Annotated in this window: 52 protein-coding genes (1 of these 52 running past the window's edge); 43 read left to right on the forward strand and 9 right to left on the reverse strand. The window is 74.1% G+C overall.

What is annotated here, in order from left to right:
- Nucleotides 1–347: 347 nt before the first annotated feature.
- Together DNL40_RS05705 and DNL40_RS05710 are read left to right on the forward strand one after the other, a co-directional pair.
- Nucleotides 348–1064 (forward strand): GTP pyrophosphokinase, encoded by a 717-nt coding sequence (locus DNL40_RS05705; RefSeq protein ID WP_111250551.1) that lies wholly within the window; start codon nucleotides 348–350, stop codon nucleotides 1062–1064.
- A gap of 46 nt (nucleotides 1065–1110) precedes the next feature.
- Nucleotides 1111–1374: a glutaredoxin family protein gene (locus DNL40_RS05710; protein ID WP_111250299.1), complete on the forward strand. Its 264-nt coding sequence runs from the start codon at nucleotides 1111–1113 to the stop codon at nucleotides 1372–1374.
- A 71-nt stretch (nucleotides 1375–1445) separates the two neighbouring features.
- Here the strand turns inward: DNL40_RS05710 and DNL40_RS05715 are convergent, their stop codons facing one another.
- Nucleotides 1446–1664, reverse strand: coding sequence for an SCO4848 family membrane protein (locus DNL40_RS05715; protein WP_111250300.1), 219 nt, complete (start codon nucleotides 1662–1664; stop codon nucleotides 1446–1448).
- Between the two features lie 69 nt (nucleotides 1665–1733).
- Here DNL40_RS05715 and ku point away from each other — a divergent pair, with 69 nt between their 5' ends.
- The 20 genes from ku to holA all read left to right on the forward strand — a co-directional run bounded on the left by ku (nucleotide 1734) and on the right by holA (nucleotide 27697).
- Nucleotides 1734–2540, forward strand: a complete 807-nt coding sequence (gene ku / locus DNL40_RS05720) for a non-homologous end joining protein Ku (RefSeq protein WP_111250301.1) — start codon at nucleotides 1734–1736, stop codon at nucleotides 2538–2540.
- A gap of 92 nt (nucleotides 2541–2632) precedes the next feature.
- Nucleotides 2633–4681, forward strand: coding sequence for a metallophosphoesterase family protein (locus tag DNL40_RS16700; RefSeq protein WP_245885702.1), 2049 nt, complete (start codon nucleotides 2633–2635; stop codon nucleotides 4679–4681).
- Nucleotides 4682–4707: 26 nt separating this feature from the next.
- On the forward strand, nucleotides 4708–5430 hold the full coding sequence (locus DNL40_RS05730; protein ID WP_245885703.1) for a metal-dependent transcriptional regulator: 723 nt from the start codon (nucleotides 4708–4710) through the stop codon (nucleotides 5428–5430).
- 88 nt (nucleotides 5431–5518) lie between these two features.
- Nucleotides 5519–6721, forward strand: a complete 1203-nt coding sequence (locus DNL40_RS05735; protein WP_179950960.1) for an MFS transporter — start codon at nucleotides 5519–5521, stop codon at nucleotides 6719–6721.
- A gap of 146 nt (nucleotides 6722–6867) precedes the next feature.
- Nucleotides 6868–7503: a vitamin K epoxide reductase family protein gene (locus DNL40_RS05740; RefSeq protein ID WP_111250303.1), complete on the forward strand. Its 636-nt coding sequence runs from the start codon at nucleotides 6868–6870 to the stop codon at nucleotides 7501–7503.
- A 76-nt stretch (nucleotides 7504–7579) separates the two neighbouring features.
- Nucleotides 7580–10570, forward strand: a complete 2991-nt coding sequence (gene leuS / locus DNL40_RS05745) for a leucine--tRNA ligase (protein WP_425450762.1) — start codon at nucleotides 7580–7582, stop codon at nucleotides 10568–10570.
- A 93-nt stretch (nucleotides 10571–10663) separates the two neighbouring features.
- Entirely contained in the window at nucleotides 10664–12211 is a 1548-nt protein-coding gene (locus DNL40_RS05750) for a DUF3375 domain-containing protein (protein WP_111250305.1), read from the forward strand.
- The gene (locus DNL40_RS05755; protein WP_111250306.1) at nucleotides 12208–13005 is read left to right on the forward strand and encodes a DUF4194 domain-containing protein; all 798 of its coding nucleotides are present in this window, start codon (nucleotides 12208–12210) and stop codon (nucleotides 13003–13005) included. Before DNL40_RS05750 ends, DNL40_RS05755 begins: the two co-directional genes overlap by 4 nt.
- Before the next feature lie 5 nt (nucleotides 13006–13010).
- Nucleotides 13011–16376, forward strand: a complete 3366-nt coding sequence (locus DNL40_RS05760; RefSeq protein ID WP_111250554.1) for an ATP-binding protein — start codon at nucleotides 13011–13013, stop codon at nucleotides 16374–16376.
- Between the two features lie 155 nt (nucleotides 16377–16531).
- On the forward strand, nucleotides 16532–19006 hold the full coding sequence (locus DNL40_RS05765; protein ID WP_111250307.1) for a glycogen/starch/alpha-glucan phosphorylase: 2475 nt from the start codon (nucleotides 16532–16534) through the stop codon (nucleotides 19004–19006).
- A 79-nt stretch (nucleotides 19007–19085) separates the two neighbouring features.
- Nucleotides 19086–19250 (forward strand): 50S ribosomal protein L33, encoded by a 165-nt coding sequence (gene rpmG, locus DNL40_RS05770; RefSeq protein WP_111250308.1) that lies wholly within the window; start codon nucleotides 19086–19088, stop codon nucleotides 19248–19250.
- A 3-nt stretch (nucleotides 19251–19253) separates the two neighbouring features.
- A complete protein-coding gene (locus tag DNL40_RS05775; RefSeq protein ID WP_111250309.1) occupies nucleotides 19254–19526 on the forward strand; it encodes a type B 50S ribosomal protein L31 in 273 nt (90 codons plus the stop codon).
- A gap of 240 nt (nucleotides 19527–19766) precedes the next feature.
- Nucleotides 19767–21155, forward strand: a complete 1389-nt coding sequence (gene aztD, locus DNL40_RS05780) for a zinc metallochaperone AztD (protein ID WP_111250310.1) — start codon at nucleotides 19767–19769, stop codon at nucleotides 21153–21155.
- Nucleotides 21156–21159: 4 nt separating this feature from the next.
- Nucleotides 21160–21465: a 30S ribosomal protein S14 gene (gene rpsN / locus DNL40_RS05785; protein ID WP_111250311.1), complete on the forward strand. Its 306-nt coding sequence runs from the start codon at nucleotides 21160–21162 to the stop codon at nucleotides 21463–21465.
- Nucleotides 21466–21475: 10 nt separating this feature from the next.
- On the forward strand, nucleotides 21476–21598 hold the full coding sequence (gene ykgO, locus DNL40_RS05790; protein WP_111250312.1) for a type B 50S ribosomal protein L36: 123 nt from the start codon (nucleotides 21476–21478) through the stop codon (nucleotides 21596–21598).
- 10 nt (nucleotides 21599–21608) lie between these two features.
- On the forward strand, nucleotides 21609–21776 hold the full coding sequence (gene rpmF, locus DNL40_RS05795) for a 50S ribosomal protein L32 (RefSeq protein WP_111250313.1): 168 nt from the start codon (nucleotides 21609–21611) through the stop codon (nucleotides 21774–21776).
- 92 nt (nucleotides 21777–21868) lie between these two features.
- Nucleotides 21869–22804, forward strand: coding sequence for a DegV family protein (locus DNL40_RS05800; RefSeq protein WP_111250314.1), 936 nt, complete (start codon nucleotides 21869–21871; stop codon nucleotides 22802–22804).
- Nucleotides 22805–22894: 90 nt separating this feature from the next.
- Entirely contained in the window at nucleotides 22895–24085 is a 1191-nt protein-coding gene (locus DNL40_RS16705) for a ComEA family DNA-binding protein (RefSeq protein WP_245885705.1), read from the forward strand.
- Nucleotides 24082–26574 (forward strand): ComEC/Rec2 family competence protein, encoded by a 2493-nt coding sequence (locus DNL40_RS05815; RefSeq protein ID WP_111250316.1) that lies wholly within the window; start codon nucleotides 24082–24084, stop codon nucleotides 26572–26574. The genes DNL40_RS16705 and DNL40_RS05815 overlap by 4 nt, the downstream gene beginning before the upstream one ends.
- Nucleotides 26575–26677: 103 nt before the next feature.
- Nucleotides 26678–27697 (forward strand): DNA polymerase III subunit delta, encoded by a 1020-nt coding sequence (gene holA / locus DNL40_RS05820; protein ID WP_111250317.1) that lies wholly within the window; start codon nucleotides 26678–26680, stop codon nucleotides 27695–27697.
- Nucleotides 27698–27818: 121 nt separating this feature from the next.
- Here the strand turns inward: holA and rpsT are convergent, their stop codons facing one another.
- From rpsT to DNL40_RS05835, 3 genes are all read right to left on the reverse strand, one after another.
- The gene (rpsT, locus tag DNL40_RS05825; RefSeq protein ID WP_111250318.1) at nucleotides 27819–28079 is read right to left on the reverse strand and encodes a 30S ribosomal protein S20; all 261 of its coding nucleotides are present in this window, start codon (nucleotides 28077–28079) and stop codon (nucleotides 27819–27821) included.
- 169 nt (nucleotides 28080–28248) lie between these two features.
- A complete protein-coding gene (locus DNL40_RS16995; protein ID WP_425450763.1) occupies nucleotides 28249–28626 on the reverse strand; it encodes a type II toxin-antitoxin system PemK/MazF family toxin in 378 nt (125 codons plus the stop codon).
- 449 nt (nucleotides 28627–29075) lie between these two features.
- Complete coding sequence (locus DNL40_RS05835) at nucleotides 29076–29630, reverse strand: type 1 glutamine amidotransferase domain-containing protein (RefSeq protein WP_111250320.1); 555 nt, start codon at nucleotides 29628–29630, stop codon at nucleotides 29076–29078.
- Between the two features lie 131 nt (nucleotides 29631–29761).
- Here DNL40_RS05835 and lepA point away from each other — a divergent pair, with 131 nt between their 5' ends.
- Both lepA and hemW read left to right on the forward strand, forming a co-directional pair.
- Nucleotides 29762–31633: a translation elongation factor 4 gene (gene lepA, locus DNL40_RS05840; RefSeq protein ID WP_111250321.1), complete on the forward strand. Its 1872-nt coding sequence runs from the start codon at nucleotides 29762–29764 to the stop codon at nucleotides 31631–31633.
- The gene (gene hemW, locus DNL40_RS05845) at nucleotides 31633–32925 is read left to right on the forward strand and encodes a radical SAM family heme chaperone HemW (RefSeq protein ID WP_111250322.1); all 1293 of its coding nucleotides are present in this window, start codon (nucleotides 31633–31635) and stop codon (nucleotides 32923–32925) included. Before lepA ends, hemW begins: the two co-directional genes overlap by 1 nt.
- 61 nt (nucleotides 32926–32986) lie before the next feature.
- Here hemW and DNL40_RS16370 read toward each other — a convergent pair whose 3' ends face one another.
- Complete coding sequence (locus DNL40_RS16370) at nucleotides 32987–33514, reverse strand: DUF4870 domain-containing protein (protein ID WP_179950961.1); 528 nt, start codon at nucleotides 33512–33514, stop codon at nucleotides 32987–32989.
- A gap of 165 nt (nucleotides 33515–33679) precedes the next feature.
- On the opposite strand from DNL40_RS16370, the gene DNL40_RS05855 reads away from it, so the two are divergent.
- A complete protein-coding gene (locus DNL40_RS05855; RefSeq protein ID WP_179950962.1) occupies nucleotides 33680–34621 on the forward strand; it encodes a hypothetical protein in 942 nt (313 codons plus the stop codon).
- Nucleotides 34622–34624: 3 nt separating this feature from the next.
- Here the strand turns inward: DNL40_RS05855 and DNL40_RS05860 are convergent, their stop codons facing one another.
- Nucleotides 34625–35494 carry a DUF3097 domain-containing protein gene (locus DNL40_RS05860; RefSeq protein ID WP_111250325.1) on the reverse strand — a complete coding sequence of 290 codons (870 nt, stop codon included), beginning with the start codon at nucleotides 35492–35494 and terminating at the stop codon, nucleotides 34625–34627.
- A gap of 90 nt (nucleotides 35495–35584) precedes the next feature.
- On the opposite strand from DNL40_RS05860, the gene DNL40_RS05865 reads away from it, so the two are divergent.
- Genes DNL40_RS05865 through DNL40_RS05885 form a run of 5 tightly spaced genes read left to right on the forward strand, consistent with a single transcriptional unit; the run spans nucleotide 35585 to nucleotide 40236 of the window.
- Nucleotides 35585–36742 carry an alpha/beta hydrolase gene (locus tag DNL40_RS05865; RefSeq protein ID WP_146252028.1) on the forward strand — a complete coding sequence of 386 codons (1158 nt, stop codon included), beginning with the start codon at nucleotides 35585–35587 and terminating at the stop codon, nucleotides 36740–36742.
- Nucleotides 36743–36789: 47 nt separating this feature from the next.
- Nucleotides 36790–37836 carry a heat-inducible transcriptional repressor HrcA gene (gene hrcA, locus DNL40_RS05870; protein ID WP_111250327.1) on the forward strand — a complete coding sequence of 349 codons (1047 nt, stop codon included), beginning with the start codon at nucleotides 36790–36792 and terminating at the stop codon, nucleotides 37834–37836.
- Between the two features lie 45 nt (nucleotides 37837–37881).
- The gene (dnaJ, locus tag DNL40_RS05875) at nucleotides 37882–39006 is read left to right on the forward strand and encodes a molecular chaperone DnaJ (RefSeq protein WP_111250328.1); all 1125 of its coding nucleotides are present in this window, start codon (nucleotides 37882–37884) and stop codon (nucleotides 39004–39006) included.
- A gap of 40 nt (nucleotides 39007–39046) precedes the next feature.
- Nucleotides 39047–39847 (forward strand): 16S rRNA (uracil(1498)-N(3))-methyltransferase, encoded by an 801-nt coding sequence (locus DNL40_RS05880; protein ID WP_111250329.1) that lies wholly within the window; start codon nucleotides 39047–39049, stop codon nucleotides 39845–39847.
- 32 nt (nucleotides 39848–39879) lie between these two features.
- Nucleotides 39880–40236: an HIT domain-containing protein gene (locus DNL40_RS05885; RefSeq protein WP_111250330.1), complete on the forward strand. Its 357-nt coding sequence runs from the start codon at nucleotides 39880–39882 to the stop codon at nucleotides 40234–40236.
- A gap of 28 nt (nucleotides 40237–40264) precedes the next feature.
- On the opposite strand, the gene DNL40_RS16375 is transcribed toward DNL40_RS05885, so the two are convergent.
- Nucleotides 40265–40435 carry a hypothetical protein gene (locus DNL40_RS16375; protein ID WP_179950963.1) on the reverse strand — a complete coding sequence of 57 codons (171 nt, stop codon included), beginning with the start codon at nucleotides 40433–40435 and terminating at the stop codon, nucleotides 40265–40267.
- Between the two features lie 219 nt (nucleotides 40436–40654).
- Between DNL40_RS16375 and DNL40_RS05890 the strand changes: the two genes are divergently transcribed.
- The 13 genes from DNL40_RS05890 (at nucleotide 40655) to DNL40_RS05950 (ending at nucleotide 55960) form a co-directional block, all read left to right on the forward strand.
- Nucleotides 40655–41713 (forward strand): PhoH family protein, encoded by a 1059-nt coding sequence (locus tag DNL40_RS05890; protein ID WP_111250331.1) that lies wholly within the window; start codon nucleotides 40655–40657, stop codon nucleotides 41711–41713.
- Nucleotides 41710–42171: an rRNA maturation RNase YbeY gene (gene ybeY, locus DNL40_RS05895; protein ID WP_111250332.1), complete on the forward strand. Its 462-nt coding sequence runs from the start codon at nucleotides 41710–41712 to the stop codon at nucleotides 42169–42171. The genes DNL40_RS05890 and ybeY overlap by 4 nt, the downstream gene beginning before the upstream one ends.
- A complete protein-coding gene (locus DNL40_RS05900) occupies nucleotides 42168–43490 on the forward strand; it encodes a hemolysin family protein (RefSeq protein ID WP_111250333.1) in 1323 nt (440 codons plus the stop codon). Before ybeY ends, DNL40_RS05900 begins: the two co-directional genes overlap by 4 nt.
- Nucleotides 43483–44430 carry a GTPase Era gene (era, locus tag DNL40_RS05905; RefSeq protein ID WP_245885706.1) on the forward strand — a complete coding sequence of 316 codons (948 nt, stop codon included), beginning with the start codon at nucleotides 43483–43485 and terminating at the stop codon, nucleotides 44428–44430. Before DNL40_RS05900 ends, era begins: the two co-directional genes overlap by 8 nt.
- A gap of 38 nt (nucleotides 44431–44468) precedes the next feature.
- The gene (locus DNL40_RS05910) at nucleotides 44469–46028 is read left to right on the forward strand and encodes an alpha/beta hydrolase family protein (RefSeq protein ID WP_111250556.1); all 1560 of its coding nucleotides are present in this window, start codon (nucleotides 44469–44471) and stop codon (nucleotides 46026–46028) included.
- A gap of 126 nt (nucleotides 46029–46154) precedes the next feature.
- Nucleotides 46155–47891: a DUF7937 domain-containing protein gene (locus DNL40_RS05915; RefSeq protein WP_111250335.1), complete on the forward strand. Its 1737-nt coding sequence runs from the start codon at nucleotides 46155–46157 to the stop codon at nucleotides 47889–47891.
- 214 nt (nucleotides 47892–48105) lie between these two features.
- Complete coding sequence (gene leuA / locus DNL40_RS05920; protein ID WP_111250336.1) at nucleotides 48106–49899, forward strand: 2-isopropylmalate synthase; 1794 nt, start codon at nucleotides 48106–48108, stop codon at nucleotides 49897–49899.
- A gap of 109 nt (nucleotides 49900–50008) precedes the next feature.
- A complete protein-coding gene (locus DNL40_RS05925; protein WP_179950964.1) occupies nucleotides 50009–51064 on the forward strand; it encodes a MerR family transcriptional regulator in 1056 nt (351 codons plus the stop codon).
- Nucleotides 51061–52260 (forward strand): MFS transporter, encoded by a 1200-nt coding sequence (locus tag DNL40_RS05930; protein WP_179950965.1) that lies wholly within the window; start codon nucleotides 51061–51063, stop codon nucleotides 52258–52260. Before DNL40_RS05925 ends, DNL40_RS05930 begins: the two co-directional genes overlap by 4 nt.
- An 84-nt stretch (nucleotides 52261–52344) precedes the next feature.
- Nucleotides 52345–52815, forward strand: a complete 471-nt coding sequence (locus tag DNL40_RS05935) for a hypothetical protein (protein WP_111250339.1) — start codon at nucleotides 52345–52347, stop codon at nucleotides 52813–52815.
- A 60-nt stretch (nucleotides 52816–52875) separates the two neighbouring features.
- Nucleotides 52876–53670, forward strand: coding sequence for a DNA repair protein RecO (gene recO, locus DNL40_RS05940; protein WP_245885708.1), 795 nt, complete (start codon nucleotides 52876–52878; stop codon nucleotides 53668–53670).
- Entirely contained in the window at nucleotides 53670–54500 is an 831-nt protein-coding gene (locus DNL40_RS05945; RefSeq protein WP_111250340.1) for an isoprenyl transferase, read from the forward strand. Before recO ends, DNL40_RS05945 begins: the two co-directional genes overlap by 1 nt.
- Nucleotides 54497–55960: an enterochelin esterase domain-containing protein gene (locus tag DNL40_RS05950; protein WP_111250341.1), complete on the forward strand. Its 1464-nt coding sequence runs from the start codon at nucleotides 54497–54499 to the stop codon at nucleotides 55958–55960. Before DNL40_RS05945 ends, DNL40_RS05950 begins: the two co-directional genes overlap by 4 nt.
- Before the next feature lie 37 nt (nucleotides 55961–55997).
- Here DNL40_RS05950 and DNL40_RS05955 read toward each other — a convergent pair whose 3' ends face one another.
- A complete protein-coding gene (locus DNL40_RS05955; protein WP_111250342.1) occupies nucleotides 55998–56669 on the reverse strand; it encodes a M48 family metalloprotease in 672 nt (223 codons plus the stop codon).
- Between the two features lie 212 nt (nucleotides 56670–56881).
- Nucleotides 56882–57671, reverse strand: the 3' portion of a protein-coding gene (locus DNL40_RS05960) for an iron-siderophore ABC transporter substrate-binding protein (RefSeq protein ID WP_111250557.1). Its footprint extends 257 nt past the window's final position; 790 of the gene's 1047 nt are visible here — the last part of the coding sequence; its start codon lies off the right edge, out of view — the gene reads right to left on this strand; the stop codon is at nucleotides 56882–56884.

Raw genomic sequence — 57671 nt, forward strand, 5'->3', positions numbered from 1 at the left:
CACCTGGACCACCATCCCCGGCCAGATCACCACCACCTCCACCACCGCCCCCTTCACCGTCACCGAAGCCCGCACCCGCCTCGTCTGCGACACCCTCCACGGCACCGCCACCTGCTGACCACCCAGCAACCGAGACAGGACTCACACGCACCTGTACGAGACATTCACAGACGGGGAGCAGGGACTCCCTTTACCGTGAGACCGTGACCGAAAACCTCACCGTGACCGCGCCGGCGTCGGAGATCCCGATCCCGGGTCTGCGTGCCGAGGACCTCGACGTCGAGAGCCTCGCGCCGGACCGTGACGCCCCGGCGCGCCGTGCGGAGCTGGCCGACGTGCGTGCGCTGATGCACGACCTGCGGCGTCTCGTGCTGGGCTACAAGTTCGGGATCGACGAGGTGATGACCAAGATCTCGATCCTGCGCGACGAGTTCCGGCACATCCACGACTACAACCCCATCGAGCACGTGGGGTCGCGGCTCAAGTCGTTCGACTCGATCCTCGCCAAGGCGCGCCGCAAGGGCATCCCGCTCAGCGCCGACGGCATCCGCAGCCAGATGTTCGACGTGGCGGGCGTGCGCATCACGTGCAGCTTCGTCTCGGACATCTACCGGGTACGGGACATGCTGGTGGCGCAGAAGGACCTGACGCTCATCGAGGAGCGCGACTACATCGCGCACCCCAAGTCGAACGGCTACAAGTCCCTGCACCTGATCGTGAAGATCCCGGTCTACCTGTCGGACCGGGTCGAGGACGTCGTCGTCGAGATCCAGCTGCGCACCATCGCCATGGACTTCTGGGCGAGCCTGGAGCACAAGATCTACTACAAGTACGGCCGCGAGGTGCCCCAGCACCTGACGGACTCGCTCAAGCTCGCGGCCGACGTCGCGTGGTCGCTCGACAGCTCGATGGAGCGCATCCACGACGAGGTCAAGGCGATCGCGGGCGAGCAGGAGCCGGCGGAGCGCAAGGACACGCTCCTGGACCCGCAGGAGATGCTGGAGGCGTTCATGCGCACCGCGGAGGTGGCCGACGAGGCCTACCACCGGCGCATGATCGAGTGAGCGGGCTCACCACGCCGGGGTCGCGGGCAGGCGTAGGGTCCGGCGCATGAGCGACCTGACCCACCCGCAGACCCTGACGATGTACGGCGCCGCCTGGTGCGGTGACTGCCGCCGCTCGAAGCGGCTGCTCGACGCGCGGGGCGTGGACTACCTGTACGTGGACCTGGACGCCGACCCTGCGCGGGCCGACGACGCCAAGGCGGTCTCGGGACGCACGCAGATCCCGGTCGTCGTGTTCCCCGACGGGGACCACTTCGTGGAGCCGACGGACGCCGAGCTCGCGGCGAAGCTGGACGCCGTCGGGCTCTGACGGGCAGGGGCCTGCCCGGGGGCGTCGGTGTCCGGTGTCGATGTCCGAGGCCGGTGGGCGCGGGCGTCCGCTCAGACGAGCGTGAGCACCCCGAGCACGCCGATGGCGACGGCGAGCAGCAGGGAGACGCCGATGAGCACGGCGTGCACCGTGTAGAACCGGGTGGGGCGACCGGCGGTGTCGCGGGAGCGCGGGTCCTTGGCGACCCGCTGCCAGAACCGCGGCCAGATGAGCAGGTTCCACAGGGCGGCGACGATCAGCAGCACGGACCATGCGACGGGGAGGCTCACGCCCTCCAGTATGGGCGGTGCGCGCCGCGGGCGCTGGCGTGCCCTCCCAGGTCGGGCGACGATGGGCCGATGCGGGCGATCTGGAAGGGGGCCGTGACGTTCGGCCTCGTCAACGTGCCGGTCAAGCTCTACAGCGCCACCGAGGACCACGACGTGCCGCTGCACCAGGTGCACGACGCCGACGGCGGTCGTATCCGGTACAAGCGGGTGTGCGAGCTGGACGGCAAGGTGGTGCCGTACGAGCACATCGACCGCGCCTACGACGACGGTGAGCACACGGTGGTGCTCACCAAGGAGGACCTGTCCTCCCTGCCGGCCGAGCGCGACCGGGAGATCGAGGTGGTGGAGTTCGTGCCCACCGAGCAGATCGACCCGATCATGCTCGACCGGACGTACTACCTGGAGCCGGACTCGAAGTCGACGAAGGCGTACGTGCTGCTGCGGCGCACGCTGGAGGAGACGGAGCGCACCGCCGTCGTGAAGTTCGCGCTGCGGCAGCGCACCCGGCTGGCGGCGCTGCGCGTGCGCGGTGACGTGCTGGTGCTGCAGACGCTCCTGTGGGCGGACGAGGTGCGCGAGGCGGACTTCCCCTCGCTGTCGGACGACGTGAAGATCTCGGCCAAGGAGCTGGCGATGTCGTCCCAGCTCGTGGAGAGCTTCGAGTCGGACTTCTCACCGGAGCAGTTCGAGGACGAGTACCAGGTCCAGCTGCGCCGTCTGATCGACGCCAAGATCGAGCGGGGGGAGTCGGTCGACTCCGCCGAGACGTTCGGCGAGGAGGCCGGGGGCGAGGCCGAGGGCGCCGAGGTCATCGACCTCATGGACGCGCTGCGCAAGAGCGTCGAGGAGGCCAAGGCGAAGCGCAAGAGCGGCTGACCGGTCCCGCCCGACTGCCTGTGCGGACGCGTGCGGCGCGTCGCGCGCGGGTTCGTTGGCGGCGGCAGCCCTGATCGGCGAAGGTGGGGCCGATGAACCACCAGCCCCACCGCACGCCGCCCCGCTGGGTCCGTTGGACCCTCGTCGGCACCGGCGTGCTGATCGCCTGCGTCCTGTTCGGCGTCACCACCGCCAAGGCCGACTACTTCTTCGGCCCGCACGCGGCGACGTACGAGATCACCACCGACGCGACGGTCACCGCCGACCTCGGCCCTCTCGGCACGCTCCAGATCGACTCGCCCGCCGGCCCCCTCGGTGTGGACGTGACGATCAAGGAGATCCCCGCGGACCTCACCGAGATCGACCCGGCCACCACGCTCGAGTCGCTGAGCGACGACCTCCAGGGCTACCTGCAGTTCTTCGGCAGCCCGCAGGTCACCGTCGAGATGGTGGTACGCGAGCTCGTGCAGGACGCCGTGCGCCGCACGCTCGTGGCCCTGCTGGTCGTCGTGCTCGTGGGCGTGGGTGTGCGGTACCTGCTGGGCCGGGAACGGCGGCAGCAGATCGCGGCCTGGCTGGCCCCGCGCACGTGGGAGGCGACGTCGGGGGTGGTGGCGCTCGCGCTGGTCGCGGGCGTCGTGGCCTCGGACGACCTGGCGCCACCGGAGCGCGCCGCGCCGACCTCGCCGGTGTTCCAGGGCACCGCGCTCGAGGGTGCGCGCATCACCGGCCGCCTGGCGGGCGTGATCGACACCTACGGTGCGCAGCTGCTGGGGCTGTACCGGCAGAACGAGGAGTTCTACGAGGGGGCGCGCACGGCGTTGAACGCGGCCTGGGACGGGAGGGCCGCCCTGGAGGGCGACGGCACGCCGGTGGCTGCCTCGCCGACCGCCTCGCCTCCGACGTCGGACGACGAGGGCGCGTCGGCGCCGGACGCCGAGGGCGGGGGCGCCGGGGCCGACGGCGCCCCGGAGACGGATGCGGAGACGGATGCGGAGACGGGCGCGGAGACGGGCGCGGAGGCGGACGCGGAGACGGGGACGGAGGCCGGAACCGGCGCGGGGGCAGAGCCCGGGACGCAGGACGACGTGCCGGGGGAGCCGACCGGCGGACCCGGTGACGGGCCGGGCACCGACTCCAGTGCCTCGCCGGAGCACGCGGGGTCTTCCGTGCTGCAGGCGGCGACGGCACCCGAGGACCCGGTCACGTTCCTGGTGATCTCCGACCTGCACTGCAACACGAGCATGACCCCGCTGATCCGCGACGTCGCGCTGCGGGCCGAGGTGGACGTCATCCTGAACGCGGGGGACACCACGATGAACGGCACGGCCGTGGAGCGGGTGTGCGTGGACTCGTTCGCCACGGTGCGGCCCGACGGCGTGCCGATGGTGGTGGCCGACGGCAACCACGACTCGATGCTGGTGTCGGACGCCGAGCGTGCGCGCGGCCAGACGGTGCTCGACGGCTCGGTGGTCGAGGTGGCCGGCGTGCGCATCCTGGGGGACCGTGACCCGCACGAGACCCGGGTGGGCGTGGGGACGACGGCGATCGCCGACGAGGACACCGCCGACGTGGGCCGCCGGCTGACGGAGGTGGCGTGCGAGGCCGGCGACGTCGACCTGCTGCTGGTGCACACGCCTGAGATGGGCAACGCGCCCCTCCACTCGGGCTGCGTGCCCTTCCAGGTGTCGGGGCACACGCACACGCGGTACGAGCCGTTCCCGCTGGGCCGGGGCATCCGGTACGTCAGCGGGTCGACGGCCGGTGCCGCGTCGGGGCAGCCCACGGTGGGCCCGCTGCGCGGCACCGCGGAGATGACCCTGCTGCGGTTCGACCCTGCCGAGCGCCGCTTCACGCAGTGGAAGCTGCTGGAGGTGCGCCCGGACGGTTCGGCGGCCGTCAGCGCGTGGCGCGACGTGCCGCGTCCGGCCGTGGTGCGGGCGGCACAGGACACCGAGGGCGCTGACGGTACGGGCGCCGACGGCGAGGAGGAGCCCAACGGCGCGGGCGCCCCTGACGGCGACGGGGTGCCGGACGGCGCGGGCCTCCCCGAAGGTGAGCAGGTTCCCGACGGCGGTGGTGCCGGCGAGGACGCCGACGGCGGCGCCGTGGGTGGCGAGGAGCCGCCGGCCTCCCCGTAGCGCGGCCTCCCCGTAGGCTCTGTGCCGTGCCTGCTGCCCCGCGTCGTCGTGCCAACCGGCCGGACCCGGCCGAGCTGACCTCGGTCGCCCAGGACTACCTCAAGGCCGTCTGGTCGGCGCTCGAGTGGGCGCCGTCGGAGGCGGCGAAGGTCTCGACGGGGCGCCTGGCCGAGCGCCTGGGGGTAGGGCCGTCCACGGTGTCGGAGACGGTGCAGCGCCTCAGCGAGCAAGGTCTGCTGGCGTACGAGCCGTACCGCGGGGTGGGGCTCACGGAGCTGGGGCGCGGGTACGCGCTGGTCATGGTGCGCCGGCACCGCCTGATCGAGACGTGGCTGGTGGACCAGCTCGGGTACTCGTGGGACGAGGTGCACGACGAGGCGGAGGAGCTGGAGCACGCGGTCTCCGACCTGCTCGTGGAGCGCCTGGACGCCCTGCTGGGCCGGCCGGTCCGGGACCCGCACGGTGACCCGATCCCCACGGTGGACGGCAGGGTGCTGCGCCCGGACGCGGTGCCGCTGGCGGACCTGGTGGCGGGGGAGTCGGGCGTGGTGGCGCGGATCTCGGACGCCGACCCGGGAGACCTGCGGTACCTGGCGGGCCTGGGGGTGGACCTGGACGTGCGGGTCACGGTGACGGCGGTGCTGCCCCGGCGCGAGGCGGTGACGGTGGCCTGGGACAGGGAGGGAGCTGCGGTGACGGCGGAGCTCGAGCGGCGTGCGGCGTCGCGGATCTGGGTGTCCAGGGCGTAGGGTTCCCACCATCCCGGACGACGTCGACGGCGGTCGTCCGTGGTCGTCCGTCGAAACGATTCGTCCTCGCTCTTCACCGGAGGACCAGTTGACCTCGACCCCGACCCGGGCGGTGGCGCCGCGCACCGGCGCACCGCACGTCGGCCTCGCGCTCTTCGCCCTGTCGCTCGGTGGCTTCACCATCGGCACCACCGAGTTCGCGACGATGGGCCTGCTGCCGCAGATCGGCGCCGATCTGTCGGTCAGCGACCCCGTCGTCGGGCACGCCATCACCGCCTACGCGCTCGGCGTCGTCGTCGGTGCCCCGCTGCTGACCGTCGCCGCCGCGCAGATGAGCCGCAAGCGGCTCCTGCTGGTGCTCATGGGCGCCTACACCCTGGCCAACCTGCTCTCGGCCGCAGCGCCCAGCATCGGCCTGCTCGTCGCCGGTCGGTTCCTGGCCGGGCTGCCGCACGGGGCCTTCTTCGGGGTCGGCGCCGCCGTGGGCGCCTCGGTCGCCGGTCCCGGGCGCCGCGGGCACGCGGTGTCGATGATGATGACCGGTCTGACGATCGCGAACGTGGTGGGCGTGCCCGTCTCCACGTTCGTGGGCCAGCAGCTCGGCTGGCGCGTCGCGTTCCTGCTCATCGGCGTGCTCGGTGCCGCCACCCTCGCCGGGGTGCTGGCGTTCGTGCCCAAGGACGGGCCGGTCGACTCGTCGATGGCCCAGGAGGTGCGATCGCTGCGCAACGGCCCGCTCTGGATCGGCTTCGCGGCCGGCGCCATCGGGTTCGGCGGCCTCTTCGCCGTCTACTCCTACGTGGCCCCCACGGTCACCCGTGTCTCCGGGCTCGACGAGCGGCACGTGCCGTGGGTGCTGGCGGTGTTCGGCGTGGGCATGACCCTCGGCACCCTGCTCGGCGGGCGGCTCGCGGACCGCGACGTGCTGCGCACCGTGATCGGCGGGTTCGTCGCCACGGGGGTGTCGCTGGTGGCCTTCGCGCTCGTGGCGCACCAGCCGGTGGCGGCCGTGGCCGCGCTGTTCCTGCTGGGGGTCACCTCCCAGGTGCTCGGGCTGGCGATGCAGACGCGCCTGATGGACCTGTCGCCGCGGGCGCAGTCGCTGGGCGCGGCGCTGTGCCACTCGGCGCTCAACGTGGGCAACGCGTCCGGCGCGTTCTTCGGCGGGCTCGTCATCGCCGCCGGATGGGGGTACGTGGCCCCCGCCTGGACCGGCGTCCTGCTCACGGCGCTCGGCCTCGGCCTGGTGCTCGTGGCCGGCCGCCAGCGCGTGGTGCGCGCCGACGCCTGACACCGCCGGGCGCCCTGTGGGCGCCCGTGCCCCGTGCCCCGTCGCCGTGCGCTCTGGCACCGCGGTGCCAGAACGTGGCAGAACTAGCGCGGCCGGGTCCCGCTGGTTCTGACACAACTCTCAGGGAAGGGCGATAGGTTGCCGACGTGACCACGGCAGCCCCGGCCCGCGACGCCGTCGACCCGGCCCTGGAGGGCGTGCGCCCGCTGGGCGACCGCACGCTCGCCGTCTGGCTGCTCGTGCTCGGCGCCGTCGGGTTCGCCGCCTCGTTCACGCTGTCGGTCGAGCGCTACCTGTCGCTCGTCGAGCCAGGGCACGTGGCCAGCTGCAGCCTCAACGTCTTCGTCGACTGCGGCGCCGCGATGGGCTCTTGGCAGGGCCGGCTGCTCGGCTTCCCCAACCCCTACCTCGGTGTCGCCGCGTTCGCCGTCGTCGTCACCACCGCGGTGCTGTGGCTCACCGGCTACCGGCCTCCTCGCTGGTACCGGTTGGCGCTGCTGACCGGCACCGTGCTGGGCGAGCTGCTCGTCGTGTTCCTCATGTACACGAGCTTTCACCAGCTCGTGTCGCTGTGCCTGTACTGCATGGCGGTCTGGGTGGTGATGTGGCCCCTCCTGTGGCTCCAGGTGGAGCACGCGCTGCAGACCCGCGCGCTGCCCGCGCCCGCCGGCCTGGTGCGTGCCCTCGTGGGCAGCCGGGTGATCGTGCTCGTGGTCGGCTACGCCGTGCCCACCGGCTGGCTGCTGCTGACGATGGGCCCCTACCTGGTGCGGTCGTTCTGACGTCGCCCGCCCCGAGCGGGGGTCGCGGGGCGTCGCGCGGAATTCGGCTGGCCACGCCGCACTAGGATGGGTGGTCGTGAGCACGTCCAGCGACCAGTCCGCCGCCCAGGCCCCCGCCGAGGCTCCCCAGGAGCCCGCCTTCCGCTACACGCCCGCCCTCGCGCAGGAGATCGAGCTGCGCTGGCAGGACCGCTGGGAGGAGCGAGGCACGTTCCACGCGGCCAACCCGGTGGGCGAGCTCAAGGGCCCCGGCGGCGCGGACGCCTCCGGCAGCCCGTACTACATCATGGACATGTTCCCGTACCCCTCGGGCGCGGGCCTGCACGTGGGGCACCCGCTGGGGTTCATCGCCACCGACGTCGTCGGGCGCTTCCGCCGCATGCGCGGCGACAACGTGCTGCACACCATGGGCTTCGACGCGTTCGGCCTGCCCGCCGAGCAGTACGCCGTGCAGACGGGCGAGCACCCGCGCCTGGTGACCGAGCGCAACATCGTCACCTACAAGCGCCAGCTGCGCCGTGCCGGCCTGGCCCACGACCCGCGCCGCACCTTCGCCACGATCGACCCCGAGTACGTGCGCTGGACGCAGTGGATCTTCCTGCAGATCTTCGACTCCTGGTACGACGCCGAGGCCGAGCGCCCCGACGGCGGCAAGGGCCGCGCGCGCCGCATCGCGGAGCTGCGCGAGGAGCTGGCCGCCGGCGTGCGGCCCGTTCCGGGGCGCGACGGCGACAACGCCGGCGGCGCCGTCTGGCACGGCCTGTCCGAGGCGGAGCAGCGTGACGTGCTCGACTCCCAGCGCCTGGCGTACGTGGACGAGTCGCCCGTCAACTGGGCCCCTGGGCTGGGCACCGTGCTGGCCAACGAGGAGGTCACCGCGGACGGCCGCTCCGAGCGCGGCAACTTCCCGGTGTTCCAGAAGTCGCTGCGTCAGTGGAAGATGCGCATCACCGCCTACGCGGACCGTCTGACGGACGACCTGGCCCTGATCGACTGGCCCGAGAAGGTCAAGGCGATGCAGCGCAACTGGATCGGCCGCTCGACGGGGGCCACCGTGCGCTTCGACGTCGTCGGCACGGGCGAGGCGGACGCCGCCGGGGCTGCGCAGACCGTCGAGGTCTTCACCACCCGCCCCGACACGCTGTTCGGTGCGACCTTCATGGTCGTGGCGCCCGAGCACCCGCTGCTGGACGAGGTGCCGGCCGCCTGGCCGGAGGGCACCCAGGACGCCTGGACGGGCGGGTACGCCACCCCTGTCGAGGCCGTCGCGGCCTACCGCCGGGAGGCCGCCGCCAAGACCGCCGTCGAGCGGCAGGCCGACGCCGGCAAGAAGACCGGGGTGTTCTCCGGTCACCTGGCCGTCAACCCCGTGACCGGCACCCCCGTGCCGGTGTTCACCGCCGACTACGTGCTGATGGGCTACGGCACCGGCGCCATCATGGCGGTGCCGGGCGGGGACGAGCGCGACTTCGCCTTCGCCGCGGCCTACGACCTGCCCGTCGTCCACACCGTCGCCCCCGAGGGCGGCCTGCCCGAGGGCTTCGAGGGCGCCTGGACCGGCGACGGCGTCGTCGTCAACAGCCCGGCCACCGACGTGCCCGCGGGCGCTCCGGCCGACGCTCCCGTGCTCAACGGCAAGGACGTCGCCGCCGCCAAGGCGGAGATGATCTCGTGGCTGGAGGCGCACGGTGTCGGCGAGGGCACCACGACCTACCGCCTGCGCGACTGGCTGTTCAGCCGCCAGCGCTACTGGGGCGAGCCGTTCCCCATCGTGTGGGACGAGCAGGACCGCCCGGTCGCGATCCCTGCCTCGATGCTGCCCGTCGACCTGCCGGACGTGCCGGACTACGCCCCGCGCACGTTCGACCCCGACGACGCGGACTCCTCGCCGGAGGCGCCGCTGGGCCGCAACGACGAGTGGGTCGAGGTGACGCTCGACCTGGGCGACGGCCCCAAGAGGTACCGCCGCGACACCAACACCATGCCCAACTGGGCCGGTTCGTGCTGGTACTACCTGCGCTACCTGGACCCGACCGACGGCACCAACGGCGACACCGTCGTCGACCCGGAGCTGGAGAGGTACTGGCTGGGGCCGCGCCACAACGCGACCTCCGGCCCGGCGGGTGGTGTCGACCTGTACGTGGGTGGCGTCGAGCACGCCGTGCTGCACCTGCTGTACGCCCGGTTCTGGCACAAGGTGCTCTACGACCTGGGCTACGTCACGGCCGTCGAGCCGTTCGGCAAGCTGTTCAACCAGGGGTACATCCAGGCGTATGCCTTCACCGACGCGCGCGGCGCGTACGTGCCGGCCGCCGAGGTCGAGGGTGACGAGCAGACGGGCTGGACCTGGGACGGTCAGCCGGTCGAGCGCGAGTACGGGAAGATGGGCAAGTCCCTGAAGAACGTGGTCACGCCCGACGAGATGTACGAGCAGTACGGGGCCGACACGTTCCGCGTCTACGAGATGTCGATGGGTCCGCTGGACCTGTCGCGCCCGTGGAACACCCGTGACGTGGTGGGCTCGCAGCGGTTCCTGCAGCGCCTGTGGCGCAACGTGGTGGACGAGGAGACGGGCGAGGTGACCGTCACCGACGAGCCGGCCTCGACCGAGACGCTGCGCGTGGTGCACCGCGCCATCGCGGACGTGACCGCCGAGATGGAGGGCATGCGCCCCAACACGGCGATCGCCAAGCTGATCACCCTCAACAACCACCTGACGGGGCTGGAGCGGGTGCCGCGCGAGGCGATCGAGCCGCTGGTGCTCATGACCGCCCCGGTGGCCCCGCACATCGCGGAGGAGCTGTGGGCCCGGCTGGGGCACACGGACTCGCTGGCGCACGAGCCGTTCCCGACGGCGGACGAGCGCTACCTGGTCGAGGACACCGTGACCTGCGTGGTCCAGGTGCAGGGCAAGGTGCGCGGGCGCGTGGAGGTGCCGCCGTCGATCTCTGACGCCGACCTGGAGGCTGCGGCGCTGGCCGAGCCCAACGTGGTCAAGGCGATCGACGGGCGACCGGTGCGCAAGGTGATCGTGCGCGCCCCCAAGCTCGTCAACGTCGTCGTCTGAGGTGGAGGCGCAGCGCAGGGTGGGGGCCGAGGGACGAGGTCTGCGTCCCGGAGCGGAGCCGCAGCCTCGGACGACCTCGGCTGGGGCCTGATCATGTCCTCTCCGGTCGACGTCGCGTACGAGGGCGCCCAGCGGGCGTTCCGCAGCCCGACGCTGGCGCTGCTGCACAGGAGGCACGCGCCCCTGGTGGTCACGCTGCTGGGGCAGCTGTTCACGCCTGAGCGGCAGGGGGTGCCGGTCGCGGACGCCCACGCCGAGGCGGACGAGGCGCTCGCCCACCTGCGGGCGGCAGGCCATGCCGATCTGCCCGAGGGGGCGGCGCGCGACCTGTGCCGTCAGTGGGTCGCGGAGGGCTGGCTGGTGCGCCAGGTCGTGGATGCGCGCAGCGTCCGCTCGGGCGAGCAGCCGGGGGAGGAGTACCGGCTGACGGCGCACGCCGTGGAGGCGCTCGAGGTGGCGGCGCGTGCGGGCGGCCCCCGCTCGCGGGTGACGCGGTCGCGGGTGCGTTCGCTGCTGGAGGCCGTGGAGCGGCTGGCGGACGACGTCGAGCCTGACGTGGCGGCGCGGCGTGCTCGCGTGCGGGGCGAGATCGCCCGGCTGTCGGCGGAGCTGGAGCGCCTGGAGGCGGGGCAGGTGGAGCCGGCCGACGACGAGCAGCTGCTCGAGGAGGCCGAGCACGTCCTGTTCCTGGTGCGGGAGCTGCCGGCGGACTTCACGCGGGTGGCGGAGTCGATCCGGGCGCTGCAGCGGCGGGTGGTGCTGTCGTTGCGGCAGGACGACCGCCCGACGGGCGAGGTGCTGGCCGAGTACCTGGAGCAGGCGGAGCACCTGCTGGAGCAGACGTCGGAGGGTCGGGCGTTCGCGGGGGCGTTGCGGCTGCTGGGTGACGCGGAGCGTCTGGGCACGTTGGCGCGCAGCCTGGAGTCGGTGCTGCAGCACCCGTTCGCGCAGCGGCTGGCGCCGGCGCAGCGGGCGGAGCTGCGGGGGCTGACGCGGCAGATCGAGCAGGGGTTGGAGGACGTGCTGACGGCGCAGCGCCGCGCGTCGCACGTGATCGCCACGCAGGTCCGCCACCACGACCCGCTGCGGGACCGGCAGGTGGACGACCTGCTGCGCGACGCGGTGGCGGCGCTGGCGGCGTGGATGCCTGGTACGCGCAGCGGCCAGCCGGTGGAGGCGTTGCGCCGTCTGCCGCGTGCGGAGGTGGGGCGCCTGCGGGAGACGTTGCACGACCTGCGGCCGCCGGTGGCTCCGGAGCCGTTGGCGGAGTGGGACGAGGACGGTACGGACGGTGTGTCGCTGGCGGACGCGCGCCGCTGGGGCGGCCCGCAGTACGAGGCGCTGCTGGAGCACGCGCGCTCGTTGCGGGGGGCGGACGCGGTCGACGTGGGTGCGGTGTTCGAGGCGGGGCCGCAGGACCTCCGCCGGCCGGTGGACCTGGTGGGTCTGCTGGAGCTGGCGCGGCCTGCGGAGGACGCGGCGGGCGGTGCAGAGGTGTCGGTGGTGACGGCGGTGCGGCCGGACGGCTCACGGCGGCGCTTCGCGTTCGAGCGGGCGGTGCTCCAGGTGCAGGAGCAGGGCGATGCCGACGGCGGGGTCCCGGCGGCTGGGTCGGCGCAGGACGAGGGGGAGCGAGCATGACCACACAGACGACGGGGGGCCAGGCGGGCCCGGTGACGGACGGGTCGGAGGGCGTGCCGGACGCGGGCTTCATCGCACCGGTCCCGGCGGAGGCTGACCTGCCGGCGCTGTTCCCCGGGGACACGGGCTCGTTGGAGGCGGACGTGCGCCAGGTGCTGGTGCGTCTGCTGCGCCAGCGTTACCTGTCGGCGGCAGCGCACCCTGGTCCGTGGAAGACGCTGCTGGCACACCAGGCCACGGTGGAGTCGCGCCTGCACGACCTGTTCGTGCACCTGGTGGTCGATCACGAGCGGGGACTGGCATACAAGCGGCAGGTGCGCAAGGCCGAGGTCGAGGTGCCCGTGCTACTCAAGGACGAGCCGTACTCGCGCGTGGAGACGGTGCTGCTGGTGCACCTGCGGGCGCTGTTCCAGCGCGAGCAGGGTGCGGGCGAGCAGCAGGCGCGCGTGGACGCGGAGGAGCTGGAGCAGACGGTGCTCAGCTACCTGCCCGCGGGGGAGACGAACCTGGCGGCGCGGCAGAAGGAGATCGCGGCCGCGGTGGCGCGCCTGGTCCGGGAACGGGTGCTGGCGGAGGAGTCCCAGGGGCGCTACCGGGTGCTCCCTGTGGTGGAGGTGATCCTGTCGGCGGACCGGCTCGCTGAGCTGGTGACGTGGCTGCGGGACGGGGACACGGCAACGCCCGGTGCCGAGGAGCCTGGCAGCGGCGACGCCGGCGGCTCGGCCGCGGGCGAGGACGCGGCGGACTCGGCCGGTGCGGCCGACGTCGACGCCGACGAGGAGGACGACCTGTGAGCCTGATGGCCGACACGCTGTTCGGGCTGATCCCCGCGGCCTCGACGGGGCAGCAGTGGGTGGCCCACGAGCTGCAGCTGGTCAACTGGGGCGGCTACGACGGGCACCACCGGGTCCGGTTCGCGCCGACGGCCACGCTCCTGTCAGGGGCGTCGGGCTCGGGCAAGTCGACCCTGCTGGACGCGTACATCGCGCTGCTGATGCCGCACACGACGCCGTTCAACGGCGCCTCGAACGGTGGGGTGGTGGGGCGTCCGCGCGGCAAGGACCAGCGCAACGTGGTCTCGTACGCGCGCGGCAAGATCGACGAGTCCCGCACGGCGGACGGCACGCGGGAGCGGGTGCTGCGCGGCGACGGCCGGGACACGTGGTCGGCGATCGCGATGACGTGGACGGACCAGTCGGGGACGCGTTTCACGGCCCTGCGCGCCTGGTACGTGCCGGCGGGGGCGCAGCGCACCGAGGACCTGGTGGCGGTGCGCGCCACGGTCGACGGCGACTTCGCGCTGCGGGACCTGGAGCCGTGCGCGGCGGCCCGGTTCGGCCGGGCGGGGCTGACGGCGCTGGGCCTGACGTGCTTCGACACGGACAAGGAGTTCGGGGCGCGCCTGCACACCACGCTGGGCATCGGCGCTGCGGGCGGTGGGGCCAAGGCGGTGGCGTTGCTGGGCCGCATCCAGGCGGGTCAGCAGATCACCACGGTGGACGCGCTCTACAAGGCGATGGTGCTGGAGGAGCCGGAGACGCTGGCGGTCGCGGACGCCGCCGTCGCCCACTTCGACGACCTGGCGGCGACGCGCACGCGCATGGTGACCGCCACGGAGCAGGTGCGTGCGCTCGCGCCGATGCGGCGCCACCGGGCGGCGGTGGACGAGGCGCGCGAGCGTCTCGCGGTGATCGACGCGCTGGGTTCGTTCGCGGAGCCGGCGTCGGCGGCGAGCCTGTGGCGGCACGAGCGCCGCCTGGGACTGCTGCGCTCGGCGGAGGAGGAGGTGCGCCGCCAGCACCGGGAGGCCGGTGACGAGGCGGCCGCGTTGAAGGCGGCGCACGCGACGCAGTCGGCGGCGCTCGACGGCGTCCGGCAGGCGATGTGGGCCGCGGGCGGTGAGCGGGCGGCCGCGGCGGAGCGGGAGCTGGCGGCGGCGCGCACTCGTGAGGCCGAGGTGCGCCGGGCGCGGGTCGTGCTGGACGCCGCCCTGGAGCGCCTGGGCATGAGCGTCTCGGGCGAGGCCGACCTGGAGCGGCAACGCGCCGCCTCGCGGGCGGCTCTGGCCGACGTCGCCGGCTCGCGGCGTCGTTCGCTCGACGCGCTGTACGCGGCGAACGACGCCGCGGCCACCGCACGCCGGGAGACGGAGCGCCTGGAGCGGGAGCGGACGTCGCTCGAGCGTCGTCGCGGCAACGTGCCGGAGGCGTTGCACCGGGCACGCCTGGCGCTGGCCCAGGCGGCGGGTCTCGGCGTGGACGACCTGCCGTTCGTCGCCGAGCTGCTGGAGGTGCGCACCGAGTTCGAGCACTGGCGCGAGGCGGCGAACCTGGCCCTGGGCGGGTTCGCGACCACGCTGCTGGTGGACTCCGTGCGGCTGGCGGACTTCCGCGCCGCGATCGACCAGGTGCCGTCCACGGTGCGGCTGCGCTTCGAGGGCGTGCCCGTGGGCCTGCCGGAGCCCGGTGCGCGCGACGAGCGCACCCTGCCGGGCAGGCTCGACGTCAAGCCCGGCCCGTTCGCCGGGTGGCTGGCCGATCGGCTCGCCGCGGCCTACGACTTCGTGTGCGTGGACGACCCGGCGGACCTGGCCCGGCACGCGACGTCGGGCACCCGGGCGCTGACCCGGACGGGGCAGACGTCGGACGGGAACCGCGGCGCGCACGGCGGGCACGGGCGCGACAACGTGCTCGGGTTCACCAACGCCCGCCGGGTGGCGGACCTGGAGCGCCAGCTGGAGCGCTCGCGCGAGGCGGAGCGGCTGGCGGCGGAGCAGCGGGCGGGCGCCGAGCTGCGTCACGGTGCCCTGGAGGAGCAGACGGCGGCGCACGAGCGCGTGCTGGAGCTGGTGTGGGACCAGGTCGACGTGGCCGCCGCCGCTCAGGAGGTGGCGCGCTGGGAGGGCGTGCTGGCCGACGTCCAGGGGAGCAACGAGGACCTCACGGCCCTGCAGTCCCAGGCGGACGCGCTGCGGCAGAAGGTCGAGGACCTGCACCGCCGGCTGACTCGGGCGGAGGACGCCCGGTCGCGGCTGGGGGAGCGGTGGGCCGAGCTGGGTGACGCGGTCGACGCCGCGCAGCGCGCCATCGACGAGGCGACCGACGCCGGCGTCGTCCTGGACGCCGACCACCGCGCCTACCTCGACGAGCTGCTGGAGCGGGCGGGCGAGCGCGACGGCGGCCTGGACGCCTTCGACGCCGCGCTGGCCGCCGTCGGGCAGCGCCTGGTGTTCGACCACGAGCAGGCCCGCTCCGCCGTGGAAGCCGGGCTCGACGCGCTGCGGTCGGTGTTCGAGTCGTTCGTGCGGCAGTGGCCCGACCCGAACCTGGGCACGGACCCGGACGGCTCCTACGCCGACTTCGAGCGCGTGCTGAGCACCCTCGAGACGGAGCGGCTGCACGAGCTCGAGGCGCAGTGGTCGCGCAACCTGGCGCGCATGTCGGGCGACGACCTCACCGCCCTCGACGCCGCGATCAGCAGGTCGCTGCGCGAGATCACCGAGCGCATCGCCCCTGTCAACGAGATCCTCGCCGAGCTGCCGTTCGCCGACGACGACCACCGCCTGCGGATCGACGCCCGGCCCGTGCAGTCGGCCATCGTGGCGCGGTTCCGGAGGGATCTGCGGGACGTGCGCACGCTCCTGGCGAGCGACGCCGGAGAGGCCGAGCGCGAGGCGCGGTTCCTGCGCATGGAACGGCTCGTCGAGCGGATCCGGCGTACCAGCCCGGACTTCCTCGACCTGGTGGACGTGCGCCGGCACGTGCGCGTCAGCGCGGAGAAGGTGGACCTCGAGGGCAACCACGTGGCCCTCTACGACCACATCGGCGAGAAGTCCGGCGGCGAGTCGCAGGAGCTGGTCGCCTTCATCGTCGGTGCGGCGCTGCGGTACCAGCTCGGCGACGCCGGGGCCGAGCGGCCGCGGTACGCACCCGTGTTCTTGGACGAGGCGCTGATCAAGGCCGACGCCCGGTTCTCCGGCCGTGCGGTAGGTGCGTGGCGCGGGCTCGGCTTTCAGCTGGTGATCGGCGCGCCGCTGGACAAGGTGAGCGCGCTGGAGCCGCACGTGGACGCGGAGTACGTCGTCGTCAAGGATCCGGGCGGCCGTTCCCGGCCGGTGCCGGTGGTCCCGCTCGACGACGACGGCGGCGCCGCTCCGGCGGCGTAGCGGACCTGGGCGGGGACTTCGCGGGGACTTTGCGGGGCAGCTCGGGGGCGGCTCGCGGAGCGGGGCGCCGAGCTGGCACGGGCGCGGCAGGGGCGGCGGTGCGCAGGGCCGAACGGCCCGGTGCGGTGGCCGGTGGGGACTTGTAGGGTCGATGTGTGACCGAGTCGATCCCGCCCATCGCCACCCCGACGCACGACGTCGACGGCTTCGTCCGGCAGTACCTGCGCGAGCTGACGTACACGCAGGGCACCACGCTCGAGCGCGCGTCGCTCAACGACAAGTACCTGGCGCTCGCGCGCACGGTGCGCTCGTACCTGATGGCGCGCTGGAACCGCACGATGACGCAGCAGTACCGCAAGCAGTCGCGGTCCGTCGCGTACCTGTCGGCGGAGTACCTGCTGGGTCGCCAGCTCGACAACGCGCTGATCGCCTCGGACCTGGAGCAGATCGCGGCCGAGGGGCTCGAGCGCCTGGGCCTGTCGCTGGACGAGCTGCGCGAGGCCGAGGTCGAGCCCGGCCTGGGCAACGGTGGCCTGGGGCGGCTGGCGGCGTGCTTCGTCGACTCGCTCGCCACCATGGACATCCCGGCGATCGGGTACGGCATCCGGTACGAGTACGGGATCTTCCGGCAGACGTTCGTGGACGGGCGTCAGGTGGAGGAGCCGGACAACTGGCTCGACAACGGCTCGCCCTGGGAGATCGCCCGGCCGGAGCAGGAGGTGGCGGTCGGGTTCGGTGGGCACACCGAGAAGTACACGGACGACGACGGGGTCGAGCGCAGCCGCTGGGTGCCCGGCTGGTCCGTGCTCGCGGTGCCCTACAACTACATGGTCCCGGGCTACCTGAACGGACGGGTCAACACGTTGCGCCTGTGGAGCGCCCGGGCCACCCACGCGTTCGACCTGAAGATCTTCAACTACGGCGACTACGCCGAGGCGGTGCGCGCGCAGACGTTCGCGGAGAACATCTCCAAGGTGCTGTACCCGGAGGACTCGACGCCGCAGGGCAAGGAGCTGCGCCTGCAGCAGCAGTACTTCTTCGTGGCGGCGAGCCTGCGCGACTACATCGACCGGGTGCTGGAGGAGGGCTTCGACCTGCACCGGCTGCCGGAGCGCATCACCTTCCAGCTCAACGACACCCACCCGGTGATCGCGGTGCCGGAGCTGATGCGCATCCTCGTGGACGAGAAGGGCTTCGGCTGGGACGAGGCGTGGGAGGTGACGCGGCAGTGCTTCGCGTACACCTGCCACACGCTGCTGCCCGAGGCGCTCGAGGTGTGGCCGGTCGAGCTGGTCGGCCGGCTGCTGCCGCGTCACCTGGAGATCATCTACCGCATCAACGAGGAGTTCCTCGGGCAGGTGCGGGAGCGGTCGGGGGGCGACGAGATGCTGGTGCGGCGGATGTCGATCATTGCCGAGCACCCCGAGCGGGCGGTGCGCATGGCGTTCCTCGCCACCGTCGGGGCAGCCAAGGTCAACGGGGTGGCCGAGCTGCACTCTCAGCTCCTGCGCGACAAGGTGCTGCATGACTTCGCGCAGCTGTGGCCGGAGAAGTTCACCAACGTGACGAACGGGGTGACGCCGCGCCGGTTCGTGCGGCTGGCGAACCCGGGGCTGTCGGCGCTGATCACCGAGGCGATCGGTGACGGCTGGGTGACGGACCTGGAGCGGCTGCGGGAGCTGGAGCCGCTGGCGGACGACGCCGAGTTCCGGCGCCGGTTCCGGGAGGTCAAGGCGGCAAACAAGGACCGGCTGGTGCGGCTCCTGGCGGCGCGCGACGGGATCGAGATCGACCCGAGCACCATGCTCGACGTCATGGTCAAGCGCCTGCACGAGTACAAGCGGCAGATGCTGAAGGTGCTGCACGTGGTGACGCTGTACGACCGCATCCGCTCGGGCGAGCTGGACCCGGCCCAGGTCGTGCCCCGCACGGTGGTGTTCGGGGCGAAGGCGGCGCCGGGCTACAAGATGGCCAAGGAGATCATCGCGCTGATCAACCATGTGGGGGCCGTGGTGAACGCGGACCCGGTGGTCTCGCAGGTGCTGCGGGTGGCGTTCCCGGCGAACTACAACGTGACCGTGGCCGAGACGCTGGTCCCCGCCGCCGACCTGTCGGAGCAGATCTCGCTCGCCGGCAAGGAGGCGTCCGGCACGGGGAACATGAAGTTCGCGCTCAACGGTGCGCTGACGATCGGCACGGACGACGGCGCGAACGTCGAGATCCGCCAGCTCGTGGGCGACGAGCACTTCTTCCTGTTCGGGCTGACCGAGCCGGAGGCGAGCGCGATCCAGGAGGCCGGGTACCGGCCGGCCGCGTACTACGAGCAGAACCCGGGGCTGCGCCGTGCGCTCGACCTCGTGGCGTCGGGGGAGTTCTCCGGCGGGGACCGGAGCGTGTTCGAGCCGATCGTCTCGAACCTGCTGTACGAGGACCGGTTCATGGTGCTCGCCGACTACCAGTCGTACGTCGAGGCGCAGGACCGGGTGGAGGGGGCGTACCGGGACGAGGACGCGTGGAGCCGCTCGGCCGTGCTCAACGTGGCCCGCAGCGGCTTCTTCTCCTCCGACCGGTCGATGCGCGACTACCTGGAACGGATCTGGCACGCGGAGGCAGTGCCCGTCGAGCTCTGACCGGTGGGGGCGTGCGGACGGGAATATGGCAAGCTCGCTCTTGTTGTAGAGAATGGTTCTCAACAAGAAGGGATGCCTGATGGCACGCAACGAGCTCCGGCCGATCGTCAAGCTCCGGTCGACCGCCGGTACCGGGTTCACCTACGTGACCCGCAAGAACCGCCGCAACGACCCGGACCGCATGGTGATCCGCAAGTTCGACCCCGTGGTGCGCCGCCACGTCGAGTTCCGAGAGGAGCGCTGAGCGATGAAGAAGGACGTCCACCCCACGTACGGCCCTGTCGTGTTCCGCGACCAGAGCGCCGGCTTCGCCTTCCTGACCCGGTCTACGCTCGCCGGTGAGACGGCGGCCGGCCCCGGCCGGCCCGCTCGCACCGTCGAGTGGGAGGACGGGAACACCTATCCCGTGGTCGACGTGGAGATCTCGAGCGCGAGCCACCCGTTCTGGACGGGTTCCGCGCGCGTGGTCGACACCGCCGGGCGTGTGGAGAGGTTCCGGCAGCGTTACGGCAAGCGCTGAGCGGGTCCTCACCCCCTGCGAGAGGCGCGGCACCTTCGGGTGCCGCGCCTCTCGGCGTCTGGGCGGCTCGGCGCCCGGCTGCCCCGGCGCTCTGGCGTGATGGCGCCTCGACGCCGGGAGGGCTGCGGGCCGAGCGGGCGAGGTTGTCGCGCAGCGGTTGAGAAACGTTCTCATCTCTGGTTCACTCTCCGAGCGAGAACGATTCTCACTCGCACGATCTCTGACGACGGAAAGACGACCATGCACCGCACACGACGCCGCCTCGCGGCTCTCGCCCTCCCGCTCGCCGCCACGATCGCTCTGGCCGGCTGCGCCGGCGGGACCGGTACCGCCCCCGAGGCCTCCGCCCCGGCGGACGAGCCGGCCGCGCCGCGCGCCAGCGAGGCGCAGGCACGCACCCCGCGCATCGCGATCACCTACGACGGGGGCATCCGCGTCCTGGACGCGATGAGCCTCGAGCAGGTCGGCGACATCGAGCTCGAGGGCTTCAACCGCCTCAACCCGGCCGGGGACGGCCGCCACCTGTTCGTCTCGACCGCCGGGGGTTTCCGTCTCCTGGACGCGGGCACCTGGGCAGAGGCGCACGGCGATCATCACCACTACTGGGTGGCCGGGCCGGTGCTGACCGACCACCTCCACGAGGCCGAGAAGCCCGGCCACGTCGTCGTCCACGAGGGGCGGACAGCCCTGTTCGACGACGGCACCGGCGACGTCACCGTCCTGGACGCGGCACACCTGGGCGACGACGACGCCGTGGTGCGCGAGCACACCACCCCGTCCGCGCACCACGGTGTCGCCATCGAGCTGAGCGACCACTCGCTCGTCGTGTCCGAGGGCACCGAGGACGCCCGCACCGGCATCCGAGTGCTGGACGCCGAGGGGCAGGAGATCGCTGCCAGCGACCAGTGCCCCGGCGTGCACGGCGAAGCCGTGGCGGCCGACGAGGCCGTGGTCATCGGCTGCGAGGACGGCGCTCTCGTCTACGCGGGCGGCACCATCACCAAGGTGCAGGCGCCCGACGCCTACGGCCGCATCGGCAACCAGGCCGGTACCGAGGCGTCGCCCGTGGTCCTCGGTGACTACAAGTCCGACCCGGACGCCGACCTCGAGCGTCCCACCCGCGTCTCGCTCATCGACACCCGGGACGCGTCGCTGACCCTGGTGGACCTGCCCGCCAGCTACACGTTCCGCTCGCTCGCCCGCGGCGACGCCGGCGAGGCGCTCGTGCTCGGCACCGACGGGCAGCTGCACGTCATCGACCCCGAGACCAAGCAGCTCGTGAAGTCGATCCCGGTGATGGACGCCTGGACCGAGCCCGACGAGTGGCAGGAGCCGCGCCCTGCGGTGCTCGCCCTCGACGGCTCCGTGTATGTGACCGACCCGGCCGCCAAGGCGATCCACGCCGTCGACGTCGAGTCCGGCAAGGTGTGGAAGACCGTCACCCTCGACGTCGTGCCCAACGAGCTCAGCGGCGTCTCCGGCACCGACGAGACGCAGGGTCACGGGCGCAGCGACCACGGTGACGAGGAGCACGCTCACGAGGAGCACGCTCACGACGAGCACGGCCACGACCACGGTGACGAGCACGCGCACGAGGGTGACGAGCACGACCACGACCACGAGGGCTGACGCGATGGCGAAGAAGTCGAAGATCGCGGCCCAGCAGCGCCGGCAGGCCGTCGTGGCGCGGTACGCCGAGCGGCGTGCGCACCTCAAGCGCGTGATCGCCTCGCCGGCCTCGAGCGACGAGGAACGCGCCGTCGCGACGCTGGAGCTCCGGCGCCAGCCCCGCGACGCGAGCCGGGTGCGGCTGCGCAACCGCGACGCCGTCGACGGCCGCCCGCGGGCCCACCTGCGCAGGTTCGGGCTCTCCCGGATCCGCCTGCGCGAGATGGCGCTGCGCGGCGAGCTGCCCGGCGTGACCAAGTCCAGCTGGTGAGGAGAGAACGATGAAGGTCCGAGCATCCCTGCGCTCGCTGAAGCTGGCGCCGGGCTCCAAGGTGGTGCGGCGGCGCGGCAAGACGTACGTGATCAACAAGCAGAACCCGCGCTTCAAGGCGCGGCAGGGCTGAGGAGGCGTCGATGGCGGTCCCCAAGCGCAAGACCTCCCGCTCGCGCACGCGGTCGCGGCGCGCGCAGTGGAAGGCGTCCGAGCCGGTGCTCGTGCCCGTGACGGTCGACGGCCGCACGGTGAGCGTTCCTCCGCGCCTCGCCCGAGCAGTCCGGCGCGGGCTCGTGCAGACCGACTGAGGCCACAGAGCTCGTCCAGCCTGGACGGCGGCGACACCCGAGGAGGGTGCCGCCGCCGTCCGGCGTCTGCTGGCCGTTAAGGTGACCATGCCATGCGCCTGCCTCGACCGCCCTTCCGTGCCTCTGCCCCCGCACGCCCGGGAACGGACGCGGTCGCGCCCGGACCGCTGGTCCGGGTGGTCACCGACTCGACAGCCTGCCTCCCCGAGCCGCGGACGGCGCCCGACGGCGCAGGCGCCGGTCCGGTGGTGGTGCCGCTGCGGGTGGTCGCCGCCGACGGCGAGCACCGCGAGGGCGTGGACATCACGCCCGCGGAGGTGGCTCGGCGGATCGGCGCCGGTCAGCGTCTGACCACCTCCCAGCCGCCGCCTGCCGACTTCTCCGCCGCCTACCGGGCGCTCGCTGCCGACGGCGCACGGGCGATCGTCTCGGTGCACCTGTCCGCAGCGCTGTCCGGCACCGCCCAGGCCGCCGTCCAGGCCGGGCAGCGCTCCATGGTGCCGGTGCGCGCTGTCGACTCCCGCACGGTGGCGATGGCGCTGGGGACGGCGGCCCAGGAGGCCGCGGCGTGCGCGGCCGCGGGCTGCGACGCGGAGCACGTCGCAGCGCGGGCGGCGGAGGTGGCGGCCTCGAGCCGCACGCTGTTCCTCGTGGACTCGCTCGACCACCTGCGGCGCGGGGGACGGCTGTCCGCGGGCGCCGCGGCGCTCGGAACCGCTCTCGGCGTGCGGCCCATCCTCGAGATCCGGGACGGCGGCATCGACCTGGTCCAGCGGGTGCGCACGCGCTCGGCGGCGCTCGACCGGCTGCTGGCTCTCGCCGTCGAGCACGCCGACGCCATGTCGCGGCCCGTGGTCGCGGTGCACCACCTCGGGGCGGCCGAGCGGGCCGAGGAGGCCGCGGCGAGGCTGGCGTCGCGACTGGGGGCGGAGCCGGTCGTCACCCCGGTGAGCGCCGTCCTGGGCGCGCACGCCGGGCCGGGAGCGCTCGCCGTGGTCGTCGCAGACCTCGGGACGCACAGGCACTGACCCTGCCCTCAGGCAGGCTCAGGACCTGATCGTCCACACCCGGGCTCCGCGGCCCGTCCTCCGCGAGGGGACGCGCCTAGCGTCCCGGCCGTGAGCCAGGATCTCGGACGCAGTGACATCGGCGGCGCGGGCGCGACCCCGGGCCTCGCCCTCGGAGCAGACCCCCTGGAGGCGTCGCTGGGCCGGCTGCGGGCGGCGCGCTCGTCCACCGGCGCCCCCGCACCGCGGACGCACGACCTCCAGGCGCCCCGGCTCCTGAGACCTGACGTCGTGGCGCCGGGTGTCGCGGCGCCCGACGCCGTGCTGCACGACCTCCTGGATCCCGATGCAGTGGCGCACGCCCCCGGGGAGCACTTCCCCGCTGAGGGCTCGCCCCACCACGGCGACCACGCCGCTCCCGGCGACCACGAGAGCCTCGACAGCCTCGGCAGCCGGATAGAGGAACGGCGTACGGCGGACGCTGGAGCCCGCCGCGCGGCAGCCTTCTACACCGCCCTCCAGGGCCACGTGCCGGGCGGCCGGGACGACGGCCTCGCGGATGCGCTGACCGGGGAGGCTCCGGCCGGTGCCGAGGACGGCGCACCCCGCGGCGCACGCTGGGGCCTGAGGCCGCGCACGGCGCTCGTCGCCGTCGTCGTGGTGCTCGTCGTGGGGGTCGGGCTCGCCGGGCTCGCCACTCGGCCGTCCGGAGACGTCCAGCCGCTCGCCGCCCCCGGCGACCCGGGAACCGGGCAGCCAGTCCCGCTCGCAGCCATGGAGGACGAGCCCGTGCCCACGCCCGAGCCGGGCCCGTCACCGACACCGCCCGAGGCAGCCCCCGCCGACCTCGTCGTCGTCCACGTCGTCGGGCAGGTCATCACCCCCGGCCTGGTCACGCTGCCCGCCGGGGCGCGCGTCGCGGACGCGGTCGACGCGGCCGGCGGCCCGTCCGCCGACGCCGACCTGGGGGCGCTCAACCTCGCCCGCGCCGTGGTGGACGGCGAGCAGCTGCGCATCCCCGCCCCCGGGGAGGAGGTCGTCGAGCCGCAGCTTCCCGCTCCGGGCGGCGCGACCGGCACACCGGCAGGAGCGCCCGCAGGGCATGCCGGCGGCCTGGTGGACCTCAACACCGCCGACGAGGCCGCCCTGCAGACGCTGCCCGGCATCGGCCCCGCCCTCGCCGGCCGGATCGTCGCGTGGCGGCAGGAGAACGGCGGCTTCGCCTCCGTCGACGAGCTCGACGAGGTCTCCGGCATCGGCCCCGCCGTCCTCGCGAAGCTCCGAGACCTGGTCCGGGTGTGAGCACCGACCTGCGCCTGGCCCCGGCGGCGCTCGCGGCCTGGGCCACCGCCTGGACCCTGACGGGCTCCGTGGCGCACGTGCGCGGGGTGGTCCTGCTGGGTGCAGGTGCGGTGCTCGTGCTGGCCGTGATCGCCCTGGCGGCGGCGCGGTCCGGACGCCGCCCGGCGCTGAGCGGTGCTCTCGGCCAGTCGGTGCTCGTGCTGGGCTGCGTCGTCGTGGTGGCGCTCGCCGCGCACGTGCACGCGGCGGGCCGGGCACCGGTGGAGCAGCTCGCCGCGGACCGTGCGGTGACGGTGCTGTCCGGGCGCGTCGCCTCCGAGCCGCGGCCGGCCGTGTTCGGTGACGGTGCGCGCTGGGTGCTGGCCGCCGACTCCGTCACGGCACGGGCTGCGACGTCCCCGGTCCGCGCGCGCGTGGAGGTGACGGGGCAGCACACCCCGCCCTACGGGGCGCGGGTGGTGGTGGCGGTGGGGCTCGCACCGGCAGAGCCGGGGGACGCGGTGGCCGCGCGCGGCACGGGCCGCGGCGAGGTCGAGGTGGTCCGCGACGCACCTGGCCTGGTGGCCGCGACGACCACGATGCGCACCGCTCTCCTCGACGTGACCGACAGCCTGTCTCCGCAGGCGCGCGGCCTGGTGCCCGGGGTGGCGGTGGGGGACACCTCGCGTCTGCCCTCGGGGCTCTCCGAGGACTTCCGCACCACCGGTCTGACGCACCTGACGGCCGTGTCGGGCGGCCACTTCGCCGTCGTCCTCGCCCTTGTCACCGCGGCGGCCGGGGCCGTCCGACTGCCGCGCACGGCGCGGGTGGCCCTCGTGGCGGCGGTGGCGGTGGGATTCGTGCTGCTCGTGCGGCCGGAGCCCAGCGTGCAGCGCGCCGCGACGATGTGCGCCGTCACGCTGCTGGGCATCGTGCTGGGGCGCCCGGCGGCGTCCGTGCCGGCGCTGGCCACGTGCGTGGTGCTGCTGCTCACCGGGGACCCGTGGATGTCCCGCTCGTACGGCTTCGCTCTCTCGTGCGCGGCCACGGCCGGGCTGGTGCTCCTGTCGCCGCCCCTGGTGCGGCGCCTGGCTCCGTGGCTGGGGCGGCCTGCGGCGTTCGCTCTGGCGGTGCCGGTCGCGGCCCAGGCGGCGTGCGGTCCGGTGCTGGTGCTGCTGGCGCCGGCCGTGCCGACGACGTCGGTGCTCGCCAACCTCCTGGTGACGCCTGCGGTGGCGCCCGCCACGCTGCTGGGCCTGGGGGCCACGCTCACCGCCCCGGTGCTCCCGGAGCTCGCTCACGCGCTCGCCTGGGCGGCGGGCGGGGCCACCTGGTGGATCGCGGCCGTCGCCCGCTGGTGCGCGGGCCTGCCGGGAGCGCTGCTGCCGTGGCCCGGAGGCGTGCCCGGCGCGCTCGTCATGCTGGTCGCCACGGCTGCGGTGCTCGTGCTCGTGCTCCGTCGCCCGCCGGGCCAGGGCTGGCCCGTGGCGTGGGTCGAGGGCGGACGGCGTCGCTGGCGCGCGGCCGGCGCGTACCGCCGCGCGGCCCTGGCCCGGTACCGGGCGGGACTGGCGACCCGACGGGACCGCCACGTCGCAGGGGCCGCCGCCGCTGTCGTGGTCCTGGTCGTGGCCGGAGCGGGAGCCGGGGTGGCCCTGCGCGGGGCGGGCGGACCCGCGGGCGGAGTCCCGGCGGACTGGCAGGTCGTGGCGTGCGACGTCGGTCAGGGCGACGCGCTCGTGGTCCGCACCGGCCCTGCCTCGGCGGTGGTGGTCGACGTCGGCCCCGACGGCGACGACGCCGGGCGCTGCCTCGACCGGCTGGGCGTGGCGCGTGTGGACCTGCTGGTGCTGAGCCACTTCCACGCCGATCACGTCGGGGGGCTGCCCGCCGCGCTGCACGGGCGTGACGTCCGTGCAGCCCTGGTCTCGCCGCTCGCCCAGCCGGCCGGCCAGGCCCGCCGCGCCCTCGACACTCTCGCCAGGGCGCAGGTCCCGGTGCGTGCACCGGAGCCGGGGGAGCGGGGCACGCTCGCCGACGGTGGGCACGAGGTGCTGTGGCACGTGCTCGGGCCGAGCACGTCGGGGGCCGCTGCGGGCCGCCGGTCGGCGGAGGGCGACGGAGCCAACGACGCGAGCCTGTCCGTGCGGCTGCGGAGCACGTCACCTGGCGGGGTTCTCGACGTCGTCACCCTCGGCGACCTGGAGGAGCCGGGGCAGGAGGCGCTCCTGGCTGCGCTCCGTGGCGGCATCGACCCCGAGGTGGCCGACGGGGTGGACGTCGTCAAGATGGCCCACCACGGCTCCGCGGCGCAGTCGCGGGGGCTGGCCCGGCTGCTGCGACCGGCGGTGGTGCTCGTGAGCGTCGGGGCCGGCAACTCCTACGGCCATCCCACGGACAGGGCCCTGGGCCTCTACGCCGACGTCGGCGCCACGGCGGTGCGCACGGACGAGTGCGGCACGGCGGTGCTGGTGGTGCGCGGCGGGGCGCCGGCCCTCGCCTGCACCTGAGCGGTCGGCACGGGAGGAGGCGGTGCACCGGAGCCCGAGCCGCGCGGTCCCTGCGGGACGGCGGCAGCGCACGGGGGTCGGGGCCTCGTGGCAGCATGGGGCCGTGCCCCCCGCCACCCGATCACGTCCTGGTGCCCGCAAGCCTGCCTCCGGCAACGTCCGTTCGTGGGACGAGCCCACGCTCGCCCCCGTCGTGCTGGTGCGGGGGCCCGAGGACCTGCTGCGGGAGCGTGCTGTGGACGGCGTCGTCGGGCTCGCCCGGGAGCGCGACCCGGAGACGGAGAAGGTGGAGCTCGAGGGTGCCACCTACGGGTCGGGCCAGCTCCAGGTCGCGGTCAGCCCCTCGCTGTTCGGGGAGGCCAAGGTGGTGGTCGTCTCCGGTGCCGAGGCCGCGACGGACGAGCTGTACGCCGACGTCATCGCCCACGTGGCCAGCCCGGACCCGGAGACCACCGTCGTGGTGGTGCACGGTGGGGGCCAGCGGGGCAAGAAGATGCTCGACACCATCGTGGCCTCGGGCGCGCCGGTGCTGCAGTGCGACGCCGTGGCGCGCGAGGCGGAGAAGGCCGAGTTCGTCACCCGCGAGCTGCGCGCGGCTCGACGGCGAGCCGAGCCGGAGGCGGTCCGTGCCCTGGTCGACGCGCTGGGCAACGACCTGCGGGAGCTGGCGTCGGCGGTGTCACAGCTCGTCTCGGACACGACGGGCACCATCACCGAGGGCCTCGTCGATCGGTACTACGGGGGACGCGTCGAGGCGACCGGGTTCAAGGTCGCCGACGCCGCGGTGGCGGGAGACGCCGGGGCTGCCGTCGCGCTGCTGCGGCACGCGCTGGCCACCGGCGGGGACCCGGTGCCGCTGGTGGCGGCGCTCGCCATGCGGTTGCGCACGCTGGCCAAGGTAGCGGCGATCCGCGGCGGAGGCGTGACCGCGCGCGAGCTGGGCCTGCAGGACTGGCAGGTCCGCAACGCGCAGCGGGACCTGCAGCGATGGACCCCCGAGGGGCTCGCGACGGCGATCACCGCGGTGGCCCAGGCGGACGCCGAGGTGAAGGGTGCCGGGCGGGACCCGGTGTTCGCCGTCGAGCGTGCGGTGCTGACCATCGCCCGCTCGCGCCGCGGCTGAGGGGGTGCCGCCGGCCCGGTGCCGGCGGCACCGACGGCCGCAGACGGCAGAAGGGCGCCGCTCCCGGGGGAGCGGCGCCCTTCGACGTCTTTCAGCGCCCCGGCGTGCGGGGCGGGGTCACTCAGAGAGCGTTGACCTGCTTCGCGATGGCCGACTTGCGGTTCGCGGCCTGGTTCGTGTGGATGACGCCCTTCGAGACAGCCTTGTCGAGCTTCTTCGAGGCGAGGGCCAGCGCAGCCGACGCGGCCTCCTTGTCGCCGGCGGCGACGGCCTCGCGCACGCGGCGCACGTGCGTCTTGAGCTCCGACTTGACGGCCTTGTTGCGCAGACGAGCCTTCTCGTTCGTCTTGATGCGCTTGATCTGAGACTTGATGTTTGCCACTGGTGGACTTCCTGGTGTGTTCGCCTGCCGGCGAGCGGATAGGTCGTAGAGGGCGGTCACAGCTCCGGGACTGGGGTGGGGAACCCGTGGAGAGGAGCTGGGACTGTGCCCGCCGACCTGGGCGGACACGCGGCCACCAAGAATAGCAGACCTTCGAGGCGTCGCGCGCTCACGCGCGGGCCTGCTCCATCGCCGCCACGACGCGCCGGAAGAGATCCTCGGGCATGACGGCCCCCTCGCGTCGCACGGCCTCGGGAGCCACCCGCACCACGCGGTTGAGCCGCACCTCGCTGGGCCGGCCCCGGGGGTCCCAGGGGCCGGAGCCGATGTCGAGCCAGCGGCGGCCTGCGCGCGCCTCCTGGGCCGCGTCGCGGTCGTGGTCCTTGCTGGTCAGCTGGAGCGCGAGCAGCCAGGGGCCGTCGCGGCCCACGAGGAGCACCGGCCGGTCCTTGCCCTGCGAGGGGTCGTCCTCGTACGGGACCCACGTCCACACGATCTCGCCCGGGTCAGGGGCGCCGTCCGGCCGCGGGGCGTACACGGCCCGCACCGGACCCCGGTAGTCACCCGGGTAGCCGGCGGCGCTCGGGGACGGGGCGGGCGTGCGGCGCTGGGCGGGCGCACCCTCCGCGGGTGCCGGGCTATGAGGCGTGCGCCCGTCCGCGCGAGGCTCCGGGCTGCGCGGTGCGGGGCTGTGCGGTGCGGGGCGTGAGGCGGTGGTGCGTGGGCTGGTGCGCGAGGTGCTGCGCGACGCCGAGGCGACCGCTCGTACGACCTCGCTCAGCAGTCTCGTCCATCGGCTCGCCACGGTCGTCAGCCTACGGGCTCGGGGCCGGGCACGGGATCGGTTCGGGGCCGAGCAGGGGGCCGGTACAGGGCTGGCGCGACGGCGGGCGGACGGCACGCTGTCGGCCGTCCGCCCGCCGTCCGCCCGCCGTCGTCCTGCCCGCCCGCTGCCTCCGGTGAGGGCGGGTGCGGGCCGGGTGGGTGCGGGCAGGGTCAGCCCTGCAGCGCGCCCTCGATCTCGCGCAGGAAGTCGGGCAGGTCGTCCGGGGTGCGGGAGGTGATGAGGGTGTACCCGGCGCCGGAGTCGCTGACGACGGACTGGTCGACCCACGAGCCGCCGGCGTTGCGCACGTCGGTCTGCAGCGACGGGTACGAGGTCACCTGCGCGCCCGAGACGGCGCCGGCCTCGACCACGGCCCACGGGCCGTGGCAGATCGCGGCGACGGGCCGTGCCGACGTCGTGAAGGACTTGACGATGTCGATCGCCGGGGCCTGCAGGCGCAGGTTGTCGGCGTTGATGGTGCCGCCAGGGATCAGCAGCAGGTCGTAGCCGGCCGGGTCCACGGCGTCGAGCGTGGTGTCGGGCGTGACCGTGCGCCCCGGGTCCTTGTCTCCCACCAGCGTCTGGACGTCGCCGTCCTGCACGGCGGCGACGGTCACGTCCGCGCCGGCCTCGCGCAGGTGGTCCACGGGGACCACGAGCTCGTCCTGCTCGATGCCGTAGTTGGTGACGATGGCCAGGACTCGCTTGCCGGACAGGTCAGACATGGGTCCTCCTTCACACGGGGTCTGTGCGGTCCCTCGACGGTAGGCACGACGTGGGCGGGCTCGCAGCGTGAAACAATGGCCGGGCCCGTCCAGGCGACCCCACCCCGTGCCGTCAGAAGCGAGAGAACGCGTTGCCCATCCCCGGACCCGCGCTGCAAGCGCGCATCGAGCCGAACGCCACCGCGCCCGAGCTGATCCGCAACTTCTGCATCATCGCGCACATCGACCACGGCAAGTCGACGCTGGCCGACCGCATGCTGCAGCTCACCGGCGTGGTGGAGCCGCGCGCCATGCGCGCCCAGTACCTCGACCGCATGGACATCGAGCGCGAGCGCGGCATCACGATCAAGTCGCAGGCCGTGCGCATGCCGTGGCAGGTGGACGACGAGGCGTACGCGCTCAACATGATCGACACCCCGGGCCACGTGGACTTCACGTACGAGGTCTCGCGCTCGCTCGCCGCGTGCGAGGGCGCGGTGCTGCTGGTCGACGCCGCGCAGGGCATCGAGGCGCAGACGCTCGCGAACCTGTACCTCGCGATGGAGAACGACCTGGAGATCATCCCGGTCCTCAACAAGATCGACCTGCCGGCCGCCCAGCCGGAGAAGTACGCCGAGGAGATCGGCAACCTCGTGGGCGTGGACCCGTCCGAGGTGCTGAAGGTCTCGGGCAAGACGGGCGAGGGTGTCGAGGCCCTGCTCGACCGCATCGTGCAGCGCATCCCGGCCCCGGTCGGCGACGCCGGCGCGCCGGCCCGCGCGATGATCTTCGACTCGGTGTACGACATCTACCGCGGCGTGGTCACGTACGTGCGCGTGGTGGACGGCAGCCTCAACCCGCGCGAGCGCATCGCGATGATGTCGACGGGCGCCACCCACGAGCTGCTGGAGATCGGCGTGATCTCCCCGGAGCCCATCCCGACCAAGGGCATCGGCGTGGGGGAGGTGGGCTACCTCATCACGGGCGTGAAGGACGTGCGCCAGTCGAAGGTGGGCGACACGGTCACCAACTCGGCCAAGCCGGCCAAGGAGGCCCTGGGCGGGTACGAGGACCCGAAGCCGATGGTGTTCTCGGGTCTGTACCCGATCGACGGCTCGGACTACCCGGTGCTGCGCGAGGCCCTGGACAAGCTCAAGCTCAACGACGCCGCGCTCAACTACGAGCCCGAGACCTCGGTGGCGCTCGGCTTCGGCTTCCGTGTCGGGTTCCTGGGCCTGCTGCACCTGGAGATCGTGCGCGAGCGCCTGGAGCGCGAGTTCAACCTCGACCTGATCTCGACGGCGCCCAACGTGATCTACGACGTCGACCTGGAGGACCGCACGACGGTCCGGGTGACGAACCCGAGCGAGTTCCCGGGCGGCAAGATCCGTGAGGTCCGCGAGCCGGTGGTGCGGGCCACGATCCTGACCCCGAGCGAGTTCGTGGGCACGGTCATGGGTCTGTGCACCGACCGCCGCGGCACGATGCTCGGGATGGACTACCTGTCCGAGGACCGGGTGGAGCTGCGGTACACGCTCCCGCTGGCCGAGATCGTGTTCGACTTCTTCGACCAGCTCAAGTCGCGCACCCGCGGGTACGCGTCGCTGGACTACGAGCCCACGGGTGACCAGGCGGCCGACCTGGTGAAGGTCGACATCCTGCTCCAGGGCGACAAGGTGGACGCGTTCAGCGCCATCGTCCACAAGGACAAGGCGTACGACTACGGCGTGCAGATGACCGCCAAGCTCAAGGAGCTCATCCCGCGCCAGCAGTTCGAGGTGCCGATCCAGGCGGCGGTCGGTGCCCGCGTCATCGCCCGCGAGACGATCCGCGCCATCCGCAAGGACGTGCTCGCCAAGTGCTACGGCGGTGACATCTCCCGCAAGCGCAAGCTCCTGGAGAAGCAGAAGGAGGGCAAGAAGCGCATGAAGACCATCGGGTCCGTCGAGGTCCCGAAGGACGCCTTCATCGCGGCCCTGTCGAGCGACTCCGCGGGCAAGGACGCCAAGGAGAAGAAGAAGTAGTGCCCGCCCTGCCCGACGGCGTCCCGGTGCCCGACGACGGCGCCCTGCCGCCGTGGGTGGCCGACGCCCCCGGTGCCCCGCGCACGGGGGCGTTCGGCGTCTACCTGCACGTGCCGTTCTGCTCGGTGCGGTGCGGGTACTGCGACTTCAACACCTACACGGCCTCCGAGCTGGGCGGTGGGGCGTCGCAGAGCGAGTACGCGACGACGGCGCTGCGGGAGGTGGACCTGGCGCGCAAGGTGCTCGACGGCGCCGGGGTCGCGCCGCGGCCGGTGTCCACGGTGTTCTTCGGCGGAGGCACGCCCACGATGCTCCCGGTGGGGGACCTGGTGCGGCTGCTGGGCGGTGTCCGTGACGCCTGGGGGCTGGCGGACGACGTCGAGGTGACCACGGAGGCCAACCCGGACTCGGTCACACCGGCGTCGCTGCGGGAGCTGGCCGAGGGCGGGTTCACGCGCGTGTCGTTCGGCATGCAGTCGGCGGTGCCGGCGGTGCTGGCCACCCTGGAGCGCACGCACGACCCGCGCAGGATCCCCGACGTCGTGCGCTGGGCGCGGGACGCGGGTCTGGACGTCTCCCTCGACCTGATCTACGGCACGCCGGGGGAGAGCGTGGAGGACTGGCGCGCCTCGCTGGAGGCGGTGCTGGCCACCGACGTCGACCACGTGTCGGCCTACGCCCTGGTGGTCGAGCCAGGCACGAAGATGGGGGCCCAGCTGCGCCGTGGCGAGCTGCCTCCGCCCGACGAGGACGACCAGGCCACCAAGTACGAGCTGGCGGACGCGATGCTCTCGGCGGCCGGGTTCGGCTGGTACGAGGTGAGCAACTGGGCGCGAGGCGTGCCCGACGGCGACCTGACGCACGCCTGCCGCCACAACCTCGCCTACTGGCGCGGGGACGACTGGTGGGGGATCGGCCCGGGCGCCCACTCGTACGTCGCGGCGCCCGTCCGTGCCGGGGCGGAGCACGCCGGCGTGCGCTGGTGGAACGTCAAGCACCCGCGGCGCTACGCGGCGCTGCTGGAGGCGGGAGTCTCGCCGGGGGCGGGCAGGGAGCTGCTCACGACGTCGGAGGCCGCGCTCGAGCGGCTGATGCTGGGGGTGCGCACGCGCGAGGGCCTGGACCTGTCCGTGCTGTCGGACGGCGGCCGACGTGCCGTGGCGGGCCTGGTGGCCCGAGGGCTGCTCGACGGCGTGGCTGCCGTCGGTGGCGACGGGCGGGGCCGGCGGGCCGTGCTCACGCTGCGCGGCCGGCTCCTGGCCGACACCGTGGTGCGCGAGCTGAGCGACTGAGGTACCGCACGGCGGGCCGGTGCGAGGCGGCGTCGGCGACGCCGCCCCGCACCGTGCTCCGCTACTTGATGAAGCGGATGTTCAGCGGGTAGCGGTACGGCTGGTGCTTGTTGGCCGTCACCGACGCGATGATGCCGACGACGACGGCGAAGATCGCGACGGCCGGCACCAGGACGAAGCCGATGAGCAGGAACACGCTGACCCAGGCGACCGCCGCGGCGATGAGGATCGTGATCTGGAAGTTCAGCGACTCCTTGGCGTGCTCTCCGACGAACGGGCTGCGGTCGCGGTACATGAGCCAGATGACGAGCGGCACGAGGAACCCGAGGATGCCGCCGGTCGCCAGGGCGACGATCAGCGGTCCGAGGTGGGCGAGGAGGGCCCACGTGCGCTCCTCGGACGGCGAGAGCGCGGACGGGCCGGGGCCGTGGCCGCCCTGCCCGTAGCCGCCTTGCCCGTAGCCGGGCTGCTGGTAGGGCTGGCCGTAGCCCTGCTGGGGCTGCTGGCCGTAGCCCTGGTAGGGCGGCTGCTGCCCGGAGGGCTGGCCCGGCTGCGGCTCGGGCGAGGGCGGGGTGGTGGGGTCGCTCACGGTGTGCTCCTGGTCGGCAAGGTCGCGGGTCGCCGGACGGGCGGCCAGGGACACACGGTAGGGCCGGCAGGGGTCACCTGTCCGCACGAGAGGCCGGCGGGCGTCCTCGGTGGGTCCCGGTGCGGCGCGCTGGCGCTCGGGCGGGCCGCACGCCAGGCTGTGCCCATGAGCGACCCTTACGGCGCGCCGGCGCCGCGTGACCCTGACGAGCCGCAGCCTCCTCAGTACGGCCAGGGCCAGCCCTCGCAGCAGCCGCAGCAGCCGCAGTACGGCCAGCCCCAGCCTCCCCAGCACGGCCAGCAGCCGCCACAGTACGGCCAGCCAGGCCCGCCGCGGTACGGCCAGTACGGCGACCTGCCCCAGGCCCCGCTGCCGCCGGACCCGTACGGCCGTGGCGCCGGTGCCGGCCACCCGAGCGGTCCGCCCTCGGTGGGGACGGCGTTCTCGTGGGCCTTCTCGGCGTTCGGTCGCAGCGCCGGCACGTGGCTGGTGGCCGCGCTGCTGCTGGGTGTGCTGAGCTCGCTCGTCAGCTGGATGGCGACGCCGTCGCTGCGCGAGGTGTTCAGCGGGAACCTGGGTGACATCGGTGCGCTGGAGACGGCCCTCCAGGTGCAGCTCACGTTCCAGGACGTGCTGCTCGCGGCGGCGGGCGACGTCGTGACGACGGTGCTGGTGGCGTTCCTGCTCAACGGTGCCCTGGTGGCGACGCGTCAGGGCCGGGCACGCCTGGGCGAGCTGTTCGCGGTGCGCGACCTGGGCCAGGTCGTGGTGCTGGCGGCGATCCTCGTGGTGATCAACCTGGTGCTGTCGTTCGTGCCGCTGGTGGGCTGGCTGCTGTCGGTGGTGGTCGGCTTCATGCTGGCGGCGTCGCTGCTGTTCGTGCTGGACCAGGGGCAGGACGCGGTCACGGCGCTGCGCTCGAGCTGGGCGTTCACGCGTCAGCACCTGGGGGCGTGGCTGCTGACGGCCGTGCTGGCGGTCGTGGTGCTGGTGGTGGGCTTCCTCGCGTTGTTCGTGGGCTCGCTCGTGGCGTTCCCCGTGGCGGCCCTGATGGTGGCGCACATGTACCGCCGTCTGACGGGTGGCCAGGTGGCGCAGCCGGCCTGACGGCTACGCCGTCACGAAGTCGATGAGCTCCTCGACCCGGCCCAGCAGGGCCGGGTCGAGGTCGCGGTAGTCGCGCACGGAGCGCAGGATCCGCTTCCAGGCGCGGGCGACGTCCTCCTGGCTGGAGGCGGGCCAGCCGAGCTCGCGCAGGATGCCGCGCTTCCACTCGGTGCCGCGCTCGATGACGGGCCAGGCCGTGAGGCCGAGGCGCTCGGCGCGCACGGCCTGCCACACGTCGACGTAGGGGTGGCCGAGCACCAGCACCGTGCCCGCGGGGACGGTGCGCAGGGCGGCGTCGGCCAGGCGCTGCTCCTTGGAGCCGGGCACGAGGTGGTCGACGAGCACGCCGACGCGTCGTTCGGGCGTGGGCCGGAACTCGGCGAGGGCGTCGGCGAGGTTGTCGACGCCGTCGAGCATCTCGACGACGACGCCCTCGACGCGCAGGTCGTCGCCCCAGACCTTCTCGACGAGCTCGGCGTCGTGCTTGCCCTCGACCCAGATGCGGGAGCCTCGGGCCACGCGGGCGCGCTGGCCGTGCACGGCGACGGAGCCGGAGGCGGTGCGGGCCGGGGCCTGGGGGGCGCGGGAGGTGACCGGCGGGGTGAGCAGCACGGGCTCGCCGTCCACCCAGAACCCGGGCCCGAGGGGGAAGGATCGGGTGCGACCGGCGCGATCCTCGAGGACGACCAGGTGGACGCCGCCCGACTTCTCGACCCGCACGACGGCGCCGACCCAGCCCGTCTGCACCTCCTCGACCACGAGCCCTGGCTCGGCAGCCTGAGGGCGCGCCTTCGGCCGTGCGCGGTGGTGCGAGGCGGCGCCGCCGCCCGCGGACGAGGAGGACAGGACGTCGGATCCGTAGCGGTCGTGCACGCCGGGGAGCCTAGGGGAGCGGCGCCGCGGGCGCCCGGGCGCCGCGCCGGACCCCCGGTGTGCTCGGCGGGGCCGTCGTACCCTCGCCGGGTGCCCACGTCTGCCTCTCGCGGCCGGTCGGTCGCCCGCCCGTCCCGGCCGCTGGCCGTGGTGGTGGGCCACGCGGTCCTGGCGGCCGTGGCTCGCCTGCCCCGTCCGGTGCTGCGGCTGCTGGCGGGGCGGCCACGGGTGGTGGCCGGGCGCACGCTCGCTCCCGAGGTGCAGCTCGCCCTGCGCCTGACGGGAGCCGCCCGCGGGGAGCCTGCGGCCGGCACGGGCGTCGTGGACGTCGCGCAGATGCGGGCGCGCACCGCGTTCCAGGCCGCCGTCGTGGGGTCGCGCCCGCGCGTGCACGAGGTGTTCGCCGCGGGCCTGGCCGTCCCGGGCGCGGTGCTGCCCGCTCGCGTGTACCGGCCGTCTGCGCGGCGGGCCGCCGGCGTGGTCGTCTACCTGCACGGGGGCGGCTGGGTCACCGGGGACCTCGACACGCACGACGGCGTCTGCCGCGCGCTCGCCCGCGGGAGCGGGCTGACGGTGGTGTCGGTCGCGTACCGGCGCGCTCCCGAGCACCCGTACCCGGTGCCGGTCGAGGACGCGGTGGCGGGCTTCCGCGCGGTGCGTGACCACCCGGTGGCGGCGGGGCTGCCCGTGGCGGTCGCGGGAGACAGCGCGGGCGGCGCCCTGGCCGCCGTCGTCGCCCGTCGTACCCGGGACGACGTGCGCGACGGCGGGGAGGCGGGGTCGGGTGCGCCGGTGGCGCAGCTGCTGCTCTACCCGGGCACGGACCTGACGTCCCGCCGGCCGTCGTTCGACGCCTTCGGTACGGGCTACGCGCTGACGGCCGCGGACGTGGACCGCTACCGGGACCTGTACCTGGGGGTGGAGCCGGCGGGCGCGGGCGCTCCGCCGCCGGTCGCGGCGGAGCCGGACGCCTCGCCGCTGCTGGCGCCGGACACCGACCTGACGGGCGTCGCCCCGGCCTACGTGGCGGTCGCCGGGTTCGACGTGCTGCACGACGAAGGGGTGGCGTACGCCGGGCGGCTGCGCGGGGCGGGCGTCCCGACGACCCTCGTGGTCGAGGAGGGGCTGGTGCACGCGTTCGCGAACCTCGCGGGAGCGTCGCGGACGGCGGCGCACGCCCTGGAGCGTGCCGCCCGGGCGCTCGGCGCGCTGGTCGCGGCCGCGCCCGCGCCGGGCTCGCACGCGTAGGATGGCACTCGGACGTCGAGAGTGCTAGCGACGACGAGGAGGGGACCGTGAGCGAGGAGCGTCGGCTCGAGGTGCTGCGCGCCATCGTCGAGGACTACGTCGCCACGCGTGAGCCCGTGGGGTCCCGGGTGCTCACGGAGCGGCACGGCCTCGGCGTCTCGCCGGCGACGATCCGCAACGACATGGCGGCGCTGGAGGAGGCGGGCTACATCGCCCAGCCGCACACGTCCGCCGGGCGCATCCCGACGGACAAGGGCTACCGCCTCTTCGTCGACCGGCTGGCCGAGGTGCGGCCGCTGTCGACGCCGCAGAAGCGGGCCATCGAGACGTTCCTGTCCGAGGCGGTCGATCTCGACGACGTGCTGACCCGGGCCGGGCGCCTGATCGCCCAGCTGACCGGGCAGGTCGCCGTCGTGCAGTACCCGTCGCTGCGCCGCTCCGGTCTGCGCCACCTGGAGCTGGTCCCCGTGGGGGACGACAGGCTCCTGGTCGTCGTCATCACCGACACGGGGCGGGTGGAGCAGCGCTTCCTGGACGTCTCGCCGGCCGGGGACGCCGAGCCGCTCGTCCTGGACGACGGCCTGCTCGGCGAGCTGCGGGCCCGGCTCAACGCCGCGGCCGCCGGCAAGCGCCTGGACCAGCTGCCCGACGCCTTCGCCCAGGTGGCCGAGGGGGTGGAGCCGCGGGTGGCCCCCCTGGCACGCCTGGTCGCCGAGACCGTGGTGGACACCCTGGGCGAGGAGAACGAGGAGCGCATCGTGCTCGCCGGCACCGCGAACCTGGCGCGCGCCGGCATGCGGTTCGAGCAGGGGCTGCGGCCCGTGCTCGAGGCGCTCGAGGAGCAGGTGGTGCTGCTCGGGCTGCTCACCGAGATGGCCGGGGACCCGGTCGCGGTGCGCATCGGGCACGAGAACGGTCTGGAGGGGCTCACCGAGGCGTCGGTGGTGACCTCCGGCTACGGGCCGTCGTCCGCCGACGGCGGGGACTCCCTGGCGATCCTGGGCTCCATCGGGCCCACCCGCATGGACTACCCGGGCACCATCGCGTCGGTCCGCGCCGTGGCACGCTACCTGTCACGCGTGCTGCCCGGCTGACGCGTCCGAAGAACTTCCGAACCATCCGTCGAACCTGAGAGAACCGTGGCCGACTACTACGAGATCCTGGGCGTCGAGCGCGACGCCACGCCCGAGCAGATCAAGAAGGCGTACCGGAGGCTCGCTCGCGAGCTGCACCCGGACGTCGCCGGCGAGGCCGGCGAGGAGAAGTTCAAGGACGTCGCGCGCGCGTACGAGGTGCTCTCGAACCCCGAGAAGCGCCAGCAGTACGACATGGGTGTGGACCCCACGGCGCCCGGTGGCGGCGCGGGCGGGGGCTTCGGCGCGGGCTTCGGCTTCCAGGACATCTTCGAGACCTTCTTCGGCGGCGGGCAGACGGCCCAGGGGCCGGTGCCCCGCTCGCGGCGCGGCCAGGACGCCCTCGTCCGCCTCGACGTCGACCTCGCGGAGGCCACGTTCGGCGCCAAGCGTGAGCTGCAGGTCGACACGGCCGTGGCGTGCTCCACGTGCAGCGGCAACGGGGCACGCCCGGGCACCTCGCTGCGCACCTGCGACGTGTGCGCGGGCCGCGGCCACGTGCAGCGCGTGGCCCGGTCGTTCCTCGGCCAGGTCATGACGACGGCGCCCTGCTCGGCGTGCGGCGGCTACGGCACGGTCATCCCCGAGCCGTGCCCGGACTGCGCCGGCGAGGGCCGCGTGCGCTCGCGCCGCACCCTGACGGTCAACGTCCCGGCCGGCGTCGACACCGGCACGCGCATCAAGCTCACGGCCCAGGGCGAGGTCGGCCCCGGCGGCGGTCCTGCCGGCGACCTGTACGTGGAGATCCGCGAGAAGCCGCACGAGGTGTTCGTGCGGCGCGGCGACGACCTGCACTGCACGCTGCCGGTGCCGATGACGGCGGCGGCACTGGGCACGGTGCTCGAGCTCGAGACGCTCGACGGCCAGCAGGAGATCGACCTGCGGCCGGGCACCCAGCCGGGCCAGGTCGTCACCCTCAAGGGGCTCGGCGTCGGGCACCTGCACTCGGGCGGCCGCGGCGACCTGCACGTCCATGTCGAGGTGTCGGTGCCGACGGCCCTGGACGACGAGCAGACGGAGCTGTTGCGCAAGCTCGCCGCGCTGCGGGGCGAGGAGCGGCCCGAGTCGCGCCTGTCGGCCGCGCACCCGGGGGTGTTCTCGCGGCTGCGTGACAAGCTGAGCGGCCGGTGAGCACGGCGTACCGGCGCGGCGTGCCGGGCGTGGTGGTGCCGTGAGCGCCCCGGTCTTCCTCGCCGACGGCGGCACCCCTCTGACCCAGGTGGGCCCGGGCGGCACGTACGTGCTCGAGGGGGCCGAGGGGCGCCACGCGGGCGTGGTGCAGCGCAAGCGCGCCGGGGAGCGGGTCGACGTCGTCGACGGCGCGGGCGTGCGGCTGCTGTGCCGGGTCGCGGCGGCCGACGGCGGCGTGCTGCGTCTCGACGTCGACGAGGTGGTGCACGAGCCCGCGCCCGACGTCGTCGTCACCCTGGTCCAGGCGCTCGCGAAGGGTGATCGCGACGAGCTGGCCGTGGAGGCGGCGGTCGAGACCGGCGTGGACGCCGTCGTGCCGTGGCAGGCGGAACGCTCCGTCGTGGTCTGGCGCGGGGACCGGGCGGCGAGGTCGCGGGCGCGCTGGGTGGCGACGGTGCGCGCGGCGGTGAAGCAGGCGCGCCGGGCGTGGCTGCCGCCCGTGGCCGAGGCGTGCACCACCAAGCAGCTCGCGGTGCGCGTGCGCGAGGTCGTCGCCGCGGGCGGGGCGGTGCTCGTGCTGCACGAGGAGGCCACGACGGCGGTGGGCAGCGTGCCGCTGCCCGTGCCCGCCGCGGGCGGGCCGACGCCGGAGCTCCTCGTCGTCGTCGGGCCCGAGGGCGGCATCTCCGAGGCGGAGGTGACCGCCCTGAGCGACGCCGGGGCCGTGCTCGTGCGGCTGGGGCCTCACGTGCTGCGGACGTCGACCGCCGGTCCGGTCGCCGTCGCGCTGCTCAGCGAGCGGCTCGGCCGGTGGGCCGTCGCGCCTGACGGGCGGGCCTGACGGGCGGGGCACCGCCAGGTAACGTGCGGGGCATGACGAGCGTCGACGCCACCCAGGACTGCATCTTCTGCAAGATCGTCGCCGGGCAGCTGCCGGCCGACGTCGTCGCGACCTCGGAGCGTTCGCTCGCGTTCCGCGACATCGACCCGCAGGCCCCGGTGCACGTGCTCGTGGTGCCCCGCGAGCACCACGGCGACGTGTCGGTGCTCGCCGCGGCCGACCCCGCGCTGCTCGCCGACATGGTGGCGCTGGCCGACCAGGTGGCGGGAGAGCTGGCCGACGGGCAGTACCGCCTGATCTTCAACAGCGGTCCCCGTGCCGGCCAGAGCGTCTTCCACGTGCACGGCCACGTGATCTCCGGCGCCCAGCTCGGCTGGTCGCCCGCCTGACCGGGCGGCCCGGGCGCCGCGGCGCGGGTCAGCCGGCGGCCAGGCGCACGACGGCGTCGACCAGGCCGGAGAGGGCCACGGCGGTGCCGACGAGCAGCGCGAGGAGGGCTGCCGCCGCGGCGGCAGCCAGCGTCCAGTCGCGCACCGTGCCGCGGGCGCGGGCGCGGACGAGGGGGCGGGGAGCGGGGGTCGAGGTCATGACAAGAACCCTCGCCCCGCGGCCCTGCCCGCCGCGTCGGCCGGTGGGCGGGTGTGAGGGCCGGGCCGCTCAGACCTGGGGAGGACACCGGTCAGCCCGCGGTCGGACGCCGCCCCGGCACCGTGCCCTGAGCGAAACGCCGGGACGCGCGCGCGGCGCGCCGATAGACTGGCCGTCCCACCACGCCGCCCTGAGGAGTGCATCGGCGCCAGCCGGCTCATGACCGCCACGAACCACAGTCCCGACGCCCGGGCCACGGAGCACCGGATCGTCGTCCCGAGCCACGTCCCGATGGTGGCCCTGCTCGGCAGCCGCGACTCCGTGCTCCGCGCCGTCGAGGACGGTTTCCCGCGGGTGGACGTGCACGCGCGCGGCAACGAGATCTCCGTGTCCGGGCCCGCGGGCGACGTCGCCCTGGTCTCCCGGCTGCTCGACGAGCTGGTCGAGGTGGTCGAGGCCGGCACGCAGCTGACCCCCGACGTGGTGCGCCGGTCGGTGTCGATGCTCACGGCCGAGCAGGCCCAGCGGCCCGCCGAGGTGCTCACCTTCAACATCCTGTCGAACCGCGGCCGCACCATCCGGCCCAAGACGGTGGGGCAGAAGCACTACGTCGAGGCCATCGACGCGAACACGATCACGTTCGGCATCGGCCCGGCGGGCACGGGCAAGACGTACCTCGCCATGGCCAAGGCGGTGCAGGCCCTGCAGTCGCACCAGGTCAACCGCATCATCCTGACGCGCCCGGCCGTCGAGGCGGGCGAACGGCTCGGCTACCTGCCCGGCTCCCTGAGCGAGAAGATCGACCCGTACCTGCGTCCGCTGTACGACGCGCTGCACGACATGGTGGACCCGGACTCGATCCCCAAGCTCATCGAGGCGGGCACGATCGAGGTGGCCCCGCTGGCGTACATGCGTGGGCGCTCGCTGAACGACTCCTTCATCGTGCTGGACGAGGCGCAGAACACCACGCCCGAGCAGATGAAGATGTTCCTGACGCGCCTGGGCTTCGGGTCGAAGATGGTCATCACGGGCGACGCGACGCAGGTCGACCTGCCCGGCGGGACGTCGTCGGGCCTGCGGGCGGTGCAGGACATCCTGACCGGCGTGGACGACGTCGAGTTCTGCCGCCTCGGCTCCGCCGACGTGGTGCGCCACCGCCTGGTGAGCGACATCATCGACGCGTACGCGCGCTGGGACACCGCCCCCGCCGCGGGCGACGGGCACAATCGCCCCGTGAACCAGCGGGACCGAGGGGCGCGACGGGTGAGCGACAGGTGAGCATCGAGGTCAACAACGAGTCGGGGTACGAGACCCCCGACCTCGACGAGGCGGAGTTCGCCGCGCTCGCGCGGTTCGTGCTGGACGCCATGCACGTGCACCCGATGAGCGAGCTGTCGATCCTGTTCGTCGACACCGACGTCATGACGGACCTGCACGTGCGGTGGATGGACGAGCCCGGCCCCACCGACGTGCTGTCGTTCCCCATGGACGAGCTGCGCCCCGGCCGGGAGGGCGACGTCACGCCGCCCGGGACGCTCGGCGACATCGTGCTGTGCCCGGAGGTTGCGGCCAAGCAGGCCGTCGTGGCCGGGCACTCGGCGGTGGAGGAGATGCTGCTGCTGACGACGCACGGCATCCTCCACCTGCTCGGCTACGACCACGCCGAGCCCGAGGAGGAGAAGGAGATGTTCGCGCTCCAGCGGCGGCTCCTGCTCACCTTCCTCGCCGGTCGATGACGGCTGTCGAGGCCCCCGACGTCCTGCTCGCGGTGGTAGCGGCCGCGGCGCTCCTGCTGACCGGCCTGCTGTCCGCGGGCGAGGCCGCGGTGCTGCGGGTCACCCGCGCGTCGCTGGGCGACGCGCTGGTGGAGGCGGAGCAGGGGGAGGGTCTGCAGGCCGAGGCGCGGGCCGACCGGGTGCGTGCCGCGCAGGCGCTCGTCGCCGACCCTCCCGCGACGGTCGCCGCGGCGGCCGCGGTGCGCACCGCGACCGAGATGGTGGCCCTGGGAGCGCTCACGCTGCTGGTCGCTGGGTGGTTCGGCGCCTGGTGGCAGGACCTGCTGGCGCTGCTGGTGCTCGGGTTCGCCGGCGGGCTCGTGATGGCGCGCCTGAGCCCGCGCCAGCTCGGTTTCCGGCGGCCGCTGCGCGTCGTCCTGGCGCTCTCCGGGCTGCTGACCGCCACGTACCGCCTGACGGGCTGGGCGGCACGCCGCTCGGCCCACCGCGACCAGGACGAGCCTCCGACCGAGGAGGAGGTGCGGGACATGGTCGACCGCGTGGGGGAGTCGGAGGTGCTCGAGGAGGAGGAACGGGAGCTGATCCGTTCCGTCTTCGAGCTCGGTGACACCCTGGCGCGGGAGGTCATGGTGCCGCGCACCGACATGGTGACGACGGGTGCCACGACGCCGCTGTCGAAGGTCATGCGGCTGTTCCTGCGGTCGGGCTTCTCGCGCGTGCCGGTGACCGGCGACTCGGTCGACGACCTGGTCGGCGTGGCCTACCTCAAGGACGTCGCCAGGGTGCTGGACGCCGAGCCCGCGGCGGCGAGCGAGCCGGTCTCGCAGGTGGCGCGCGCGGCGGTGTTCGTGCCGGAGTCCAAGCCCGTGGACGTGCTGCTGCGCGAGATGCAGGCATCGTCCTCGCACATCGCGGTCGTCGTCGACGAGTACGGCGGCATCGCCGGCCTGGTGACGATCGAGGACATCCTGGAGGAGCTCGTCGGCGAGCTCACCGACGAGCACGACCGGGAGCGCGTCGTCGAGCCGGAGCGGCTCGACGAGAACACCTTCCGGGTCCCGGCACGCCTCCCGGTGGACGAGCTGGGCGAGCTGTTCGACCTGCGGCTGGACGACGACGACGTCGACACCGCCGCGGGCCTCCTGGCCAAGGCGCTCGGCAAGGTGCCGCTGGCCGGCTCCGCCGCCGACGTCGGCGGCCTGCACCTGGTCGCAGACCGTGTGGAAGGTCGCCGCAAGCAGGTGACCGCGCTCCTGGTCAGCAGGGTGCACCACGACTCCGAGACAGACCCGCACGACAAGGATGAGACCCATGACTGACCCCACGCACCGCTCGGGCTTCGCCTGCCTGGTGGGCCGCCCGAACGCCGGCAAGTCCACCCTGACGAACGCCCTGGTGGGGGAGAAGGTCGCGATCATGTCGGCGCGGCCCCAGACGACCCGCCACACGATCCGCGGCATCGTCCACCGGGACGACGCCCAGCTGGTGCTGGTGGACACGCCGGGGCTCCACCGCCCGCGCACCCTGCTGGGCCAGCGCCTGAACGACCTGGTCAGGGAGACGCTGGGCGAGGTGGACGTGATCGCGTTCTGCCTGCCGGCCGACCAGAAGATCGGGCCGGGCGACCGGTTCATCGCCAACCAGCTCGCGCCGCTCATGACGGGCCGGCGGGCCGTGCCGGTCGTCGCCGTGGTGACCAAGGCGGACCTGGTGGACCGCGGGGCGCTCGCCGAGCACCTGCTCGCCGTCGACGCCCTCGCGCGCGAGGTGGAGGGCGAGTGGGCCGACATCGTGCCCGTCTCCGCCCGCGACGGCTACCAGGTGGGCGAGCTGGCCGACGTGCTCGTCTCGCACCTGCCCGAGGGTCCGGAGCTGTACCCCGGCGGGGAGCTGACCGACGAGCCGGAGCAGGTCATGGTGGCCGAGCTGGTGCGCGAGGCGGCCCTGGAGGGCGTGCGCGACGAGCTGCCGCACTCGCTCGCCGTGGTGGTCGAGGAGATCGTGGAGCGCGAGGGCTCGGGCGACGAGGGCAAGGGCCGCGCGCCCCTGCTGGACGTGCGTGTCAACCTCTTCGTGGAACGCGAGTCGCAGAAGGCGATCATCATCGGGCGGGGTGGTTCCCGGCTGCGCGAGGTGGGCACGCGGGCGCGGCAGGGCATCGAGCGCCTGCTGGGCGCGCGCGTGTACCTGGACCTGCACGTCAAGGTCGCCAAGGACTGGCAGCGCGACCCGAAGCAGCTGCGCAGGCTCGGGTTCTGATCCCGGCGAGAGCCCGCGGGTAGGCTCCGGACGTGATCATGCGGACGGTCGGCTCCAGCGCGGCGATCCTCGTGGGGCTGGCGGTCGTCGGCTCCCTGGCGGGGCCGTCGTGGGACCCCGTCCCCGTCTCCGACCACCTCCAGCCGGCGACGTCGTCGACCGCGGTGCAGGGGGTCGGAGACTCGGTCGCAGCGGGCCTCGTGCACGAGCCGGGGACGTTCGAGGTGCGCGCGACGGAGGTGACCGTCGCGCTCGACGGCGCCGAGGTCGGCGGGATCCTGCGCGAGCCGGTGGGTGCGGGCGACGACCTGCCGGGCATGGTGTTCGTGCACGGGGCCGGCACGGGCCGTGCCGCGGAGGCGTTCCTGCGCCAGGCCGACGCGATCACGTCGGCAGGGATCGTCACCCTGGTGCCGGACAAGCGGCTGGACACCTACACGACCTGGCACCGGGACTACGTCGCCATGGCGGACGACTACCTGCGATCGGTCGAGCTGCTGCGCGAGGTGGACGGCGTCGACCCCGGGCGCGTGGGGGTGTACGCGGAGTCGGAGGGCACGTGGATCGCCCCGGTGATGCAGGTGCACGACCCGGCGGTGGCGTACACCGTGCTGGTGTCGGCGCCGGTGGTGCCCCCGCGGCAGCAGGCGGCGTTCGCGGTCGACAACTACCTGCGCAACACCGGGGTGCCGCAGGACGTCTTCCGGGCGATCCCGCGCGCGGTCGGCATCCAGCTGCCGGGCGGCGGGCTGGACTACGCGGACTTCGACGTGACGCCGTGGCTCGAGCGGCAGACCGCGCCGGTGCTGGTGGTCTACGGGACGGGCGACCCGTCGATGCCGATCGAGCAGGGGGCGCGCAAGGTCATCGCCGACACCGCGGTGCGGGGGGACGACGCTCCCGTGACGGTGCGCTACTACGCCGACGCCAACCACGGGCTGCGCGTGGACGGCGTGCTGGTCCCGGAGTTCCCGCGCGACGTGGCCGCGTGGATCTCGGCCCTTCCGGACTCTGCGACGGCGCCGCCGCGGGTGGCCGGCGCCCAGCCGGACCAGCTGTTCCTCGCCTCGCCCGTGGCCCAGCCCGGGTGGTGGGGGGACGGCGACTTCATCCTGGGCGCCGTCATCGCCGGGGTGGCGCTGCTCGTGGTGGGTCCCGTGCTGTGGTTGGTGGTCGCTCTCGGGCGCCGGATCGTGGCGGCCGGCCGGGGCGCACCGGGCACCGGGCCGGGTGCCTGGCTGGACGACGGCGTCCGCCCGCTGCTCGTGGGCCTCGGGGTGGGTTCGGTGCTGACCACCGTGGCGCTGGTCGTCTACCTCATGGCGGTGGCTCGCCTGGCGCTGAACTACCAGCGCGACGACGCCGTGGTGCAGGGTGGCTGGATCGGCGTGCGCCTGCTCGGCCTGGTCACCGTGGTGGTGGCCGCCCATCTGCTCCAGCGGGTGCGGGACGTGCGGGCCGAGAGGCAGGCTGGTCACGAGGGGGCCGTCGTCGCCTCCGGGTGGCCGGCGCACGTGACGCTGTGGACGGCCACGGTGGGGGCGTTCTCGCTGCTGCTGTGGCTGACCTACTGGGGCGTGTTCCAGCTCGGTATCTGAGCCGCCGGACACCCGCACGATACCCGCACAGCGAACGCACCCGTCTGGACCTGACAGCCCCGGGTGAAAAGGGTAGAAACATCGCGTGCGCCCCGCTGGGCGTGCACGGAGACGAGGGAGCTGCCCATGACCGAAGCCGCCAGTACCGCCCGCTCGCCGCGCGAGCCGTTCGCAGGGGTGCCGGCGCACGCGCTGGTGCGCGACGTCGTCGCGGCGACCGCGCTCTTCGTGGGTCTCGCCCTGCCGTGGGGCACCGACACCCGGGGGACGGACCAGCTCGGGACGGTGCTCGCGACGATCGTGGCGCTGCTGGCCGTGGCTGCTCCGTACGTGCGACGGGCGGGTCTGCTGCCGCCGACGTGGTTCGCCGACGAGAGGCGCACGCGGCTGCTCGGGGTGGCCCCCTACGCGCTGGTCGCCGTGGGGCACGTGCTGCTCGACGTGCTGCCCGGCGGGGGAGAGGGGGTCGGTGCGGGTCTGGGCCTGGGCCTGGCGGGTGCTGCGCTCGCGGCGGAGCCGAGGTGGCGCTGGACGTTGCCCGTGGCCGCGGGGGTCGTGGCGGCCGGTGCGGTGCTGACGCCGATCCTGGCCGCCGTGTCGGGTGAGGAGCCGGGGGCCCGGCTGGTCGCCATCGTGCTGACGACGGCGCTCGTGCTGGGCATCCTCTGGATGACGGTGGGCCGGATGGAGCGGGGCGACGGCGCCGCGGGCGTGCTGCTGCTGGGGCTGGGCGTCGCCGTAGCGCTGTCCGCGGCCCTGGTCTCCGGCTCGGACGCCAGCCCGTGGGTGGAGAGCGTCCACGGCACCCGGTTCGGCCTCCTGCTGCTGCCGGTGCTGGCTGCGTGCGCCGTGCCCCGCGTGGTGGGCGAGCCGGTCGCGGAGGACGCGGAGCCCCAGCGGTGGGCCGCCACGGCGGTGCACGCGCTCTTCCTCGGGGTGGTGCTGGGTGTGTACGTCGCGGCTGTGGCGGTCGCCGCGATCGTCGGCGGCCGGGTCTCGGTGGAGCTGGTGCTGCGGATCGTGTTCGGCCTGCTGATCGCGGTGGTCGCGTACTTCGCCCACCGGGCGCTGTCCCGCGACCTGGCCTCCGGGCACGCGACGGCGGTGGGGGCCGCCGTCGTGATGGTGGTGCTGGGCACGGTCATCGTGATCGCCCGCGCCGGGGTCACCACGCGCACCACCACGCAGGACCTGCTGCTGACCTTCGGGGTGCCGGCGATCGTGCTGGCGGTGCTGCTCGTGCCGCGCTCGCTGCACGAGCTGCGCAGCCGTGCGGTGGCCGCCCCTGCCCCGGCCGGGGCTGCGTGGACCGGCACCGCGGGCGTCGTCGCGCAGCCCGGGTCCGGGCCGACGGCGGTGTCGCCCGCGGCGGGCGTCGCCCAGCAGGTGCCGGGGCAGGCGGCCGCGGCGGGCTCGGCGGACCCGGCTCCCTGGGACGCCACGGCCGGGCGGCCGGACCCGGGCCCGCAGGAGCGCACGCAGGTGTTCGGGCGGCCGCTGGTGGGTCCGGTGGCGGAGGCGGTCGCTGAGCCGGCGCCCGTCGCCGCGCCCGAGGCGGAGACCTCTGTGCGGGCCGCGGAGCCGGCGTCGGCCTCGACGTCGGTGCTCTCGCCGCTGACGGGTGCGCCCGTCTCCTCGACGCAGGTCATGCCGCCGGTGGTGGACGTGGCGGGCTCCGGGTGGACCGCGGAGCAGGCGCTGGACCCCGCCACGCCGCTCGCCGACCTGGCGCGGATCGTGCAGGAGGCCCCGCACCTGCGGCCGCAGGTCGCCGCCAACCCGTCGACCTACCCGGCGCTCCTGGACTGGCTGGGTGCGCTCGGCGACCCTGCGGTGGACGCGGCGCTGCGGACGCGGCGCTGACCGGTGCCCGTCACGTCCGCATGGCGGGACGTGACGGGCACCACAGGGTCGCGGGGGTATGGTGGCAGGCATGCGCCACACGGTGAGCCTCCTGCTCGTGTGCCGCGGCGGGGCCTCCTGAGGCCGGTTCCTCGCCGCGGCTGACGTGGTGTGCCGGCCGACGGCCCAGGTGGACGCTCCCCGGGCCGAGGACACCGAGGCAGAAGGAACCCCCATGACCACCACCTCCGCGACGTCGGCGACCGCCGGCATCGCCGACCGCAACCCGCAGCAGCCCTCCGGGATGCCGGTGCACCGCTACCGGCCGTTCCACGAGCAGATCACCGTCTCGCTGCCGGACCGCACCTGGCCGGACAAGCGCATCACCAAGGCGCCGCGCTGGTGCGCGGTCGACCTGCGCGACGGCAACCAGGCCCTCATCGAGCCGATGGACGCCGAGCGCAAGCTGCGCATGTTCGAGCTGCTGGTGCGCATGGGCTACAAGGAGATCGAGGTCGGCTTCCCGTCGGCGTCGCAGACCGACTTCGACTTCGTGCGCCAGCTCATCGACGAGGGGCGCATCCCGGACGACGTCGTCATCCAGGTGCTCACCCAGGCCCGCGAGCACCTCATCGAGCGCACCTACGACGCGATCCGGGGCGCCAAGCAGGCCGTGGTGCACCTGTACAACTCGACGTCGGTGCTGCAGCGCGAGGTCGTGTTCCGCTCCGACCCGGACGGCATCGTGGACATCGCCCTCACCGGGGCGCGCCTGTGCCGCAAGTACGAGGAGACGGTCCCGGAGACCACCGTCTACTACGAGTACTCCCCGGAGTCGTACACCGGCACCGAGCTCGAGTTCGCGGCCCGCATCTGCAACGAGGTGCTCGAGGTCCTCGAGCCCACCCCCGAGCGGCCGGTGATCATCAACCTGCCTGCCACGGTCGAGATGGCCACGCCCAACGTCTACGCCGACTCGATCGAGTGGATGAGCCGGAACCTGAACCACCGCGAGAACGTGATCCTGTCGCTGCACCCGCACAACGACCGTGGCACCGCCGTCGCCGCCGCCGAGCTCGGCTACCAGGCCGGGGCCGACCGCATCGAGGGGTGCCTGTTCGGCAACGGTGAGCGCACCGGCAACGTCGACCTGGTGACCCTCGGCATGAACATGTTCAGCCAGGGCGTCGACCCGCAGATCGACTTCACCGTGGACGGCGGCATCGACGCGATCCGCCGCACCGTCGAGTACTGCAACCAGCTGCCGGTCCACGAGCGGCACCCGTACGTGGGCGACCTCGTCTTCACGGCGTTCTCCGGCTCCCACCAGGACGCCATCAAGAAGGGCTTCGAGCACATGCAGGCCGCCGCCGCGGCAGCCGGCACCGACGTCGACCAGATGGTGTGGGGCGTTCCCTACCTGCCCATCGACCCGCGCGACGTCGGCCGCTCCTACGAGGCGGTCATCCGCGTCAACAGCCAGTCCGGCAAGGGCGGCATCTCCTACCTGCTCAAGGCCGAGCACGCCCTCGACCTGCCGCGCCGCCTGCAGATCGAGTTCTCCGGGGTGGTGCAGCAGCACACGGACACCGCGGGCGTCGAGGTCACCGGGGCGGACATCTGGCGGATGTTCACCGACGAGTACCTGCCGGTCGAGCCCGGCAGCCCCGCGGGCCTGGAGCCCTGGGGCCGCCTCAAGCTCCGCGAGACCCGCACCGTCGCCGCCGAGGACGGCGCGACGACGATGTCGATCGACGTCGTCGACCGCGGCGAGGAGCTGACGCTCGACGGCGTGGGCAACGGCCCGCTCGACGCGTTCGTCGACGCCGTCCGCAAGGTCGGCGTCGACGTGCGGGTGCTCGACTACGCCGAGCACGCGCTCTCGGAGGGTGGCGACGCCACCGCGGCCGCGTACGTCGAGTGCCAGGTGGGTGACGCCGTGCTGTGGGGCGTGGGCATCGACCCGTCCCTCACGACCGCGTCGCTCAAGGCCATCGTCTCGGCAGTCAACCGGGCCGAGCGCGCCTGACGCTCCTCCCGCTCGCACCGGTGCCCGCACCCTGAGGGTGGGGGCACCGGTGTCTGCCGACACTGCGGGGCTTGACCTTCGAGCGGCTCGAACCGGCAGGGTGTGCGCTGTGGACGAACCTCTGCTGACCATCGGTGCATTCGCCAGTGCTGCCGGGCTGCCGGCCAGCGCCCTGCGGTACTACGACGAGGTAGGGCTCCTGCCGCCTTCCGACGTCGACGCAGGCACGGGGTACCGCTACTACACGCCCGCCCAGGTTCACCACGCCCGCGCCGTGGCGGTGATGCGGGAGGCGGACGTTCCGCTGGAGGCGATGCGGACGGTCCTGCGGGGTGACCCGCAGACCGCCCGCGCGGTGCTCGGCGCCGTGGTGGAGCGCTACACGGAGCACGCCGAGCGCGTGCGCCGCGCGGCTGTCGCGCTGACCGCGGTGCCCGGACCGGTGTCCGCCACCGTCCGGGTGGACGGGACCGCGCTCGCGGCCGCGCTGCGGCAGGTGCTCCCCGCGGTCGCTCCGGAGCCCGGGCCCCTGCACGGCGTGCTGGTCGACGTCGTCGACGGAGTGGCAGACGTCGTCGCCACCGACAGGTACTGGATGCTGGTCCGCTCCCTGCGCGGGGTCGGCACCGGCGCAGGTCGCACAGTCCTCACACCTGAGCGGGTCCGGACGGTGGCGGCCCTGCTGGACCTGCGCGAGGACCCGGAGGTCCAGGTGGGCTGCGAGGGCATCACTGTGGGGGACCGTCTCGTCGCAGGGCTCGGTGACGAGTACCCGGACCACCGCGCCGTCGTCACCGGACAGGGCAAGCCTGCCACTCGGGTGCTGGCCGCCCGGGACAGGCTCCTGGAGGTGCTCGCCGCCAGTACGGAGGAGGACCTGACGCTGCGGGTGGATGGCAGCGGGATCACTGTCTCGCCCGGGCGGCCGGGTGCTCGGGCCCCGGGCAGCATGCTGCACGCCACGGTCCGCGGCGCTGCGCACGTCGCAGCGGTGGAGGTGTGGTTCGGCACCTCCCTGCTGCGACGCGCGGTGGCCTCTACCGTTGGCTCCGACGTCGTCCTCGAGGTGGGGGAACCGGGGCGCGCCCTCGTGCTCCGGCCGGCTGCGCAGGACGGGGGCAGCGTGCTCGTCATGCCGCGTGCCCTCCGCGAGGGCCAGGAGTGACCGCTCTGGCGCGTGGCCGCACCGCGTTCCACCTGTGGCTGTGCGGATCGACCGTGTCCGCGCTGGGGGACGCTGTCACGGGCTTCGCCGTGGGATGGGCCGCCGCTGCGCACGGGCCGCAGGCCGCAGGACTCGTGCTGACCGCCGGCTCGGCGCCGCTGTGCCTCGTGCTGCTCGTCGGCGGAGTCCTGGCCGACCGGTGGGGGTTCCGGCGCACCCTGGTGGGCTGCCACGCTGTGATGATCGCCGCGATGGTGACGCTCGCCCTCGTGGCCGCTGCGGGACCCGTCCCGCTCGGTGCGTTGGTCGCGAGCTCCGTCGTGGCGGGTACAGTTGCGGCCCTTCGCCGCCCGGCCGAGGGCGCGTTCCCGCGGCTGTTCGCCCTGCCCGACGAGCTGCCGCGGGTCATGGCGACCGTGACCGTGGCGCTCCAGTCCGCACGCGTCGCCGGGCCGGGCGTGGGCGGCCTGCTGCTCGGCGGCGGCGGCCTGGCGGCGGTGGCCTGGGTCGACGCGGCGAGCTTCGCGATCGCGCTCGCCGTCGTCCTGCTGGTACGCCCACCGTACGAGCCGGCCGCGGCGGGCGATGCCCCCCGCCCCGGGCTGCGTGAGGCGCTCGCGGCCTTCGGGCTCGCGCGCGCCACCCCGGGCGTTCCTGCCGCGCTCGTCGCGGTGGTCGGTCTCGCCCTCACCGTCCTGCCCCTGGTGGCCCTGTGCGTGCCGCTCGCCGGACGGGAGCGGGGCTGGGGCGCGACCGCGACCGGCGTCGTCGCCGGCGCGTGGGTGGTCGGGGCCCTCCTGGTCTCCCTCGTCGTCGTGGTCCGCGGCGCCCCACCAGCCCCGCTCGCCGCGACGGGCCCCGCCCTCGCCGCCGCTGGTGCGGCAGTGCTCGCCGTGACGGACGGCGTGGTCCCCGCCGCCGTAGGTGTCGGGCTCGTGGGGGCGGGCAGCTCCGTCCTGACGACGGCGCTCATGCCGCGCTTCGTCACCGCTACGCCGTCAGGTCGCCTCGCCCGCTTCCAGGCGCTGCTCGCGCTGGCCCAGGCTCTGCCCGTCCTGGTCGCGACGCCGCTGCTCGGCAGCCTGGCGTCGCGGTGGGGTGCCGGGGCGGCGCTGGCGCTGGTCGTAGCCGCTCTCCTCGTGACCACCGTCCCGGCACGCCGGGCGTTGTGCACCCTCCCCGTGCCCTCGCCCTGAGACGGCGCGCCTGCGGTGCCGGAGGGCCGCCACGGGGCTGCCGGTGGTCGACCGCGCTCAGAGCGTCTGGCAGGATCACGCGGCGTGAACACCAGGAACCGCCTGCTCGCCCTCGGGGCCGGGATCGCCGGGTTCGGGGCGGCGGCGGGTGCCCCGTCCGGGGCCGTGATGCCCGCCGTGGGGGGCATCGCGCTCGCGGTGCTGGGCGCTGCTCTCGAGCACCGGGCCCCTGGGGCCAGGACGGAGCGCCCGAGCAAGGCTCCGGCCGAGGAGGGCGGTCCTGCCCCGGGCAGCCAGGGCCCCGCAGCCGACGGCGCCTCGCCGCCGGTGAGCGCAGGCGGTCCCGCACCGGGACCGGACCGGCGGACGCTCACGCACGACGTGCTGCTCCGGGTGGTGCGCTACGGCGTGCTGCTGGGCCTGTACGTGTGGATGCGCGAGACTCCGGGGGCGGGCACCGTCGCGGCCCTCGCGTGGGCGTTCGGTGCCGTCGGCGTCGTGGGGGCGGCCTATGTGGTGCTGGACGTGACGTTCGCGCGGCGGGCCCCGGCCTGAGCCGGACAGGCGACGCCGTCCGGTGCACCGCCTGTGGGCGGGGAGAGGGAGAATGGTCGGGTGCCCCTGTACCGAGACGACGCGATCGTGCTGCGCACCCAGAAGCTGGGTGAGGCCGACCGCATCGTCACCCTCCTGACGCGCGAGCAGGGCAAGGTCCGTGCCGTCGCCAAGGGGGTGCGGCGCACCTCCTCCCGGTTCGGGGCCAGGCTCGAGCCGTTCATGGTGGTGGACGTGCAGCTTCACACCGGCCGCTCCCTCGACACGGTCACCCAGGTGGAGACGGTGGGCCCCTACGCCCGCCCCATCTGCGAGGACTACGGCCTCTACACCGCCGGGGCCGCCATGCTGGAGGCCGCCGACCGCCTGGTGGAGGCGGAGCGGGAGCCCGCCGTGCAGCAGTACTGGCTGCTGGCGGGGGCGCTGCGCGCGCTGGCCCAGCGGGCCCACGCCCCGGCGCTCGTGCTGGACTCCTACCTGCTGCGGGCCTTCGCCGTCGCCGGCTGGGCGCCGTCGTTCACCGACTGCGCGCGCTGCGGCGAGCCCGGCCCCCACCACTCGTTCAGCGTCGCCACCGGCGGGGCCGTCTGCTCCCGCTGCCGGCCCCCGGGCTCCCCGGCCCCGGCTCCCGAGACCTTCACCCTCCTGGCGGCGCTGCTGACGGGCGACTGGGACGCCGCCGACTCCTCGGACGAGCGGCACCGCAAGGAGGCGTCCGGGCTCGTCGCCGCCTACACGCAGTACCACCTCGAACGCACGCTGCGCTCGCTGCGGCACGTCGACCGCACCCCGGTCGCGACCGTGGCACCGCCGCCGGCACCCACGACGCCGGCACCGACCCGGAGAGAGGCCTGATGCCCCGCACCTACGCCGAGCCCTACCCGCACCCGTCGGGCGCCACCCCGCCGTCGATCCCGCCGGAGCTGGTGCCCAACCACGTGGCCGTGGTCATGGACGGCAACGGGCGGTGGGCCAACCAGCGGGGCCTGTCCCGCATCGAGGGGCACAAGCAGGGGGAGCGGTCGCTGCTCGACGTCGTGGCCGGTGCGGTGCAGATCGGCGTCAAGCACGTCAGCGCCTACGCGTTCAGCACCGAGAACTGGAAGCGCTCGCCCGAGGAGGTCCGGTTCCTGCTGGGCTTCAACCGTGACGTGATCCGCTCCCGCCGGGACGAGATGGGCTCGTGGGGCGTGCGGATCCGGTGGGCGGGGCGCCAGCCGCGCCTGTGGGGCTCGGTGATCAAGGAGCTGCAGGTCGCCGAGGAGATGACCAAGGACAACGACCGCTGCACGCTGACCATGTGCGTCAACTACGGTGGCCGGGCCGAGATCGCCGACGCCGCGGCGGCCATCGCGCGCGACGCCGCCGCCGGGAAGATCAACCCTGCCCGCGTGACCGAGAAGACGATCCAGCGCTACCTCGACGAGCCCGACCTGCCCGACGTCGACCTGTTCCTGCGCTCCTCCGGCGAGCAGCGCATCTCCAACTTCATGATCTGGCAGGCCGCCTACGCCGAGATGATGTTCATCCCGGAGCTGTGGCCCGACGTCGACCGCCGGCACCTGTGGCGCGCCTGCGAGGAGTTCGCGCGCCGCGACCGCCGCTACGGCGGTGCGGTGGACCTGCCCGGAGCAGACGGCGCGACCTCGGCGGACGGTACCGGCCCGGCGGCGGGCGAGGCGTGAGCGGAGTCTTCGCCGAGCCGCCCCGCGAGCACTCCGGGGCGCGCGCCTCGACCGGCACGCTGCCGGCCCCGCCGCGCGAGCGGCCGGTGCCGGGCGGGCTGCCGCGCGTGACGAGCCCGGCCCTCGCCGCGCTCGTGGCGGACCCGTCGCGCGAGCACCGTGACGCCCTCATGCGGAGGGTGGCTCAGGACGGCACGCCCCTGGTCGACCCTGTGCCGGTCCTCGGCGCAACGGGTGTCGCGGGCGGGGCAGGTGACGGCGTGGCAGGCCGTGACGAGGATCGCGTCTACACGTTCCTGCACGTGGGCGGCCCCGCCACCCGCCGGGTGCTGCTCGACGTCGAAGGGCTGGTCGGCCCCGGCACGCACCGGCAGGCCGTGCTCGAGCAGGTGCCTGGCACCTCGCTGTGGGCGGTCGCGCTGCGCATGCCCGCTGCCTGGCGAGCGACGTACGCGATCGCGGTCGACGACGGCGGGCTGGCCCTGGCGTCGCAGGACTCGGCTGACGCCGCGCGCCTCGTCGGGCTGGAGGAGCGGCGGGCGCTCGCCAGGGCTGCCAGCGACCCGACGACGCACGCGGACCTCGACGCGTGGTTCGACCTGCTGCGCCGTGCGGAGCCGGACCCTCTGGCACGCGAGACCGCGCTGCTGGGGGAGGAGTCCGTCGTCGTCGGGCCGCGGGCGCCCCGGCTGCCCGGACCCCTGGCTGCCCTGGCCGCCGGCCCCGTGGACGGCGAGGTGTCGCTCGCCCCGCGCGGCTGGTTCCGGGCGGCTCCCGTGCCGGACGGCGCCGGGTGGAAGGCGTGGTGGCACGTGCCGCCTGTCGACCCGGGCCCCGACGGCTGGGACGTGGTGGTGCTGCTCGACGGCGGTCGCTGGCGCTCGCGCGGCCAGGGGTTGCTGGACGCGATGACCGCCGCGGGGGTGCTGCGCCCCACCGTGACTCTCCTCGTGCAGCACGACGACGCCGCTCGGCGGACGGCCGACCTCGCGTGCTCGCCGGCGTTCGTCGCCGCGCTGGTCTCGCTCCTGGAGGGCGCGGGCGACGTGGTGCGCGGACCGGTGGCGCGCGACCCGCAGCGCACCACGATCGCCGGGCGGGGCCTGGGCGGGCTCGCGGCCCTGTACGCGCAGTGCGTGGCGCCGCGGTGGTTCGGAGCGTCCGTCTGCCAGTCCGGTGAGTGGGGGTGGCCGTCGCCGTCGGGCCGCGGCTCCGGCGACGACCTGGAGTGGCTGACCGGTGCGGTCTCCCGCGCGGCTGCCGAACCCGACTGGGGCCTGGGCCGGGTGCACCTCGAGGTGGGCACGCAGGAGCGTGCGCTGCTGCCCCCGACCCGACGGCTGCGCGACGCCCTCGCGGGACGTTGCGAGTCGTTGGCCTACCGCGAGGTGGAGGGCGGCCACGACGCCGCCTGGTGGGACGTCACGCTGCCGCAGGCGCTGGCGGCGACCGCACCCTGAGTGCGGCCACGGGTCGGGCACCGAGGGGCGAGGCCGTTCAGCTCCAGGCGGCGACCTGGACGCGCCCCACCCGGCCCTGGGCGTCTCGGACGCGCGGGTACACCGGGTGGTCGGTGCTGACGACCTGCAGCCGGGCGCCGCGCGGCACCTTGTAGCTGCCCGAGGTGATGCCGTGGAAGGTGTGCCCCGCCTGCTTGACGGCGACGGCCTTCTGGTTGGCGGCGCACGTGCCGGCGGCGATCTTCTTGGCCCGTGCGAGGTCGTCCTTGGTGTACCCGTAGGCGCCGACGTTGCGTTCGGGGAGAGGCACGCCGAGCACACCGTGGGTGTAGGCGTCGGTGACCTGCTCGAACCGGTTGCCCACGATGGGGGGACGCATGGTGCCGCAGGTGCGCACCACGTGATAGTGCGCGGCCTCGTGCGCGACGACGTACCGGATGTACCGGTTGGGGTGCTTCTGGATGGCCGCGTTGAGCGAGATGCGGTTGGTGTACCCGGAGAAGCAGCCGGCCTGACGGCCGTTGCCGCAGGGCACCTTGCCGTCGGCGTGCCAGGTGACGGTCACGCCGAAGGCGCGGGCCTGCTGCTCGGCGTACTTCTTGCCGGCGGCGGCCGTGCTGGCGGAGGCGGGGGCGGCCGCGCCGAGCAGCGTGGTGGCCGTGAGGGCCATCGCGGTCAGGACGGCGGCGGTGCGACGCAGGAGGCTCACACCGGTCCGGTCGGCCTCGGCGGGGCGGTCGTGAGCCTGGGCGTCGGGTTCTCACCCCGTGCGGGTGCGGTTCTCACCCGGCCTGGTCCCCGGGTCATGTCCGGGCGTCACGGTCCTCGCCGCGTGGCGTGCGGTGGTGACGCAGCAGGGCCCGTGCTCCCGGTGGTCGGGGGAGCACGGACCCTGCTACGGCGACATCTGCTGCCGGGGTGTCAGGAGACGGTCTCGGAGATCCGCTCGATCAGGGTGGGCAGGCCGCCCTCCCAGGTGAACGTGAGCGCGGTGGGCGGCGACACCGACGAGACGGTGACGGGGTCGTAGACCTGCACGACCTTGCCCTCCTTGACCGCGGGGATCATCTGCAGCTCCGGTGCGGTCAGCACGGCGTCGGCGTCCTCCTTGGTGCTGGAGTAGCTGACGACGAAGTCGGTCTGGAGCTTGTCGAGCTGCTCGTCGGGCAGGTCGTAGTAGAACCCGCCGTCGGAGGTGTCGAGGTCGGAGACGGCCGGGGCGATCCGCAGCCCGAGCTCCTCGAGGATGTTCACGCGCGGGTCGGCGGGCGTGTACACGGACACCGAGCCGTCGCCGTCCCAGATGCCGGCGAACGTCTTGCCCTCGAACTCGGGGTGGGCGTCGGCCTGCTCGCTGAGGAAGGTGCGGATGCCGTCGAGCACCTCGTCACCGGCCTGGGTGCGGCCGAGGGCCTGGGCGACGATCTCGATCTCCTGGTCCCACTCGGTGGCCCACGGGGCCTCGGGGTAGGCGACCACCGGGGCGATGTCGCTCAGCAGGTCGTACTGCTCCTGGCTGAGGCCGGAGTAGGGGGCGAGGATGAGGTCGGGCCGGGCGGCGACGAACTCCTCGTAGGGCACCTGCGAGCCGGAGCCGTCGTCGGTCAGCAGCGTGGGGTGCTCGACGCCCGCCTCGTCGTAGGCCTCCTCGACCCACGGCAGGAGGGCACCCTCGCCCACGGTGTAGCGCTGCTCGGCCACGGCGACCGGG

The organism is Xylanimonas oleitrophica, assembly GCF_003244315.1.
GTDB classification, from domain to species: domain Bacteria; phylum Actinomycetota; class Actinomycetes; order Actinomycetales; family Cellulomonadaceae; genus Xylanimonas_A; species Xylanimonas_A oleitrophica.

What these genes read in the sequence shown, in the direction of transcription:
- DNL40_RS05855 (WP_179950962.1), top strand. Translation starts at nt 33,680, where the DNA reads ATGAGCGACCCTTACGGCGCGCCGGCGCCGCGTGACCCTGACGAGCCG.
- DNL40_RS05755 (WP_111250306.1), top strand. Translation starts at nt 12,208, where the DNA reads ATGACCACACAGACGACGGGGGGCCAGGCGGGCCCGGTGACGGACGGG.
- rpsN (WP_111250311.1), top strand. Translation starts at nt 21,160, where the DNA reads ATGGCGAAGAAGTCGAAGATCGCGGCCCAGCAGCGCCGGCAGGCCGTC.
- DNL40_RS05915 (WP_111250335.1), top strand. Translation starts at nt 46,155, where the DNA reads ATGACCGAAGCCGCCAGTACCGCCCGCTCGCCGCGCGAGCCGTTCGCA.
- DNL40_RS05885 (WP_111250330.1), top strand. Translation starts at nt 39,880, where the DNA reads ATGACGAGCGTCGACGCCACCCAGGACTGCATCTTCTGCAAGATCGTC.
- DNL40_RS05710 (WP_111250299.1), top strand. Translation starts at nt 1,111, where the DNA reads ATGAGCGACCTGACCCACCCGCAGACCCTGACGATGTACGGCGCCGCC.
- aztD (WP_111250310.1), top strand. Translation starts at nt 19,767, where the DNA reads ATGCACCGCACACGACGCCGCCTCGCGGCTCTCGCCCTCCCGCTCGCC.
- DNL40_RS05945 (WP_111250340.1), top strand. Translation starts at nt 53,670, where the DNA reads ATGCCCCGCACCTACGCCGAGCCCTACCCGCACCCGTCGGGCGCCACC.
- DNL40_RS05910 (WP_111250556.1), top strand. Translation starts at nt 44,469, where the DNA reads ATGCGGACGGTCGGCTCCAGCGCGGCGATCCTCGTGGGGCTGGCGGTC.
- ykgO (WP_111250312.1), top strand. Translation starts at nt 21,476, where the DNA reads ATGAAGGTCCGAGCATCCCTGCGCTCGCTGAAGCTGGCGCCGGGCTCC.
- DNL40_RS05750 (WP_111250305.1), top strand. Translation starts at nt 10,664, where the DNA reads ATGTCCTCTCCGGTCGACGTCGCGTACGAGGGCGCCCAGCGGGCGTTC.
- era (WP_245885706.1), top strand. Translation starts at nt 43,483, where the DNA reads ATGACTGACCCCACGCACCGCTCGGGCTTCGCCTGCCTGGTGGGCCGC.
- DNL40_RS16700 (WP_245885702.1), top strand. Translation starts at nt 2,633, where the DNA reads ATGAACCACCAGCCCCACCGCACGCCGCCCCGCTGGGTCCGTTGGACC.
- ku (WP_111250301.1), top strand. Translation starts at nt 1,734, where the DNA reads ATGCGGGCGATCTGGAAGGGGGCCGTGACGTTCGGCCTCGTCAACGTG.
- DNL40_RS05900 (WP_111250333.1), top strand. Translation starts at nt 42,168, where the DNA reads ATGACGGCTGTCGAGGCCCCCGACGTCCTGCTCGCGGTGGTAGCGGCC.
- DNL40_RS05835 (WP_111250320.1), bottom strand. Translation starts at nt 29,630, where the DNA reads ATGTCTGACCTGTCCGGCAAGCGAGTCCTGGCCATCGTCACCAACTAC.
- DNL40_RS16375 (WP_179950963.1), bottom strand. Translation starts at nt 40,435, where the DNA reads ATGACCTCGACCCCCGCTCCCCGCCCCCTCGTCCGCGCCCGCGCCCGC.
- leuA (WP_111250336.1), top strand. Translation starts at nt 48,106, where the DNA reads ATGACCACCACCTCCGCGACGTCGGCGACCGCCGGCATCGCCGACCGC.
- DNL40_RS05890 (WP_111250331.1), top strand. Translation starts at nt 40,655, where the DNA reads ATGACCGCCACGAACCACAGTCCCGACGCCCGGGCCACGGAGCACCGG.
- DNL40_RS05800 (WP_111250314.1), top strand. Translation starts at nt 21,869, where the DNA reads ATGCGCCTGCCTCGACCGCCCTTCCGTGCCTCTGCCCCCGCACGCCCG.
- rpmF (WP_111250313.1), top strand. Translation starts at nt 21,609, where the DNA reads ATGGCGGTCCCCAAGCGCAAGACCTCCCGCTCGCGCACGCGGTCGCGG.
- DNL40_RS05760 (WP_111250554.1), top strand. Translation starts at nt 13,011, where the DNA reads ATGGCCGACACGCTGTTCGGGCTGATCCCCGCGGCCTCGACGGGGCAG.
- DNL40_RS05705 (WP_111250551.1), top strand. Translation starts at nt 348, where the DNA reads ATGCACGACCTGCGGCGTCTCGTGCTGGGCTACAAGTTCGGGATCGAC.
- rpmG (WP_111250308.1), top strand. Translation starts at nt 19,086, where the DNA reads ATGGCACGCAACGAGCTCCGGCCGATCGTCAAGCTCCGGTCGACCGCC.
- DNL40_RS05775 (WP_111250309.1), top strand. Translation starts at nt 19,254, where the DNA reads ATGAAGAAGGACGTCCACCCCACGTACGGCCCTGTCGTGTTCCGCGAC.